The organism is Methanosarcina sp. (assembly GCF_049706645.1).
Lineage (GTDB): Archaea > Halobacteriota > Methanosarcinia > Methanosarcinales > Methanosarcinaceae > Methanosarcina.
The window spans coordinates 57672-115342 of the sequence record NZ_JBNAKP010000011.1 but is presented as its reverse complement, the minus strand read 5'-3'; the positions used below and the strand labels follow the sequence as shown (position 1 = coordinate 115342).

The 57671-nt window shown below is 44.3% G+C and carries 50 protein-coding genes and 1 pseudogene (2 of these 51 cut by a window edge); 26 read left to right on the top strand and 25 right to left on the bottom strand.

The annotated features are described in order from the left end of the window. The 7 genes from ACPK8D_RS04870 to ACPK8D_RS04840 all read left to right on the top strand — a co-directional run. Positions 1-63 carry the end of a hypothetical protein gene (locus ACPK8D_RS04870; protein WP_424716722.1) on the top strand. The gene continues 351 nt to the left of window position 1, outside the view, so only the last 63 of its 414 coding nucleotides appear in the window; the start codon falls outside the window, past its left edge; its stop codon occupies positions 61-63. 512 nt (positions 64-575) lie between these two features. Beyond that, positions 576-2342, top strand: coding sequence for a ribosome biogenesis/translation initiation ATPase RLI (locus tag ACPK8D_RS04865; RefSeq protein WP_424716721.1), 1767 nt, complete (start codon positions 576-578; stop codon positions 2340-2342). A gap of 195 nt (positions 2343-2537) precedes the next feature. Further along, positions 2538-4727, top strand: a complete 2190-nt coding sequence (locus tag ACPK8D_RS04860) for an ATP-dependent DNA helicase (RefSeq protein WP_424716720.1) — start codon at positions 2538-2540, stop codon at positions 4725-4727. Between the two features lie 319 nt (positions 4728-5046). Beyond that, positions 5047-6348, top strand: coding sequence for a histidinol dehydrogenase (hisD, locus tag ACPK8D_RS04855; protein ID WP_424716719.1), 1302 nt, complete (start codon positions 5047-5049; stop codon positions 6346-6348). A gap of 102 nt (positions 6349-6450) precedes the next feature. Beyond that, positions 6451-6858, top strand: coding sequence for a DUF1699 family protein (locus ACPK8D_RS04850; protein ID WP_424716718.1), 408 nt, complete (start codon positions 6451-6453; stop codon positions 6856-6858). Between the two features lie 1001 nt (positions 6859-7859). Beyond that, entirely contained in the window at positions 7860-8267 is a 408-nt protein-coding gene (locus ACPK8D_RS04845) for a DUF1699 family protein (RefSeq protein ID WP_424716717.1), read from the top strand. A 259-nt stretch (positions 8268-8526) separates the two neighbouring features. After that, positions 8527-8748 carry a hypothetical protein gene (locus ACPK8D_RS04840; RefSeq protein ID WP_424716716.1) on the top strand — a complete coding sequence of 74 codons (222 nt, stop codon included), beginning with the start codon at positions 8527-8529 and terminating at the stop codon, positions 8746-8748. A 93-nt stretch (positions 8749-8841) separates the two neighbouring features. Here ACPK8D_RS04840 and ACPK8D_RS04835 read toward each other — a convergent pair whose 3' ends face one another. Then, positions 8842-10140 (bottom strand): TrpB-like pyridoxal phosphate-dependent enzyme, encoded by a 1299-nt coding sequence (locus ACPK8D_RS04835; RefSeq protein WP_424716715.1) that lies wholly within the window; start codon positions 10138-10140, stop codon positions 8842-8844. 287 nt (positions 10141-10427) lie between these two features. Continuing rightward, positions 10428-11774, bottom strand: a complete 1347-nt coding sequence (gene thiD / locus ACPK8D_RS04830) for a bifunctional hydroxymethylpyrimidine kinase/phosphomethylpyrimidine kinase (protein WP_424716714.1) — start codon at positions 11772-11774, stop codon at positions 10428-10430. Between the two features lie 449 nt (positions 11775-12223). Here thiD and ACPK8D_RS04825 point away from each other — a divergent pair, with 449 nt between their 5' ends. The 3 genes from ACPK8D_RS04825 to purF all read left to right on the top strand — a co-directional run bounded on the left by ACPK8D_RS04825 (position 12224) and on the right by purF (position 14264). Then, complete coding sequence (locus tag ACPK8D_RS04825) at positions 12224-12442, top strand: LSm family protein (protein ID WP_011032293.1); 219 nt, start codon at positions 12224-12226, stop codon at positions 12440-12442. Between the two features lie 153 nt (positions 12443-12595). Beyond that, a complete protein-coding gene (locus tag ACPK8D_RS04820; RefSeq protein WP_011032294.1) occupies positions 12596-12766 on the top strand; it encodes a 50S ribosomal protein L37e in 171 nt (56 codons plus the stop codon). A 49-nt stretch (positions 12767-12815) separates the two neighbouring features. After that, entirely contained in the window at positions 12816-14264 is a 1449-nt protein-coding gene (gene purF, locus ACPK8D_RS04815) for an amidophosphoribosyltransferase (RefSeq protein ID WP_424716713.1), read from the top strand. Between the two features lie 55 nt (positions 14265-14319). On the opposite strand, the pseudogene ACPK8D_RS04810 reads toward purF, so the two are convergent. Then, positions 14320-14544 (bottom strand): annotated as a pseudogene (locus ACPK8D_RS04810) (secondary thiamine-phosphate synthase enzyme YjbQ); the annotation flags it as partial. Positions 14545-15213: 669 nt separating this feature from the next. Here ACPK8D_RS04810 and ACPK8D_RS04805 point away from each other — a divergent pair. Continuing rightward, on the top strand, positions 15214-15762 hold the full coding sequence (locus ACPK8D_RS04805) for an HdeD family acid-resistance protein (protein ID WP_424716712.1): 549 nt from the start codon (positions 15214-15216) through the stop codon (positions 15760-15762). Between the two features lie 555 nt (positions 15763-16317). Here ACPK8D_RS04805 and ACPK8D_RS04800 read toward each other — a convergent pair. The 3 genes from ACPK8D_RS04800 to ACPK8D_RS04790 all read right to left on the bottom strand — a co-directional run bounded on the left by ACPK8D_RS04800 (position 16318) and on the right by ACPK8D_RS04790 (position 18835). Next, positions 16318-16662 carry a TrmB family transcriptional regulator gene (locus ACPK8D_RS04800; RefSeq protein ID WP_424716711.1) on the bottom strand — a complete coding sequence of 115 codons (345 nt, stop codon included), beginning with the start codon at positions 16660-16662 and terminating at the stop codon, positions 16318-16320. A gap of 27 nt (positions 16663-16689) precedes the next feature. Then, on the bottom strand, positions 16690-17148 hold the full coding sequence (locus ACPK8D_RS04795) for a MarR family winged helix-turn-helix transcriptional regulator (protein ID WP_424716710.1): 459 nt from the start codon (positions 17146-17148) through the stop codon (positions 16690-16692). A gap of 232 nt (positions 17149-17380) precedes the next feature. Then, the gene (locus tag ACPK8D_RS04790) at positions 17381-18835 is read right to left on the bottom strand and encodes an MATE family efflux transporter (RefSeq protein WP_424716709.1); all 1455 of its coding nucleotides are present in this window, start codon (positions 18833-18835) and stop codon (positions 17381-17383) included. A gap of 523 nt (positions 18836-19358) precedes the next feature. Between ACPK8D_RS04790 and ACPK8D_RS04785 the strand changes: the two genes are divergently transcribed. Continuing rightward, complete coding sequence (locus ACPK8D_RS04785; RefSeq protein WP_424716708.1) at positions 19359-21167, top strand: KUP/HAK/KT family potassium transporter; 1809 nt, start codon at positions 19359-19361, stop codon at positions 21165-21167. Positions 21168-21967: 800 nt separating this feature from the next. Continuing rightward, positions 21968-22645, top strand: a complete 678-nt coding sequence (locus ACPK8D_RS04780; RefSeq protein ID WP_424716707.1) for a rhodanese-like domain-containing protein — start codon at positions 21968-21970, stop codon at positions 22643-22645. A gap of 316 nt (positions 22646-22961) precedes the next feature. Here ACPK8D_RS04780 and ACPK8D_RS04775 read toward each other — a convergent pair whose 3' ends face one another. Both ACPK8D_RS04775 and ACPK8D_RS04770 read right to left on the bottom strand, forming a co-directional pair. Continuing rightward, positions 22962-23894, bottom strand: coding sequence for a hypothetical protein (locus ACPK8D_RS04775; protein WP_424716706.1), 933 nt, complete (start codon positions 23892-23894; stop codon positions 22962-22964). Positions 23895-24030: 136 nt separating this feature from the next. Continuing rightward, positions 24031-24813 carry a PGF-CTERM sorting domain-containing protein gene (locus ACPK8D_RS04770; protein WP_424716752.1) on the bottom strand — a complete coding sequence of 261 codons (783 nt, stop codon included), beginning with the start codon at positions 24811-24813 and terminating at the stop codon, positions 24031-24033. A 715-nt stretch (positions 24814-25528) separates the two neighbouring features. Here ACPK8D_RS04770 and ACPK8D_RS04765 point away from each other — a divergent pair. Further along, positions 25529-26791, top strand: a complete 1263-nt coding sequence (locus tag ACPK8D_RS04765; RefSeq protein ID WP_424716705.1) for a hypothetical protein — start codon at positions 25529-25531, stop codon at positions 26789-26791. A 145-nt stretch (positions 26792-26936) separates the two neighbouring features. On the opposite strand, the gene ACPK8D_RS04760 is transcribed toward ACPK8D_RS04765, so the two are convergent. Then, entirely contained in the window at positions 26937-28373 is a 1437-nt protein-coding gene (locus ACPK8D_RS04760; RefSeq protein ID WP_424716704.1) for an MATE family efflux transporter, read from the bottom strand. A gap of 817 nt (positions 28374-29190) precedes the next feature. Then, positions 29191-29919, bottom strand: a complete 729-nt coding sequence (locus ACPK8D_RS04755) for a class I SAM-dependent methyltransferase (protein ID WP_424716703.1) — start codon at positions 29917-29919, stop codon at positions 29191-29193. A 760-nt stretch (positions 29920-30679) separates the two neighbouring features. Here ACPK8D_RS04755 and ACPK8D_RS04750 point away from each other — a divergent pair. After that, entirely contained in the window at positions 30680-31813 is a 1134-nt protein-coding gene (locus ACPK8D_RS04750) for a Glu/Leu/Phe/Val family dehydrogenase (RefSeq protein ID WP_424716702.1), read from the top strand. 92 nt (positions 31814-31905) lie between these two features. Here the strand turns inward: ACPK8D_RS04750 and ACPK8D_RS04745 are convergent, their stop codons facing one another. Together ACPK8D_RS04745 and ACPK8D_RS04740 are read right to left on the bottom strand one after the other, a co-directional pair. Next, on the bottom strand, positions 31906-33273 hold the full coding sequence (locus ACPK8D_RS04745) for an acetate--CoA ligase family protein (RefSeq protein WP_424716701.1): 1368 nt from the start codon (positions 33271-33273) through the stop codon (positions 31906-31908). A gap of 248 nt (positions 33274-33521) precedes the next feature. Continuing rightward, positions 33522-33878 (bottom strand): winged helix-turn-helix transcriptional regulator, encoded by a 357-nt coding sequence (locus ACPK8D_RS04740; RefSeq protein ID WP_424716700.1) that lies wholly within the window; start codon positions 33876-33878, stop codon positions 33522-33524. A gap of 245 nt (positions 33879-34123) precedes the next feature. Here ACPK8D_RS04740 and ACPK8D_RS04735 point away from each other — a divergent pair, with 245 nt between their 5' ends. The 6 genes from ACPK8D_RS04735 (at position 34124) to ACPK8D_RS04710 (ending at position 37379) form a co-directional block, all read left to right on the top strand. Then, positions 34124-34783, top strand: coding sequence for an NAD(P)/FAD-dependent oxidoreductase (locus ACPK8D_RS04735; protein WP_424716699.1), 660 nt, complete (start codon positions 34124-34126; stop codon positions 34781-34783). 386 nt (positions 34784-35169) lie between these two features. Continuing rightward, positions 35170-35508, top strand: coding sequence for a cupin domain-containing protein (locus ACPK8D_RS04730; protein WP_424716698.1), 339 nt, complete (start codon positions 35170-35172; stop codon positions 35506-35508). 23 nt (positions 35509-35531) lie between these two features. Continuing rightward, entirely contained in the window at positions 35532-35876 is a 345-nt protein-coding gene (locus ACPK8D_RS04725) for a CGGC domain-containing protein (RefSeq protein WP_424716697.1), read from the top strand. Positions 35877-35951: 75 nt separating this feature from the next. Next, positions 35952-36380 (top strand): ester cyclase, encoded by a 429-nt coding sequence (locus ACPK8D_RS04720; RefSeq protein WP_424716696.1) that lies wholly within the window; start codon positions 35952-35954, stop codon positions 36378-36380. Between the two features lie 92 nt (positions 36381-36472). Beyond that, the gene (locus ACPK8D_RS04715; protein WP_424716695.1) at positions 36473-36928 is read left to right on the top strand and encodes a hypothetical protein; all 456 of its coding nucleotides are present in this window, start codon (positions 36473-36475) and stop codon (positions 36926-36928) included. A gap of 82 nt (positions 36929-37010) precedes the next feature. After that, positions 37011-37379, top strand: coding sequence for an ATP-binding protein (locus ACPK8D_RS04710; protein WP_424716694.1), 369 nt, complete (start codon positions 37011-37013; stop codon positions 37377-37379). 5 nt (positions 37380-37384) lie between these two features. Here ACPK8D_RS04710 and ACPK8D_RS04705 read toward each other — a convergent pair whose 3' ends face one another. Together ACPK8D_RS04705 and ACPK8D_RS04700 are read right to left on the bottom strand one after the other, a co-directional pair. Further along, positions 37385-37594 (bottom strand): hypothetical protein, encoded by a 210-nt coding sequence (locus ACPK8D_RS04705; RefSeq protein WP_424716693.1) that lies wholly within the window; start codon positions 37592-37594, stop codon positions 37385-37387. A gap of 42 nt (positions 37595-37636) precedes the next feature. Next, positions 37637-38191: a hemerythrin domain-containing protein gene (locus ACPK8D_RS04700; RefSeq protein WP_424716692.1), complete on the bottom strand. Its 555-nt coding sequence runs from the start codon at positions 38189-38191 to the stop codon at positions 37637-37639. Positions 38192-38357: 166 nt separating this feature from the next. Here ACPK8D_RS04700 and ACPK8D_RS04695 point away from each other — a divergent pair, with 166 nt between their 5' ends. The 5 genes from ACPK8D_RS04695 (at position 38358) to ACPK8D_RS04675 (ending at position 44578) form a co-directional block, all read left to right on the top strand. Further along, entirely contained in the window at positions 38358-39203 is an 846-nt protein-coding gene (locus ACPK8D_RS04695) for a TrmB family transcriptional regulator (protein WP_424716691.1), read from the top strand. Positions 39204-39275: 72 nt separating this feature from the next. Next, the gene (locus tag ACPK8D_RS04690) at positions 39276-39674 is read left to right on the top strand and encodes a carboxymuconolactone decarboxylase family protein (protein ID WP_424716690.1); all 399 of its coding nucleotides are present in this window, start codon (positions 39276-39278) and stop codon (positions 39672-39674) included. 771 nt (positions 39675-40445) lie between these two features. Next, on the top strand, positions 40446-40715 hold the full coding sequence (locus ACPK8D_RS04685; protein WP_424716689.1) for a hypothetical protein: 270 nt from the start codon (positions 40446-40448) through the stop codon (positions 40713-40715). Between the two features lie 197 nt (positions 40716-40912). Continuing rightward, complete coding sequence (locus ACPK8D_RS04680) at positions 40913-42976, top strand: B12-binding domain-containing radical SAM protein (protein ID WP_424716688.1); 2064 nt, start codon at positions 40913-40915, stop codon at positions 42974-42976. A gap of 87 nt (positions 42977-43063) precedes the next feature. Continuing rightward, entirely contained in the window at positions 43064-44578 is a 1515-nt protein-coding gene (locus tag ACPK8D_RS04675) for a DUF4139 domain-containing protein (RefSeq protein WP_424716687.1), read from the top strand. Positions 44579-44834: 256 nt separating this feature from the next. On the opposite strand, the gene rpsJ is transcribed toward ACPK8D_RS04675, so the two are convergent. From rpsJ to ACPK8D_RS04620, 11 genes are all read right to left on the bottom strand, one after another. Continuing rightward, positions 44835-45143 carry a 30S ribosomal protein S10 gene (rpsJ, locus tag ACPK8D_RS04670; RefSeq protein ID WP_011021276.1) on the bottom strand — a complete coding sequence of 103 codons (309 nt, stop codon included), beginning with the start codon at positions 45141-45143 and terminating at the stop codon, positions 44835-44837. Positions 45144-45179: 36 nt separating this feature from the next. After that, positions 45180-46448 (bottom strand): translation elongation factor EF-1 subunit alpha, encoded by a 1269-nt coding sequence (gene tuf / locus ACPK8D_RS04665; RefSeq protein WP_424716686.1) that lies wholly within the window; start codon positions 46446-46448, stop codon positions 45180-45182. A 354-nt stretch (positions 46449-46802) separates the two neighbouring features. Then, positions 46803-48995 (bottom strand): elongation factor EF-2, encoded by a 2193-nt coding sequence (locus ACPK8D_RS04660; RefSeq protein WP_424716685.1) that lies wholly within the window; start codon positions 48993-48995, stop codon positions 46803-46805. Positions 48996-49065: 70 nt separating this feature from the next. Then, positions 49066-49626, bottom strand: coding sequence for a 30S ribosomal protein S7 (locus ACPK8D_RS04655; protein WP_424716684.1), 561 nt, complete (start codon positions 49624-49626; stop codon positions 49066-49068). Positions 49627-49632: 6 nt separating this feature from the next. Next, positions 49633-50061, bottom strand: coding sequence for a 30S ribosomal protein S12 (locus ACPK8D_RS04650; protein WP_424716683.1), 429 nt, complete (start codon positions 50059-50061; stop codon positions 49633-49635). A 106-nt stretch (positions 50062-50167) separates the two neighbouring features. Next, positions 50168-50593 carry a NusA-like transcription termination signal-binding factor gene (locus tag ACPK8D_RS04645; RefSeq protein ID WP_424716682.1) on the bottom strand — a complete coding sequence of 142 codons (426 nt, stop codon included), beginning with the start codon at positions 50591-50593 and terminating at the stop codon, positions 50168-50170. 20 nt (positions 50594-50613) lie between these two features. After that, complete coding sequence (locus ACPK8D_RS04640; protein ID WP_424716681.1) at positions 50614-50910, bottom strand: 50S ribosomal protein L30e; 297 nt, start codon at positions 50908-50910, stop codon at positions 50614-50616. A 277-nt stretch (positions 50911-51187) separates the two neighbouring features. Beyond that, positions 51188-52345: a DNA-directed RNA polymerase subunit A'' gene (rpoA2, locus tag ACPK8D_RS04635; RefSeq protein ID WP_424716751.1), complete on the bottom strand. Its 1158-nt coding sequence runs from the start codon at positions 52343-52345 to the stop codon at positions 51188-51190. 29 nt (positions 52346-52374) lie between these two features. Further along, positions 52375-55017, bottom strand: a complete 2643-nt coding sequence (locus ACPK8D_RS04630) for a DNA-directed RNA polymerase subunit A' (RefSeq protein WP_424716680.1) — start codon at positions 55015-55017, stop codon at positions 52375-52377. Positions 55018-55025: 8 nt separating this feature from the next. Beyond that, positions 55026-56840: a DNA-directed RNA polymerase subunit B gene (gene rpoB / locus ACPK8D_RS04625; RefSeq protein WP_424716679.1), complete on the bottom strand. Its 1815-nt coding sequence runs from the start codon at positions 56838-56840 to the stop codon at positions 55026-55028. Between the two features lie 12 nt (positions 56841-56852). After that, positions 56853-57671 carry the 3' portion of a DNA-directed RNA polymerase subunit B'' gene (locus ACPK8D_RS04620; RefSeq protein WP_424716678.1) on the bottom strand. 777 nt of this gene lie beyond the right edge of the window, so only the last 819 of its 1596 coding nucleotides appear in the window; its start codon lies off the right edge, out of view; its stop codon occupies positions 56853-56855.

Sequence of the window (57671 nt, the reverse complement as noted above, 5' to 3'; positions counted from 1 at the left end):
TTTTACGTAGAGTTTATAGTTATGGATTTCTTCCTTGTTATCTGGACTCTCCTCCTGAACTGAAACCTTTAAATCGTCTTTCCTGAACTGCAAAAAGGCTTTCTTAAAGTTGAAGGCCTTTTATACAGGTCTGTTTATTACAGGATTCTTTATTACAGGATCTTTTACTACAGGTCTCTTTATTACAGATGGTTTATTACAGGATTTTCCTGCTTGATTTCCTGGACTCCTGTAAGATTTGTTTCTCTGTAAGACTGATTTGCCCGTTTACTTTATCAAATTTGCCCGTTTACTTAATTAAACTCCTTCGTGATTTTCATGCCTGCAATCGTCCAACGGTTCATATACCAGAGCAGGCATTTCATAACCGATACTGCTGTATATGTACAAAAATTTCTCAATAGGGCAGCGTTACATTATCATATTGCCCTGCTGTGATAATAGCTCTTTACTATAGCAAATATCAATAATAGCAAATATCAATATTGTTACGCGCCTCGCTTGAAAAATTATAGCAGGCACACATTTCATCTTATCCGATTAATCAAGGAAAAACGTAATTTTCGGGGACTATCATGAGAATAGCTATACTTAATAAAGATAGGTGTCAGCCCAGACGGTGCAGCAAAGAGTGCGAGAAATACTGCCCGAGGGTCCGGACAGGGGATGAGACTATTGTTTTTGAGGAGGACGGAAAGCCCGTCGTCTCAGAAGAACTATGCGTGGGCTGTGGGATTTGCGTTAACAAATGCCCTTTTAAAGCCATTATGATCATAGGGCTTCCTGAAGCTCTGACAGAACCCACGCACAGGTACGGGCCAAACGGTTTTGCCCTTTTCGGGCTGCCTGTGCCCAGGACAGGAAAAGTAACAGGAATTCTCGGCCCTAACGGGATAGGAAAAAGTACCTCCGTTCAAATTCTTTCAGGAGCTTTAATCCCTAACTTCGGACAGGAAAAAGGCGATTGGGATACTGTGCTTGAGCACTACGCCGGAAGCGCGCTTTACGACTATTTCAAGGCTGTAGTGGATGGGAAGGTCCGGGTTTCCCAGAAGCCCCAGTATGTGGACCTGATCCCTAAAGCTTTCAAAGGAAAAACTTCCGAACTGTTAGGAAAAACCGATGAGAGAGGAATCCTTGATGAGCTTGTCGACTACCTTGACTTAAAAAGCGTAGTCGACAGGAAAATCTCGGAGTTGAGCGGTGGGGAACTGCAGCGCGTGGCAATCGCAGCATGTGCGGCCAGGGATGCTCAGTTCTATTTCTTTGACGAAATCAGCCCCTACCTTGACATCTACCAGAGGATTAACGTTGCCCGCCTGATCCAGAAGATTTCAAAGGACAGGGCTGTACTTGTAGTAGAGCACGACCTTGCAATCCTGGACATGCTCACAGACGTAATTCACATTGCCTACGGAGAGCCTGCAGCCTTCGGTGTGGTCACTCTCCCGAAAAGTGTACGTGTTGGGATTAACCAGTACCTTAAAGGTTACCTCCCTGAAGAAAATATAAGGATCCGGCCTGACGCCATTAAATTTGAAGTCCATCCCCCAAGAGAGGACCATCAGTTAAGGTCCATGGTTACCTTTAACGGCTTTTCAAAGAAATTCGGGGATGGTTTCTCCCTGAAAGCCACAGGCGGCAGCCTTCGGGAAGGTGAGGTGCTCGGAATCGTGGGCCCGAATGGGATAGGAAAGTCGACCTTCGTAAAAGTGCTTGCAGGGGAAATCAAGGCTGGTGAAGGCGATCCCGGCATAGACGTCAAGATTTCCTATAAGCCTCAGTACATTAAGGCCGATATCCCGGTAAGCGTGCAGGACTTTCTGCGCGGGATCTCAAGGCAGTTCGGAACCAGTTACTACGAGGTCGAGATTTCGAACCCGCTGCAGCTTGAAAAGATCTATGACAGCCTGCTTACTGACCTAAGTGGCGGAGAATTGCAAAGGGTTGCTATTGCAGCCTGCCTTTCCCATGAAGCCGATCTCTATATTCTGGACGAGCCCAGCGCCCACCTGGACGTGGAACAGCGTTCCATGGTTACAAAAGTCCTCAACCGTTTTGCCGAAAGCAACCAGAAGACAGCCCTTGTTGTAGACCACGATATTTATATGATAGATCTGTTGAGCCAGCGCCTCATGGTTTTTGAAGGCAAGCCTTCGGTATACGGTGAAGCGCACGGCCCGTTCAGTATGGAAGCCGGTATGAACAAATTCCTGAAAAACCTGGGCATAACCTTCCGCAGGGATGAAGAAACAAGGCGTCCACGTGTGAATAATCTCGGCTCAAGGCTTGATCGGGAACAGAAGGAAAGTGGAAATTACTATTATTCGGCAGGTAGTTAAATTCGGCATGCAGTTAATGACGTTTGAAAAATCTCAAAAAACCGGGGTTCCCTTAACAGGAAACTCAGGTTTTTATAGAGTTTTTGCAGCAATTTTGCAGCAATTTTGCAGAGATTTTTGCAGATAAGAATTTTTCGACAATCACATGCAATCCCAAAATAGTTTTTTATCCAATGTGTGAGTTTCTGGTTTTCAATGAAGATAGAAAGTCTCGATCTGCCCGACGAAGTAAAACGGTTTTATCTCGACTCCGGGATTCTGGAACTTTATCCCCCTCAGGCCGAAGCCGTGGAAAAAGGGCTGCTTGAAGGGAGAAACCTGCTTGCTGCAATTCCGACGGCTTCAGGGAAGACCCTCCTTGCCGAGCTTGCAATGTTGAAATCCATCCGTGCAGGAGGGAAGGCACTTTATATCGTGCCTCTCCGAGCTCTTGCTTCCGAGAAATTCAGGCGGTTTCGGGAATTTTCGGAACTTGGAATAAGGGTCGGGATCTCTACAGGGGACTATGACCTGCGGGACGAAGGGCTGGGGGTGAACGATATTATCGTTGCGACATCGGAGAAAACCGATTCCCTGCTCAGGAACGAGACTGCCTGGATGCAGGAAATCTCGGTGGTTGTGGCAGATGAGGTACATCTTATTGATTCTCCGGACAGGGGGCCCACGCTTGAGGTTACCCTTGCAAAACTTCGGAAAATGAACCCTTCCTGTCAGATCCTGGCGCTGTCTGCAACTGTCGGGAACGCCGACGAACTTGCAGCCTGGCTGGAAGCCGGGCTTGTAGTTAGCGAGTGGAGGCCTACCGAACTTCTGGAGGGAGTATTCTTTAATGGGATATTCTATTGCAGGGATAGGGAAAAGCCTGTTGAGCAATCAACAAAAGACGAAGCCGTTAATCTTGCACTCGATACCCTCAGGAAGGGCGGGCAGTGCCTTGTTTTCGAAAGCAGCAGGAAAAACTGCATGGCTTTCGCAAAAAAGGCTGCTTCAACCGTTAAAAAGACCCTCTCTGCAGAAGACCGGGAATCTCTGGCAGGAATCGCAGATGAGATCCTCGAAAACAGTGAAACCGATACTTCAACGAACCTTGCGGCCTGCATTCGCTCAGGGACGGCTTTTCATCATGCAGGGCTTACCACACCTTTAAGGGAACTTGTGGAGGACGGTTTCAGGGCTGGAAAGATCAGGCTGATTTCAAGCACTCCGACTCTCGCAGCCGGGCTTAACCTGCCTGCGCGGCGTGTAATTATCCGGAGCTATCGGCGCTATTCCTCTGAAGGCGGGATGCAGCCTATTCCTGTGCTCGAGTATAAGCAGATGGCAGGCAGGGCAGGAAGGCCGAGGCTTGACCCTTACGGAGAAGCTGTGCTTGTTGCAAAATCATATGAGGAATTTGTCTTCCTTTTTGAGAATTATATCGAGGCAGACGCTGAAGATATCTGGTCCAAGCTCGGGACCGAAAACGCTCTCAGGACCCATGTACTCTCTACAATTTCCAGTGGCTTTGCACGGACAAGAGAAGAACTCATGGATTTTCTGGAGGCAACATTCTTTGCTTTTCAGTACTCGAATTTCGGGCTTTCTACGGTTGTGGATGAATGCCTGAACTTTTTGCGTCAGGAAGAGATGCTTGAGAAAACCGATGCTCTTATTTCTACAAGTTTTGGCAAACTTGTCTCAAGGCTCTATATCGATCCCCTGTCGGCCGCCCGCATTGTAAAGGGCCTGAAAGAGGCAGAAACCCTGACCGAGCTTACCCTGTTGCATCTGGTGTGCAGCACGCCTGACATGCGCCTGCTCTATATGCGGAACCAGGACTATCAGGATATAAACGATTATGTAATGGCTCATGTCAGTGAGTTCGCAAAGGTGCCCAGCCCTTTCAATATTACGGAATATGAATGGTTCCTCGGAGAAGTCAAGACCTCCCTTCTTCTGGTTGACTGGGTCCGTGAAAAATCTGAAAACGAGATCTGCTTAAAGTTCGGTATAGGGGAAGGTGACATACATGCAATTGCGGACATTGCGGAATGGATAATGCACGTCACGACCCAGCTTGCCAGGCTCCTTGAGCTCAAAGGCGCAAAAGAGGCCGCAGAACTTGAAAAACGTATCCGCTACGGGGCAGCGCCTGAACTTATGGATCTGCTCGATATCAGAGGTATAGGACGCGTTAGAGCAAGGAAACTTTATGAGGCAGGCTTCAGATCCTCAGCAGAGCTTGCAGGGGCCGATCCCGGGAAAGTGGCTGCTCTTCTGGGGCCGAAGATCGCAGACAGGATTTTTAAGCAGATAGGAAGCAGAGAGGCAGTCCCTGGAATTTTTGAGCCTGAACTTCCTGAGAAAAGTCCTTCTTCGGGGCAAAAAACAATCAATGATTATTGATTCTACCTGCCTCATTCTCTTTATCTCCTGATAGTTAAGGTCTTTTTTATGATTTTTATCTTCTATTAACTGGCTCAGTAAGGGATAAAATATTAAATGAGAGCAGGGATTTAATGGGATTGGATTATCAGGTTAACCGATTGTTTGGTTTTCGATTCAATCAATTATCGGGTTATTCGGTCTCAGATTATCGATTATGGTTATTCGGTCTCAGATTGCCGATTATCAGTCTGTACCAGAGTCAGTTTATATCAGATTAGCCAGTTTATATCAATTCCAAATTTCAATCTGTATCAGGTCCTGTCAGGTTCTTTCAGAGATGGTCATGATGTTATTCAAAAAATTGTCTGATGTTTCGGAAGCTGAAATGCAGAAATTGCTCTCCCGGGGGTCCGGGCTTGAGGATGTAGCAAAAACCGTTTCAGCCGTGCTTTCGGATGTGCGTACTAAAGGAGACGCCGCGCTCAGGGAATATACGGCTAAATTCGATAAAGTTGAACTTGCAAACTTTGAGGTGAGCGAGGAAGAGTTTGAAAAGGCCCTTTCCGGCATAAGTCCCGAACTTCTGGATCACCTTAAATCTGCAGCCGCAAACATAAAGGCTTTCCATGAAGCCCAGCTTCCGGAAACGACCTGGTTTATGGAACTCAAACCAGGGATTGTGCTGGGTCAAAAGGCAACGCCCCTGGAAAGCGTGGGTGCATATGCTCCGGGAGGACGGGCTTCCTATCCCTCGACCGTGCTCATGACTGTAATCCCTGCCAGAGTTGCAGGAGTGGAGCAGGTCATAGTTTGTACGCCTCCAAGACAGGACGGTTCCGTACACCCGCTTACACTTGCTGCCGCAAAGGTTGCGGGAGCGGATAAAGTCTTCAAACTCGGCGGCGTGCAAGCTATAGGGGCAATGGCGTATGGGACTGAAACGGTTCCGAAGGTGGACAAAATCGTAGGGCCTGGGAATGTTTTTGTCACATCTGCCAAAATGCAGATCAGGGACGTTGCAGAGATCGACTTCCCGGCAGGCCCAAGCGAGGTACTCATTATTGCAGACGAGTCGGCAGATGCCGTTATGGTCGCTTCGGACATTATAGCGCAGGCCGAGCACGATCCAAGTGCGGTCTCTATACTCATCACAGGTTCGGACAGGCTGGCAGAAGCTGTAAAAAGGGAAGTGCTTATTCAGGCTGAACAGGCTGCAAGAAGCAGCATTGTAAAGGCTTCTCTTGAAAATGCCGCAATTCTTACCGCAGATTCCCTGGAAGAATGTATTGGCTTTAGCAATAAATTTGCTCCCGAACACCTTGAGATTATGGTCTCGGACCCGGATTTCGTACTTAACAGAATTAAAAATGCAGGATCGATTTTTATAGGAAATTATTCCCCGGTTCCTGTTGGGGATTATGCTTCAGGAACCAATCACGTGCTTCCCACGGCCGGATACGCCAGACTTTATTCAGGTTTGAATATTAACCATTTTATTAAGTATTCGAGTATTCAGAAAATCAGCAAGAGTGGGCTTGAAAGTTTGAAAGAAACTATAATCGCATTAGCCGAGGAGGAGGGTTTACAGGCACATGCTGATGCTATTAGAACTCGCTTTGGGTATAAACCCTCTAAATAATATTTTGGCTAATCGATATGTATATAAAATGTAAATGCGTAAACAAAATTTGATTTTTAAATAAATGAAAATTTAATTGTTAAATAAAGAGTGGGGATACGTATGAAAATAAGAGTAGTTAGTTCACGGGAGGAAATTCCTACCCTGAATCCGAACGAGAAGGTTATCCACCTTGCTTTTAGACCATCTAACAGGGATGTATTCATGCTTGCGGAAACATGTCCGAAAATCGAAGCGATACAGCTTCCTAAGTCTTACAGAAGGACTGTTTCCAAGTCAATTGAAATGTTCCTGGAGATGCAGAAGATAAATCTCCTGGAAGGGGATGTATGGGGACACAGGAAAGACATAAACGAATATTATAATGTATCTCAGAATGTCCTGGAGAAAATTCAGGAATTAAAAGCTGACCGGTTCACCAATGAGGTTATTGCCGAAAAGCTTTCCAGGGAAAGTAAATTAAACTCGGATATGATTCTTTATATCCTGAGCAAAAGAATTGTGGATTAATCCGTTAATTCTTTCGCCATCTCTCCGGGATACACCCGAGAATAAATCCTTTTTCAGGCTGTATCCTGTGGAGATGGCGAATAGAAATAGGCATAGAAAACACAGAGACCTTGGAACAGGAGTAAATGGACATTTTTTTGAACAGGAGCAAATAGAAATAGGATCTTTAAAAAAGAATCCTTAAAACTTTCTAAAAGCTTTTCCTTAAAATGCGAATCCTTCGTTTCAGGATGGAATTCCGCATTGGAACTTCCATCTAATGTATACTTTTCTCATCTCTGGGTTTTGCAGTTTCTGGAGCAATCATTTAGCTTTTGTAGAAAACAGAGTCTTTATTCTTGCTTATTCTTGTTATTCTTGCTTATTCTTAGTTTATTCTTGAGATCTTAGTTTATTTTTAGCTCATTTAATTATTTTTAGTTTATTCTTAGCTTATTTTACTTATTGTTGGTTTATTGTTGGCTTATCCTTTGCTGTGACTCTTTTCTATTCAATCTTTCATCTTCTAACTCCCGGCTCATGTTTCATGCCTGATTTTCCGTGACATCATTTATCGAGCTCATCCCAAAACCAATTTTGTTTCTCATTTCAGTAAGAACTTCAAGGCAGTTTTCAGAATTTGAAACCCAACTGGTATTAAAATTTGAAATTCAGAGACTCAATTTTGAGTTTTGGGATAGGCTCATCGAGTCTTTCACTCTCCGGGTCATTTCCATTCTTTCCAGAGGTATTCTTCTCCACCCGAGCACAACATTCTAAAATATTTTGCAAAACTCTTTTTTTATATATATTGAGTATAGTGAAATTAATTTATAAACATTTGAGACGTAAAAACCCTGTTTTTTCTTAGTGGTTTTATTTTTGTTCTCCCATATACCTTTTTTTCAAGTATTCTAAATTCAACGGAACAAAGTCTGTAAGTATACTAGAAAATTATTTAAAGAAAGTCGTGTAACTTATTTTATTAATTCTTTAATTAAATTTTGGGTCGGGGGATCTGTATGAAAATAAGAGTTGTCAGTTCAAGAAATGAAATTCTGTCACTGAATCCAAATGAGAGGATTGTTCACCTTGCATTCAGACCGTCAAATAAAGATATTTTCCTGCTTGTTGAGACCTGTCCTAAACTGGAGGTAATCCAGCTTCCAAAATCTTACAGAAGGACTGTTTCAAGAGCCATAGAGATGTTTCTGGAAATGCAAAAGGTTGAGCTCCTGGAAGGGGATGTATGGGGGCACAGGAAAGATATTAATGAGTACTATACTGTTCCCCCTTCCGTAATTTCAAAAATAAGAAGCATGAAGGCTGAAGGCATTCCCGCTGAGAAGATTGCGGAGAAAGTAGCACAGGAAAGCAAGCTTAGTTCTAAAATGATTTCTTACATTCTGAACCGAAGAGATTTAGAGTAGAACCTCCCGAATTGCGGTTCGGCAGAGTTGCGGCTCTGCAGTGCGCCCCGAATTGCGCCTCGCCCGAATTGCGCCTCGGGAGTACGCTGCCCTTTTCGCTCACTTCGTTCGCTCAAGAGGGCTTATTTATAATAAAGATACTGAATCGAGCTCAAGAGGCTAATTTATGGTCAAGAAAAGCTACTTTTTCAACTCGTTCAGGAAGGCTGATTTACCCTAATATCGTATCGGGCTACACGCAAACTTTTTTAAAAAAAGTTTGATCAAAAGCGGTGTGGTCGGCGTGATCAAACGGCGCAACGCAAACCTTTTCAAAAAATGCTTGACCGCAACCCTTTTCAAAAAATGCTTGATCGCAAACCTTTTCAAAAAAGGTTTGATCGAAAACCCAGGCGGCGTGATCAAACGGCGCACGGTTGCAGCCCAATGGTTTCAGGGCAGCGGTTGCGGCTTTGATAAAGTTTTCTTCTTTATAGCATGAGCAATGCTGCAAGCTTGTAATTTCTTGATGTGAGGATGCCTAAGAGGCATCCTGTTAAATTCTACTTAATTTTTGTTCGTTTTTCCGGTGTTTTCAGACAAGTTCCTTGCTGAAATATTTGTCGTAGGAAGTCATGTCGAAATGCCCGTGTCCGCTGAGGTTGAAGAGGATTGTTTTCTCTTCTCCGGTTTGTTTGCATTTGAGAGCTTCATCGATTGCGCAGCGGATAGCGTGGGAAGATTCCGGAGCAGGGACTATGCCTTCGGTCCGTGCGAACTGCACACCGGCATCAAATACCGGATACTGATCATATGAAACAGCTTCAATGAGCCCTTCAGCGCAGAGTTTACTTATGATTGGGGAGTCCCCGTGGTAACGGAGGCCGCCTGCATGGATGGCAGGAGGTACATGCTTGTGTCCCAGGGTATACATTTTCAGAAGTGGGGTCATTTCTGCAGTGTCCCCGAAGTCGTACCTGTATTCTCCTTCAGTCAGGGTCGGGCAGGCTGAAGGCTCGACTGCGATTATTCTTGTATTGCCCTTTCCTTCAAGCCTATCTTTAACAAACTCAAGGCAGATTCCCGCAAGGTTACTTCCTCCTCCGCAGCAGCCTATGACTATATCAGGATAGGTTTCAACCTTCTCAAGCTGCTTTTTGCTTTCGGCCCCGATTACCGTCTGGTGGAGTATAACGTGGTTGAGCACGCTCCCGAGGGTGTATCTAGTATTCTCGTGCGCAACTGCGTCCTCTACAGCTTCACTGATTGCTATTCCCAGGCTTCCCGGGGTTTCCGGTTGCTCCTGAAGAATCTTTCTTCCAAACTCTGTGTCCGGGCTGGGTGAGGGCACAACATTTCCTCCCCAGATTGTCATCAGGGATTTTCTGTAAGGTTTCTGGTAATAGCTGGAACGGACCATATAGACTTTACACTCGAGCTCAAAATAATTGCAGGCAAGAGCTAATGCACTTCCCCACTGTCCTGCACCGGTTTCGGTTGTGAGCCTCTCGGTTCCTTCTTTCATGTTATAGTAGGCCTGGGCAATCGAGGTATTTGTCTTATGGCTGCCCGCAGGACTCACACCTTCATATTTATAGTATATTTTCGCTGGGGTTTTGAGAAGCTTTTCCAGCCTGTGAGCCCTATAAAGGGGACTGGGCCTCCAGAGTTTGTAGATCTCGAGTATCTCCCCAGGGATATCGATAAACCTTTCACCGCTCATCTCCTGTTTTATAAGAGCTTTTGCGAAAATAGGCTCAAGAGCTTCTGGACTTATAGGCTCCCATGTCCTGGGATCAAGAGGTGGCTCGATAGGTGAAGATAAGTCTGAAAGGACGTTATACCACTGCCTGGGCATTTCATTCTCGTCAAGGATTATCTTGGTCTGTTCCATAGCTTTTCTCCGTCATTCGTTTATGCACAAAATCGTACTTCGATGTATTTAAGTGTTACTTACTTTGCAGTTAAGATGTTCACGTCCCATGCATGTACTTTTGCAAAAAAAAGGGTTTCTTGAGGAAAATTGCTTATTCAAAGCAGCCTGAAAAAAGGAAAAAAGGTGAGAACCAGAAGCTTGATCCTGAGAATGTCCACTCGATTCTTAGAATGTTTACTCGACTTTAAAATGGCCGCATAGATACATAAAGTACCTTACGTAAGTACCTGCCATTTAACCGGATTTTACCTGATCTTTTCAGCAAGTTCGACAGCAAGCTTTGCCACTTCAATTGCACCTGAACCGAGTATGCGTATCATTGGTTCTTTTCCAGGGCCTCCTTTATCATAGATAACTTTCGGCACGCGACCGTATTTTTTGATTGCTTCGGTTGTGCCCCAGTCCATAGTACTGGCGTTTTCCGGTTCTGCAGCCCTGTCAAAAGAGGAAATTCCAAGCTTCATTTCCCTGCAGGCTGCAAGGGCTTCTTCGGAGTACTTTACGTTGATTGCTGCCCTTATTTCAGGATTATAGCGAAGGGAAGAGAGAATAACCCCTGCTACATGCCGGCTGGCCCCGAAATCCACACAGCCTACCGGAACTGCCCTCCCGCGATACTTTACGATTCTGCCTTCAACTGCCGCAACATCTTCGTAGCTGTCAGCTTCGGGAATAGCCATTCCTATGTTACAGCCTACTTCAGGAATAAGTTTTGGAAAATCAGGGCTGTTTTCAAGGATTAAAACAGCTTTTTTTAATTTTTTTAAGGTAAGGTAGCGCTCTTTTTCCTCCAGAATCGCTCCAAGCTGGTTTACAGGACTTACTCCCCCGCCTGCAGGCCGGCTCCTGAGGATCGCCTGCTCAACGAATTTCTTTGCTTTCCGTGAAGCCCCTTCAAGGCTTTCTCCGGAGGCTAAAAAGGCAGTCACTGCCGCAGAGTAGGTGCAGCCCGAACCGTGTGTTCCTCCTTTAACAAAAGTGCCCGGAACGCGGGTAAAAGTGTCAGAAGCAGCTTCATAGAGCAGGTCGGTGGCATCCAGGTGTCCTCCTGTAACAATAACAGCTTCGACACCCAGATCCGCGATTTTTCTGGCTGCGGTTCTTGCATCCTCAGGGGTTTTGACCGCCATGCCGGCAAGGGCGCCTGCTTCGGACGCATTGGGGGTAGTAACCCTGCAGAAGGGCAGCAGTTCCTCGATAAGGACCGAGAGTGCTTCTTTTCGCAGCAGGTCGCCTCCTGCTTCTGCAGCCATAACAGGATCCAGCACAAGGGAAAGCTCATGTTTCCTGACTTCTCTTGCAACCTCTCTTACGATTTCCGACGAGGCAAGCATGCCGGTCTTTGCCCATCGGATTTCCATATCGGTACAAACAGCTTTGATCTGGCTGGCAACAGCTTCAGGAGCTAGGTCAAAGGTCTCCAGGACTCCCGTAGTATTCTGGGCAGTCACTGATGTAATGGCGCAGGTCCCATGTACTCCAAGGGCTGCAAAGGTTTTCAAATCCGCAGCAATTCCGGCTCCTCCCCCTGAATCCGAACCTGCAATAGTCATAACAATCGGGATTTTTACTGTTAAGGGTCTTTCGGTCATGTATTTCTCTCTTTTATTAGCTCGTTTTCCTGTTTTTCTGAACTTTTTTCTGGCAATGAGGTTAATTAATTTAATATTGTGCCCTCAAAGAAAATTTTGTAAGGTTTTGATGAAATTATATGTAAAAAGTTTTCTCAGTGGGCTTAAGTAGCGTTTTACTTTCTCCTTGCAAGTATATTTGAAGAGTATTTCCATTAATATCAGGGTATTCTTAAAGAGAATTCTCTTTGATTCAGAGTATTCTTGAAGAAAATTCTGCTTGATATCAGGGCATTTTTTATATGAAAACTTAAAAAATGATATATTGCTTCGATACATTTATATATTGTATTTGCGACTTTGATGCAAATAATCAAATTTAAGCGCGGCGATCAGTTTAAATCTGGATTAACTATTTATATTGATATAGATAATGACTTGATTTATAATGTTTTAAGGGGATTGTAAGGATGGCAAACCGACCTCTGGATATTTTGAACAACGCACTGGATACACCTGTAATCGTTAGATTGAAAGGCGCACGCGAGTTTAGAGGCGAGCTGAAAGGGTACGATATTCACATGAACCTCGTGCTTGACAATGCTGAAGAGCTAAGAGAAGGAGAAGTCGTAAGCAAGTTCAGCAGTGTCGTTATTCGCGGTGACAACGTGGTATACGTATCTCCGTAATCTATATCAAGCACTTCATCTATTATCGTTAAACCTCGGTGAGCAACAGGACTTATTGTGACTGGCCGCAGAGAGTAAATTCAGAAAAACAGAATCGCTTCAGACTATTGAATATTGCTCTAATAAATTGATTTTTTATCAGGAGATTTAGGAATGAGTAAAGGTACGGCATCAATGGGAAAAAGGCAGAAACGCACGCACGCCAAATGCAGGCGCTGCGGCAGTGTTTCTTTAAACGTGCATACAAAACAGTGTACTTCATGCGGCTTTGGAAAAACATCTCGCATGAGAACTTACAAGTGGCAGGCAAAGTGCAAGTATTAAATCTGTCTGTTCCACTTTTTCTATTTTTTACCTGCACCGGAGGTCAAAATTGAAAGAAGAATGCGGCGTTGCAGGCATAATTCTACCAGGCGACAGGCCCCAATCCAATACTGTTGCATTCAAACTGTATTACGCCCTGTATGCCCTCCAGCACAGAGGACAGGAATCCACTGGCATAATGGTATATGACGGTACGTCTCCTCATTCCATCAAAGGCATGGGTCTTGTCCCTGACGTGTATAACAAGGATTCTCTGGGACGTCTGATCGGGAATGTAGGAGTAGGGCATGTCCGTTACTCAACTACCGGAGGATCAAAAATCGAAAACTGCCAGCCCTTTGTCTTGAATTTCAAGGGCGGAACAGTTGCAATTGCCCATAACGGGAACTTGGTTAATGCCAAAGCCCTCAAGGACGAACTGGAATGCGAAGGCCGCATCTTTATCAGTGATTCCGATACCGAGGTCATTGGTCACCTTCTCGTCAAAGAGCTGATAAGACACGAGCCTGTAGACTCGATAAGGAATGTCATGCGCAAGCTTGTCGGTTCTTATTCTCTGGTTATCCATATTGACGGCACTCTATACGCCGTGCGGGATCCTTTCGGATTCAAGCCGCTCTGTTTCGGAGAAGTCGATGGCGGGTACGGGATTTTCTCAGAAAGTGTAGCCCTTGATACTCTCAACGGCACCCTTCTCAGGGATGTGCGGCCAGGCGAGGTAATGGTCTTTGCAGATGACGGTTTTGAAAGCTACCAGATAGGATGCGAGCCTCATCCTGCACATTGCGTGTTCGAGTTCATTTACTTTGCAAGGCCCGATTCCGTTATTGACGGAAAACTGGTCTATAAAGTGCGGGAAAATATCGGACGGGAACTCGCCAGAGAGCATCAGGTGGACGCTGATATTGTTTCTCCTGTTCCGGACTCCGGGATTACGTCGGCAATCGGCTATGCCAGGGAATCAGGCGTCAAATACCTTGAAGGCCTGATGAAGAACCGTTACATAGGGCGTACATTTATCCTGCCTGGCCAGGAACTGCGTGAAACCGCAGTCCGGCTCAAGATGAATGCCATCCACGATAACGTTAAAGGCAAACGTGTGGTTCTGGTTGACGACAGCATCGTCCGGGGTACAACCTCCAGGCGGATTATAGATATGGTCCGCAGGTCAGGCGCGTCAGAAATTCATGCAAGGGTGGGAAGTCCTGCAATTATTGCTCCCTGCTACCTGGGTATAGATATGGCTACCCGGCAGGAACTTATTGCTTCGTATAAAACCATAAAAGAGGTCGAAAGCCTTATTAATGCGGATTCCCTCGGATACCTGAGTATTGACGGACTCATGCGGGCTCTGGAGTGCGATAAGAACGATATGTGCATTGGCTGCCTCACAGGTGAGTACCCTGTGGAAATCCCGGGAGAAAACTGCAGAAGGAAGCAGACACGTCTGGACGATTTTAATAATCCGGAAAGTTCCCGAATGGCTTCAAGTAATTAATAAGGAACTTTCTTCACTATTCTTTTTGATTGCTTTCCATTTATTTCTTAACGCGCTAAACCCCTAAAAGCGTAATATTTACTGTCCTGTTTCTTGGCCCGTCCATTTCGGCAAAAAAGATTCTTTGCCAGGTCCCAGGCTCAAGCTTTCCTTCCGAAATAGGGAGGGCCTCGCTTGCTCCAGGCAGTACTGCCCTGAGATGGGAGTCGGCATTGTTATCTATGCGGTCGTGCCTGTACCCTATGCCTGTAGGCACCAGTTTAGTACCCAGGATATCTTCTTTTAGCCCGCTTTCGTTTGGAACTTAAGTTCCAAAAATATATCCATATTCTTTAATTTAGGACCCGCTTAAATTACAAAATCAAGCACTTTCGGCGTTGTGACCTTTTTAGTATTTTCGACGGCTGGGAATTTAATGCTATTGATTTCTCAGTTCAACCGCGTAAGTCCTATCCTTGATAAAGAGCTTTTTTGAGAATTAGTAATAAGTTGTTTTAAATTTAATAGTTTATATATTTATATAACACGGCTTCGCCTTCAGCCGAATACAAAGGCGAGAAATTGAACTGATATCATAGAAGAAATCCTATCTCAAAGATACATTGATTATGGATATTTGTTGCAGCCGCTCCGAACCGGTGCTTTAAATGAAGAAGCGATGCGCTCCAGTCAGCTCCAGTACAAAGGTTCTTCCCAAATACGGGTTAATCGAGGGTGAGCCTGTAAATATTCAATGAATTTCATCAGTGCATTTCCAAATAGAAGAGACCCCTTCTTTGTGGGGGGAGGCTGTCTCCTCTTTGGCTCTGGTTTGTTTTGCATGTGCAAAAATATCATGGAAGAGAAATCCTGTGGTTCAGGATGAATAAGTCTCTTTAGTTGAGCCTATACCTGTATCTGGTAGCAGGCAGTAGTGATAAGATCCAAGTGAATATAGGGAGATGGAAATATGGAGCAACCAATTGGTACTGAGTCCAGAACGGAGTCAAAAGTATCGCAGGCACCCTGGTGGTCTGTACTTCTGGAGGGGATTATTGCTATTGTTATAGGTATATTCCTCTTATACGAGCCTATAGCAACCACTATTCTGTTAATACAACTCCTGGCCATTTTCTGGCTGGCAGAAGGAATTCTTTCTGTTATAGGAGCGCTGATGTTTACGAAGGACGGGAAATGGAAGCTGCTTTCAGGTATTTTGAGCATTATTGCAGGAGTTGTCATACTGATGTATCCTATCATCAGTCCTTACATAGTTCTTAAGTTTCTCGTTGTCTTCATAGGAGCATTAGCTATTGTCAATGGTGCTGTAGTACTTGCCTCAGCAATTAAAGGGGGAGGATGGGGTACGGGAATCTTTGGTGTCCTTACCATAATCCTTGGTTTGCTCCTGCTAACTAACTCTCTGGCAGGAGTCCTGATCCTACCCTGGATATTCGGGTTTTTCCTTGTTATCGGGGGAGTTGGAGCAGTTATCTGGGGAATAAAAATACGAGCTTGAATACGGAATTTCGCAGGACAAAAAGAGGAGATTTATTCTGGAGCCTATTCCAAAACTAATATTATATTGAAAGTATAAATTTATATTTAAATTTATATTTATGTCGTTTTGTGAAATTGATGGCGTTCTATGGAAATCCATATAACCTTATCTTCCTCCACAGAAACCACATACAGGCAGGCCACATGCAGATATGCGAAATTTAACGAACGGTATTTTGGAGTTGTATTGTTAGCAGCAGTAATGAGGTTAAATCAAGTTTTGGGATGAGCTCCTAATTAAACCAGAGTTTTTATTTTCCAGATTTATGCTTCCCTGGGAAACACTCCAGAAAGCTCAGGATTTTTGAAGTCTGGACGGATTTGCGATCTCTTAAGAGAAAACCATGTAAAACTGGTTCCAGGGGTTTTTGTGGGACTATTTCCTTCATTTTCGCTACCTTTTCGTTCGATTTTTTAATTCCATATTGATTATTCGACGGCTTACGGTAGCTCATTACCGATCTATCTTATTTAAATCTTTCCCACGTTATCTGCTTTTCATATTTTTTAGGCTTTAAAACACAGATTCCAGCTTCACAGCATTTGCTTTTCGGTGTCCTGTGGAATCAAGTTCCTTTAAAGTTTCATTCAGGGACAGAAGGAATTCAGTTTTGAGCTTCTCGGTCAGTCGCTCAGGGTCTATGCTTCTGAAACAGGCAGGAGTTCCTTTTTTAACTTCCACATATCCTTTTTTCGCCATCCTTTCCAGCACAGAATAAATCTTTGGTCTCGGCACATGGGTAAATTCATGGATTTCCCTTGCTGTAGCTTCGTTCAAGCTCAGGAGTCCGACATAAATTTTTGCCTCATTTTCCGTAAACCCCAGTTTCTTGAGCTTGCCTATTAATTCAGTGTGCATTGCAGGCCTCCTATACGATTTTTTTGTTCAGGCGGTCTCATCAAGCTTCTTCAGCGTTGCAAGCATTGTTTTCAGGCTTTCCTGGTATGCAAGAATGTCCTCTTCATCCAGCCTTCTGAAAATCTCTGAGGTATTTTTTTCGAGTTCCCCCACAAACCATTCCCTGTAAGCTTTACCCTTTTCGGTAAGGGAAATCAGGGTTTTTCTCCGGTCCTCGGGATCTCCTTTCCTGCAGACAAGCCCCTCTCTTTCCAGAGCATCGATCATGCTTGTCAGGCTTCCCTTCTGAAGATCAAGGCACTTTCCGAGCGTTGTAGGCATAATATTATCTATTGCCCCGATGATCATAATGGCTCGGTTCTGATTTTTATTCAGGTTATACGGGCTATTTCCGGTTTGGTGAAAAATTCTGGCAAAGTTTTTATGAAACAGGTGAATCATTTCGAACTGGAGTTTTACTGTTTCTTTTATTCTATCTTCCTTCATTGGTATCACATTCCGGGCTTTTCGGGCGATAAGATGAAAGGAACTCAAAATAAATTTTCAAATTAAAATTTATATAATGAGTCTTGAGCCTGGTGTTTCTGACCCTATCTTCCGAATCATATTGTTCATTATCTTACTATTCAGTTATCTAATTGTTTGATTTCTTACTAACTAAATCTGAATTCTATTTATATTTTATGATTCCGGTGGGTCATTACTTTCAGTAAAGTTATCAGTTTTTTAAACTTTTATCCGTGTTCAGCAGGCATTTCAGGTAGATCCGCACCCACACAAAAGTAATCATTGAACCAATCACCGTACCCGCAACAAGCCCCCACCACACGCCAGGAAGCCCCCAACCAAACTCATAGGCAAAGAGCAAAGAAAAAAGGGGAGTCATAACCAGACTTCTTAGAAGAGTAGCAATGAGAGCGCTTGTACCTTTTCCTGCACCCTGGAAAAGGGAGGCCGAGAGCATTCCAAAGACGACCGCGGGATAGAAAACTGCCATAATTCTCAGGAGTCTTGTCAGTTCAGAGGCGATCCGGGCTGTACCCTCACTTTCTGTAAAGACTGCGGCAATCTCAGGAGCAAAGAAGTATACTATAACTGCAATTATTGTTTCTACGAGAAAGCCGATCTGAATCGCATAAATAAGGGCACTCTGAGCTTTTTTGAAGTTCCTTTCCCCGAAAGCAGCCCCACTAATCGAGACTAAGGATATTGAAATTCCTATTAAGGGAGCAACTGCTATACCTACCACTCTCCAGGCTGTAGCGTATACTGCAACTCCGTCCGTATTGCTGATAGTTACGATGATATAATTCATTATAAGGGCTGTTAATGCCAGGGCAAACTGTTCAAACGAGGAGGGTATTCCGACCCTGAAGATATCCCTTACAATTGCTTTGTCGAATTTGAAGGAATTGAATCTGAAAGCTACATAGGTATCTTTTTTGATGAAAAACCAGTAAAACATCAACAGTCCTGAACTGGCATACGAGACTACTGTCGCCAGGGCAGCCCCCGCAATCCCAAGCCCCAGGAGATATATAAAAATTGGGTCAAGCACTACATTCAGACCTGAACCCAGAATCATAGCTTGCATGGATCTTTTTGAATCGCCCTCGCTTCTCAGGATGGCATTTGCAACGTTTGTAAAGAAGAAAACGAAACTGCCTGCGAAGTTTACCCTTGCATAAGCAACTCCGAGGGCTGTAGTTTCTCCGGCGCCACTATACATGAAAAGGTCTCTTACAAGGGAAAGTCCGAGAACCGTAAGGGCAACCGTAAGGATAAGCATTATCACGAAGATGTGCACTGCAACATTGTCCACACCTGCTTTATCTCTGGCTCCTATCCGCCTGGAAATTGCAGCTCCACCTCCGACTCCTATCCCTCCGGTCAGCGCCATCTGGATCATAAAAAAAGGGACGGAAAATCCTACAGCAGCAAGAGCATCAGCCCCAAGCCCGGAAACCCAGAAGGTATCAGTCAGGCTATATATAATCTGTATTGACATTGCAACTATGATAGGGATTGAGAGCTTGACAATGGCTTTTCTGGGATCACCGAGGAGGATATTCACCCCTTCCGTAGTTTTTTGAAGGATTCCTTCTCTCTGGTCCCTGCTTTCCCCAGGGCATTCTTTGGTATCCTCGCTTCCGGTTAATGGTTTCCTGTTCATTTTCTCCCGCCGTTTTTCTCCCGTTGCCTTTAAATTTCAGCGCCTTTTGTCTGTTCTTTTCTGGTCTCTTCTGCCTTTAATATTTCCTTAATTCCCGGGTTCCTTTTCATTTCTATCCAGACTGAACACGGTGAAGCAAATTACTTCTGGGAAAACATATATTTATGAGCAGAATTATGCTTACAGGTAAGTAAAAATGCGAAAAATAAGTTGATTAGAAATTGATTTAACATACAAAATAATAATTTTCAGCACAAACATACATAATATTTATTATATCGAATTAAATAATAAAGCTTGCAAAAATTCAAATAAATAGGTAAACTTTAAATGAAAATGATAAATCCCTAGCCGGTCAAAAGTTATATAAGTCTCCTTGGTTTTTTACTCTTTTTTTAACGCGAAAAATTGCAACTTGAATAAATCTGCAACTTATATACGATGTTCATTGATATCACGTTCATTGGTTCAGAGCCTTATGAAAACATTCATCCAAACTATTACAAAACACAGAGAGTAAACTATGTCTAACAATAATTTTAGAGGAATACTGAACTCTATGGGACTTGTATTCGGAGATATCGGAACAAGTCCCATATACACCCTGACAGTTATCTTTCTTCTCACAAGACCTACATATACTCACGTAATAGGAGTTTTATCTTTAATTATCTGGACACTTATTATACTTGTGACTCTGGAATACGCCTGGCTTGCAATGAGTCTGGGTAAAAAAGGGGAAGGAGGTACAATAGTCTTAAAAGAGCTGCTTCTCCCACTTCTTAAATCGGGTAGAAGTGTAGCTTTTGTTACATTGTTAGCCTATATAGGGACATCTTTTCTTATGGGCGACGGAGTAATTACGCCTGCCATAAGTATATTGAGCGCTGTCGAGGGACTGCGGATTATTCCTGAGTTCGAAAATATAGGACAGGGCGTTATTGTGCTTATTGCTGGCGCAATTGCGATAGCACTTTTCTCAATTCAGAGTAAGGGAATAGAAAAAATTACCTGGGTTTTCGGGCCTATAATGGTTTTATGGTTTGCAGCCATTGCATTTTCAGGCATTGCTTCTATTTTCTATACTCCGGCTGTGCTTAAAGCCATCAATCCTTATTATGCTATCAGTTTTCTTATGGATACCGGAATTACGGGATTTTTTGTATTATCCGAAGTAATTCTGTGTGCTACAGGCGGTGAAGCGTTATATGCCGATATGGGACACCTGGGAAGAGAGCCGATTTTAAAAGCCTGGAGATTTGTATTCATAGCACTGGTTTTAAATTATCTGGGACAGGGTGCATTTCTTATACGGAACCCGGATTCCAGAAATGTATTATTCGAAATGATAAATCAGCAGGCAAACCTGATATATATTCCATTTCTTATCCTGAGCATTGCAGCTACAATTATCGCTTCTCAGGCAATGATAAGCGGCATGTTCTCCATTGTATATCAGGGAATAACGACCCGGGTAATGCCAATGCTAAAGATTGATTATACATCCGGGGTATTAAAGTCACAGATCTACATAAGTACGGTAAACTGGTTGCTTCTAATCGCTGTATTATTCATGATGCTTTTGTTTAAAGAATCGAGTAACCTTGCAGCTGCATACGGATTGGCAGTTACGGGAACCATGTCGATTACAGGCATACTGATGACCTCGATATTTTATTACAGAAAGCATATGACTAAAGCTGTTATTTCGCTATTTATAACATTTATTGACCTGGTATTCCTTCTCTCAAACAGCTATAAAATCCCGCACGGAGGCTACTGGTCCATTATTATAGCACTTTTTATCTTCTCCCTTATAATTATCTACACATCGGGACAAAAGAAACTTTATGAGCTGATGAAGCTGATGAAGGGAGAGGAATTTCTTGAAAAATATAATCAATTATACGCTACTCAAAATAAAATCACAGGGACTGCTCTTTTCTTTACACGAGATATCGATAAAGTTCCCCAATATATTTCCCATGTAATGTTTAAAAATAACATTATTTACGAAAATAATATTTTTATTTCAATTATCAAGTCTGACAGTCCTTTTGGAGTAGAAAGCTCGTTTACAAAAGAACTGGCAAAAGGATTGAGAGTATTCGAAATAAAGATGGGATATATGGAGATCGTCGATGTCGAACAAATTCTGAAAGACGAGGGCATTTATGAAAAAACAATTTTTTATGGAGTAGAAGATATATTTACTAATAATCTAATATGGAAAATCTTCTCCATAATTAAAAAGGTTTCCCCCTCGTTTGTCCAGTTTTACAGGCTCCCTACTGACGAACTTCATGGGGTCATGACAAGGTTCGAAATGTGAAAAGGAAACTTGAAACGTAAAAACGGAAGGGTAGAGTCAGGCCTTTGACCGGAACTAAAGAAGAAGTCGGCCTGGATATTCGGGCAGTAACCGGAAACTATAGTTTTGTGATCGGCTGTGGTTTTCAATACGTTTTCGTGAAGGAAAATCAGTTTTTCCTTTTTTAGTCTTTCCTTTTTTAGTCTTTCTCTTCTACTTTTTTCCTTTTTAGTTTTTCCCTTCTACTTTTTCCCCTTCTATTTTTTCCTGTCATGATTATCCTTTCCTTTTATGACCTGATTATTGCTTTGATAAGTTCAGTTTTTCATATTTTGTTAAACCTAAAAACAATTGATCAAGAAAAGAGATTAAGCCGATGTGAAAATAATGAAATCTGGCACGAATTCAGGTACCCGCAAAGAATTCCAGGTATTTTGATTAAATATAGTCACGAAATTAACTTTTATCTAATAAGATAACAAAATAAAATCACTAGAGATAATGTATGAACTAAGTCTATTATATGAAACAATCATTCCTAATAATATATATGTTTTAAGTTAACACATGATGTTTTATTAAAATCCAGATTTTGGGTTCTTGCTTTTTTGTGCCAATTCATTGTACAATAATGATATAGTAGTGGATACGGATCTGTAAAACCTCGACAAATGGAGCAGATAATCGATATTTACGGATACCGCTCGTGAGTTTGGATTTTAATAATAGTTACTCTGTCTGGGTTATCACCCGGTTTGAATAATTAACCCAAAAAACTCAAGATCTAAATCTGGAAATTGGATTAAAATGGAGGGATCTGATTGGATAAGCAATATTTGCCGTATCTTGCTGCAATTCTCTTTGCGTTTCTCATAATCGCACCTGGCATTGCAGCAGCCGAGGAGAATACATGCACGAATGTGAGTGTAAATGATGCTAAAAAAATGATCGAAGAGGGAAATGTCTTCATTCTCGATGTCCGTACCCCGGATGAATTCCATGCAGCGCATATAGAAGAAGCAGTACTGATACCGATAGCAAGTCTCAAGAATCCACCCGGAGAACCTGTTTTGCCTCCTGAAGATCTGCTGGTGAATCGAATGGATGAACTGCCAGACGATTGTGATGCAAACATACTTGTTTATTGCAAGACTGGGGCTCGAAGTACCAATGCGAGTAAAATTCTGCTAAACGCCGGCTACGTCAATGTCTATAATATGCAGGAAGGGATCAAACCCTGGATAGACGCAGGCTATTCGGTCGAAAGCAGTTTTGTGGATGAGCTTGAGTGTATAGATAAGTCAACCAAAACCGCTCTCAATGCAAAAGTCAACAACATACTCTGTCATCTTGAAAAAGGACATGATGCTAAGGCTATAGAAAAAATCGGTAATTTTACTTCATTTGTTGATGAAATGGAAACCGAAGGCAGGCTGAATTCTTGTGAAGCCGACTACCTTATCCATGAATCCACAATTCATCTTAAAGACCTGATCTGATTTCGCAGTTGCCTGCAGAACAGGTAGCTTTTAATTTTTATACTTTCAGAAAAACAGTATTCTTTCCACAACTTAATTTTTAAGAACCAGGTTCTACAGAAAGAATTAAGTTTTGTAGAAAGAATTAAGTTTTGTAGAAAAGTTAGTTTTGTAGGCTTTCCGGTCCTCTAAAAGTTCAATGAGTTCTTATAAATTCTTTTCCGAAATAAAAGGTAATTCGGGACCACTATCCAGGAAAGCATTTCTTGATAAATCCTGAACAGCATCCCTATGTGTTACTTTTGGCGTATATATCGCCTTCAGTGCTTTATTACATTTAACGTCTTTTCAAGATAAATACAGCTATTAAGACGAATACCAGGCTCGCCAGTGTAAATCCGGGCAGGCTTTCTTTTACAGCATACGGTTTTGCTTCCACCTTTATGGGAAGGTCAAGCGTATTATCCTCTACTTTTTCAGTATCTTCGCCGAAATAATAGACGACTCTGCCTTCCACATTAAAGTCTCCGGGCTGATTGGTTTCGATCCTTACCTCAATATCCCTGCCCTGGCCGGGGTCCAGCTCGTAAGTTGTTGTATACTGTCCTGCGCCCGACTGGACAAATTCCGAGGAAGAGACACTCATTCCTGAAGGCGGAATTATAATGACCTGAACATGCATGACAGGTTTTGTGATAAGATTCACGGCTGAAAGCTTGAGCAGAATGTCTTCTCCGGAAATAACCCGGGTCTTTTCACCATGCAGACTCACACTTGCAGAGGATGGTGCAGGTCTGGAATTTTCGGCTGATCCCGAACTTTCTGGAGCCGCTTTTTGTGCAGGTTCAGGTTGTACGTAGTTATTCTCGATTTTAGTGTACTCTGAACGTTCTATATGGTACGAATTTCCGGTATGATCTGAAGATTCGCTTTCTGTATCCTCTGAGTCCTGCGTCTCTTCTGAAGTTTGCGTTTCTGTAGCTTCGGGAGGTTGTACGCCTGTATTTTCGTTTTCATCGTTTTCTGAGGCTTGCATGTCTGTATTTTCTGAGGGTTGTAACTGCTCTTCGGAACTTTGTGCTTCATCCTGTGAAGACTGCACTTTTTCTTCTGAAGGCTCTGTCTTGTTCTCGTAAGAACCCTCAGAAGCCTCAGATGACGCATATACACACAAAACGTTGCTTACCAGGAAACAACCAATTAAGAGATAAATCATTAGAGTTTTTAAATTAACCCTCTCAGACATTCTACCACCTTTTTGAGCTGCCATCTGCAAACACCCGGTCTCAGCTTTAAGTGAAAGGCTTTTCCGAATACCGATGCCTTTCTGTAGCTTATCGAAATGAATAAAAAATAGGAAAAATATATATTTTTCCTGAAATTCGTTTAAACTTTTTTAACCTGAATTACTTCCTCTTAGCAGCATAAACTCCTAACAGGCCTATAGCTGCAATTAATATTCCAAATCCGGAAGCGCTAAATGAGCCTTCTCCTTCGGCTTTTACTCCTCCGTTCTCCTCTACTCCCCCGTTCTCTTCAGAGCTGGGGGCTTCTTCGGGATTTTTGGAAGCTTGCTCAACCACAAAGGGGTGGCTGAGGGAAATCGGGTTGTAATCATCCTTATTGTCTTCAGGCCAGTACAGGCCGCTGAAGTGTACCGTAGAGGTGCCTACTTTCTCTCCTTTGATATCAATATAGATCGTCCGGGCAGTTCCGGGGGGCACGGAAAATATTCCATAGACCGTACCTGCTGCACCTGTCTGAGCAAAGCCCTGTCCGTATACGTGAATTCCAGCGGGTACGCTTATCCTTGCGTCTACATTCAGAGTCACGTCATTGAGGGACGGATTATCGATATAAAGTTCAACAAGGCCGTCTTCGTTTTCGGTTATAACATCGTTAACCGGTCTCAGAACGACTGTCGGGCCTACCCTGAATTTCTGTTCAGCTACAGGAACACCTGTTTTGGTTTTGGTTACATTGGTGGGGCACGCCTCGTTAACTGGCACTGATAGGTTAGCAGATTGATTGACGGGCTTGTTGGTGGATTGATTGACAGAATTATTGACGGATTGGTTGGCGGATTCATTGGTTTTTAAAATCTTTGATGCCGTATCATTTACTAATGGGTTATCGGCTGCGCCTGCAACCGCACTTGAAAACACAGCCCCAATAATAAAGATTGACACCAACAGTATGGGTAAATATTTTTTCAACTTCTATACCTCCTTCCAGGGGTATTAAATTACCTGTACAATAGTTTTTTGAAAAAGTTTTTCAAAATTCTCAATATTGATTTTTACCAAGCAGGGTTTGCTTTAGATCAATATTTTCCAGCAGGTATTGAACATTTTGGTTTAATTCACTTTCGGCCTTTTTGATAATATCCTGAAAATTCCCTTAAACATTATAATAATTTTAGATTAGAAATATGATTTGATATGCGAATATCGCTTTTTGTACCTGGTTCCGCTCGGTCTGAATACTACTTTTTTGCATATTATTCTCTGTTTGAGTAGTACTTTTTTATACCAGCTCTCCGTGTTTGAATACTACTTTTGTATACGGGAGCTGTCAACACCCCAATAAAATTTAGCCGAAATCTCAAATCACAATTTTTATCTGTATAAATTATGTGCTAATACCAGGTAATGTTTTCAAGACAGAGAAGTGCAAATCGGGAACTGAGTAACTTTATCCGAGCTTTGTACACCGGTTTCTATGATAAACGATCCCTACGTTATCACTTCTCTCAGCTTCGGTTTTTAGCCTTATGGGCTTGCCTTTTATTATTTTACACTACCACGATTTGATGTCAAAACGAAGAATTAGCCAGCCTTACTTTAAAAAAATACGCATTTTCTGGTCTAAAATCCAATTTCAGAGTCTCACAAAGGTGAGAAAATGAAGACACAAATAGCATCATTAGCTGCCAATCCTGAGAAAGAAATGGAAACCCTCTATTCTCAATTCGATAGACCGGGAGCTTTTTTCCATAACCCTGCTTCGTTCAAAGTACCGAATCCGGGTCCGCCCTTAACGGAAAGCACGAGAATAGGTCTCGTCCATGGTGATGTGGCGAAGTATAAGCTTAAGATAGGTGTCGGGCCCGAGGAATATGATTTCATTATACTTACGAGCTATGTTATAGAAAAGAGCCCCTGGAGCACAGACCGAAGTAAAAATCTAATAATCCTGCCCGGACAGGCTTTGACTGAAAGCTTCTATTCCGATATGGCAATATACTACGCTCAGCAAGGATACTGTACATACATTCTGGATCGAAGAGAAACAAATGTTCCGGCAAATGAGACGGATTTCAGTTATATGGAAAACTGGACCATTGACAGGTACCTGAGTGATACCTACGACGGTATCGCTATATCAAGAATTCATACAGCTCTCCTGAGTGAAGAGGCTGTGGAAGACATAGAGGTTACGGTAATTGGGCACAGTCATGGGGCTTTGATCCTGACTGCTTATAAAGCAAGCGAATACCACGACCTGGCTTTAGGTTCGGTTAACAGGATTATACCTGTTGATATCATTATTAAGTACGAGCCTAAATATTCGGAGTTAATACGAGCTCAGGCACAGGAATTCGATTCTATCTCCAGATGTATGGAAAACAGGACATATAATGGCAGTAATATGGCTGCCATGATGCAAATTGCCAGTCTGGCTTTAACCTATCCTGACAGGGAATCTCTTTTTCAACCCGGCCTTACAAACAGGCAATTCTTCCGCCTTATGGCCACCCGGACTCATGCATTCAATCCGTATCCTTATACCCCGAATTATCACTACTGGAGTGGAGACCTGGGCGGCCTTTATTATGTTGACGAAGACAGGTTACTTAATTTGACCTTAACCGGAGGGGCTGTGCCTTATGTGCCAAAGCACCTGGATCTTTATATGGCCGGTCTGATGGGTAATGTAGATGGCTATGAGATTGACTTCTCAAGAATAAGCACTCCTGTTCTTTATATCGGACTCGGGGGAGGTTTCAGTGACTACGGTTCCTGGTGGTATGAAAAAGAGGTCGGAAAAATAAATGATAAGGTTACTTCCATAAGCTGGAATAACCAGGGTCACGGTAGTATAGCTATTGATTACAATGCTCCAGAGTTATGGGCACTTATACACAGCTGGATAAAGGACAATTAAATGGGTAAAAGCCTCAGAACCCGGAAAAATTCCCGGTATTTTTACTGGCTCTTAAGCGGTTTTAAACTCAACCCGGATCGGTAAAACTTCAGATTGGCGAAGATTCGGACCGGTAAAATTAGAGAGAGGGAAGGTCCTGCCTGTTTTAGGCTGAGACTCCCTCGACTCTTGTTACAGGTTCGGTTCTTAAAAGTGCTCTCAGGAAGTATTCTGCCCAGACATACATCAACAGCGAGCCTATTCCGTTGCCTATGACTATTCCCCACCAGGCTCCGACCTGCCCCATATTAAAGGTGAAAGCCAGGAGCGCTGCAAAGAGCGGGGTAAAGACAATAGTCCTGAGGAGGGTTGCAATCAAGGAATTCATGCCTTTTCCTGCACCCTGGAAGAAGGAAGAGGAAAAGAGGCCAAGTGCAACCGTGGGATAGAAGATACACATCACACGCAGGAAGTGAGCAAGATCGGCGGTTATGTGGGCTCCCCCTTCGGACTGTGTGAATATGGATGCGATCGGCATGGCAAAGATAAATATGAAAGCTCCGGCTACACATTCTATAAGGACTCCGAGTCTCGTTGAGTAGGAAAGAGCAATCTTTGCCTTTATATAGTCGTGAGCTCCTATTGCGGCTCCACTTACGGAAATCACGGCAGTTGCTATTCCCATCAGCGGAGCCATTGCAATTGTTGCTATTCTCCATCCTGTTGCATAAACCGCAACTCCGTCAGTACTGCTTACGAGCACAATAATATAGTTCATGAACAGCATTGACAGAGACATGGAAAGTTGCTGGGCCGAAGCCGGAAGTGCGACATCGAAGATCTCTTTTACAATGCTTTTTTCAAAGCGAAAATCCCTGAAATTGAAGGCTACGTAAGTATCCTTCCTGAAGAATAGCCAGTTTGCCATCAAAAGGCACGATATCCCTATGGATAGTACAGTCGCCCAGGCTGCACCTGCAATCCCCATGTCCAGAGTATATATGAATATCGGGTCAAGGATAACGTTCAGGACTCCGCCTACAATCATAGCCTGCATGGCTCGCTTCGAGTCTCCCTCGCTCCGGAGAATCGCATTGGCGGCATTGGAAAAGAAGATTACAATGCTTCCGAGGAAAATAACCCTGGCGTATTCAACTGCAAGTCCTGTAGTTTTCCCGGCTCCTGCAAGGGTAAAGAGCTGAGGGGCAAAGAGGTAAAACGGAACTGTAAATGCAATCGAGAGCAGTGTAATTATGATTATGGTATGTACGGCTACGTTGTCTGCACCGGCTTTATTCCTGGCTCCGATCATGCGGGAGATTGCAGATCCCCCTCCTATGCCTATCCCGTTGGATAAGGCCATGCTGATAAAGAAAAACGGGAACACGAAACCCATCGCTGCAAGGGCATCGGCTCCAAGCCCGGAAACCCAGTAGGTATCAACCAGGCTGTAAATTGTCTGCACGGACATGGCAACAACCATAGGGATTGAAAGCTTCAGTATAGCTTTTTTAGGATCTCCCTGCAGGGTTTTTACGCCAATCGTCTCTTTTTTCCCTGCATGGCCGGCAGAAATTTTATTTTCATTTTGCTTACTTTTCATTTATTATATCTTCCTTAATATCTTCCTTAATGACTCATTTAAAAACAATTCTTAAATTTTCGGTCCCTTGCCCATAATCCCCTGATCCGTTATCTCCAGGTAACTGTCAGATATGCCGATAACTTACAGCCCTTTAACGGGCTTTTCTTCACTTACTTATTGGCACAGTTGTTCACGTATTAACGCTTACGAGTGTCTGCATGACCGAATGACGTGCCTTTTTGTAATTTTCGAATTTTTAGAATCCTTCAAAAGTCCCATAAGAATCCCACAGAAATTTCACAAGAACATTCAAGGAGTGGTTCGGGTCTAAGAGCTGTAATTAAAATGATTATCCCCCATTTTTTAATGTGAGTAACTGGGTGGCCGGGCTTAATCAAATCCATTTAGCTAATTTGTATTGTTCGATTTCTAACTAATTACAATGGATTATATATATACCTATTGAATCAGTATAAAAATATTGGGAACCACATGATTAAATAGCTCATTGCATAAAAATCTCTGATATTGCGTGTTCGATGTGAATATTTTTAGCAAGAACTAGGTTAAGATGCAAAGAAAAGAAAGATCGAGAGTAAGACAGGGATTTTCCCTGTGGTGAAATACCCTGCAAATCTTTAAAATCACACCGGGATTCGAATTCTCAGGTTCGATTTTTATCTATCCACTTATTGTAGTTATTTAGAAAGAAAGCATACAATGAGATTATAAACAGTAAGCGCCTGAATCTTCTCCTTTCTTCTCCTTAAAGCTTCGGTTACAATCCGAGAAAGGTCTTATACTGCAGCTATGATCTGAGAAAAATATTATGATATCATGATATCTTCGACAATATTGCATGATACCTGTACTCGTAGTACATTGAGTTTATATATTCCATGGTGAAACCGTTATTCCTGGCAATTTTCTCAATCAGGTAGGGGTTGTGAGCATCCCCAATTATATCCTTGGGGCGATTTTTCAGGACCGCCGATAACTGCCTGAAGCATCCGAAACCAGCTTTAGTCAAGGTATTCCGGAATTTGAAATTCTGTGAGAACCATCCGATTTTCCATAACGAATAAATCCTGGGATCGATTATATCAAAGAAGACTATTTTTCCTCCTTCATTTAGATAATCGGAGGCATCACGGACAAAAGCATCTATCTGTTCCGGCGTCAGGTACTGGACAACTGCGGCTGCCGTAATCCGATCAAATGATAAATTCAACCTATTCCAGATTGTTCTGTCATCGGCAAGGATTAAATCTACGTTTTTGTAGTTTTGCTCCCAGACTTTCTTTTCCGCTTCAAAAAGCATAGAACTTGAGAAGTCAACTCCTACTACCCTCTCATAATTTGGCACGTAGTATATCAGAAGCTCTCCGGCTCCGCATCCGAAATCGAGAAGAGATTTACCTCCACTCAAGTGAAAAAGTTTTTCTTTTGCTTCTTTATAAAGGAATTCTTCTGTAGAATACCTGTGGCCTCCTTTCTTTTTATCTGAAAAATATTCTGCCCAGGAAAAATTTGACTTATTAAATTGATTAAATGCTGTTTCCATACCGAATAACCCCCTTCCTCTGTCTTTTTCATTTCAACGATGTATTTCTGCAGTTTGACGAAAATGAAAGATGATTACATCTCTTTGAAGTTTATATAGAAAAATGGTTTAGTATTACCAATATCACATGATTTTATCTAGTTATTGAAACGTTTATCCTGAAAACAAGCCCTGATCTGCCATCGGAAGCTTCTCTACTAATTGCAGGTAATTCCAATAAATAATTAGATTCATCTGGAAATCCATATGTAAGTCCATATAAAAATCCCTCTAAAAATCCCTCTAAAATCCATAATAATGCATATAAAATTCAATTTCTACGCTGAGTAAATTCTTAAACCTGTTTTTCCTCCACACAGCATAACTGTCTCCCTAAATGCACTTTTCGGAGTAAAAAAGACCTCTATTCCCATTCTCTTACCACTGGATCCCTTTTTGTAAATCTAAGAGTTATTACAGGCTCCCTTGTCACACATCTCAAAGATAATCGAGGGACCGTCTTTCTTTCCGGAAAAACCAAGAGTAGATGAAAAAGCCGGCAAAAAGGCAGGAAATAGAAGTTTTCAGGCACAAAGCTCTTTTTCTCCGCTTTTTTCATGTATTAAGGGTACGTCAGCTTCTACAAAAAAATGGTATCTTCAGGGTGCAGGCATAGAATATAAAGCATTTCAAGCTGAATGATATAAATTAATAGATTCCTGAAAAATATGAGAATCATATATGATGAAGTTCAGGTTGATAAAAGAGAGGGATAAAGTTAATGGAGGATATGTTTAGATTTGCGGATGATCTTGGGCCATTTAAGATCATTCATATTTACGAACCGTCAGTTGACCTGAAAGCGGTTCTTGTGGTAGACAACATCGCGCGGGGGCCCGCCCTCGGAGGGGTCAGGATGGCCCCGGATGTGAGTACTGAGGAATGTTTCAGGCTGGCAAGAGCTATGACCCTGAAAAACGCGGCTGCAGATCTCCCACACGGGGGAGGTAAAATTGTCATGTACGGGGACCCGAGAATGCCGCAGGAAAAGAAAAGCCAGATGCTTCGAGCGCTTGCCAGTGCCCTCAGATATACGGAAGAATATATCTTCGCCCCTGACATGGGAACGGACGAGTTCTGCATGGCCTGGATAAAAGATGAGATCGGAAGGGTAGTAGGTCTTCCCTGCGAGGTAGGAGGAATTCCTCTTGATGAAGTAGGGGCCACAGGCTGGGGGCTTGCACATGCTACCGAGGTGGCGATTCAATACTGTGATTTCGAGCTGAAAGGAGCTCGCGTGGTTTTTCAGGGCTTTGGGGCAGTTGGGAAGCATACTGCCCGTTTCCTTACTCAGAGAGGAGCTATTCTTGTAGGAGTGGCCGATTCCCAGGGTATGGTACACAGTCCCGACGGGCTTGACCTGGATACCCTGATAAGACTTAAGAAAGAAGGAAAAAGTGTACTTGACTATCCCGGAGGGAAAAAGCTTGACAGTAATGCAGTTATCACCATTCCCTGCGACATATGGATTCCAGCAGCCCGTCCCGATGTGATCAACGAGAGCAATGTCCATCTTTTGAACACTAAACTGATTATTGAGGGTGCAAACATTCCGATCACAGAAGGTGCGGAAAAAATTCTCTATGAAGCAGGTATTCTTTACGTCCCGGATTTTATCGCAAATGCAGGCGGTGTGATCTGTGCAGCGTCGGAGTATAAGGGAGCTAGCAGGTGCACAGCTTTCGGATCAATTGAAGAAAAGATAAGAAATAACACGGTTCAGGTACTGGAAGCTGCAAAGACGAAAGGAGTCCTGCCAAGAGAAGCTGCAGTCCAGCTTGCCGTAGAAAGAATTAAGCGAGCCATGAAATACCGGCGGTGGTCAATCTTTTCTTCGGGGCCGGGTTTTGTGTAACCTTTATCTGATTCTCTATTTCATCCTTTATTTTTAAATTTCCGGCTATTCAGCTATTCAGGTTTCCTCTGTACCTTAAATCGAGTTTCAGCTTATTTCTTTCCTCCACACAGCACCGTTGCCGCCCTGACTGCACTATCCGGAGTAAAAAAGACCGGTATCCCGACTGCCGTAAATAGTGAAGCTGCTTCCCTGCTGAACTTTCCACCTGGAGAACAGATAAGGATCGGTTTTCCGCAACTGTCAGCAAAGTCCCGGATTTTTTCCGCAACTCGTGGGGTAAGAAGAGGCGGGCCCCACAGGAGGCTAACAATTGCAAGATCATAGCCTTCCCTGAAAACTTCCTGAAGGGCAACAATATAGTGCTCATCCCTTACACTGCCTGTCAGGTCTACAGGATTTCTTACGGAAGCAAAAGCCGGAAGTTTCTTTTTCAGCTTCCTTACAGCTTCGCTGGCAATTTCCGGAACCTTTAGCCCTGCCTCCTCACAGGCGTCAGCAATGGAAATCCCTATTCCGCCTCCATCCGTTATAATGAGAACTCTCTTTCCTTCGGCCAGCGGATACCTGTTCAGGACTTTGCAGGCGTCTTTTAATTCTTCATAACTTGCGACTTCTATTATACCTGCCTTCCTGAAAGCGGCTTCATAGGCTTCATATCTGCCGCTGACAGCCCCGGTATGGGAACTGGCTGCTCTTGCCCCTGGCTCCCGCTTTCCTACTTTGAGGGCTACGACAGGCTTTTTTTGCACACATCCGGAGGCAGCGGCAAGGAATCTGCGCCCGTTTCCTACAGACTCAATGTAGAGGGCGACCGCTTTTGTTGCTTCGTCCCCGGCCAGGAATTCAAGGCAGTCACTTTCGTCCACATCGACTTTATTTCCGTAGCTTACTACCCTTGCAACCCCTGCTCCCTCGTTAGCCATTTCATCCATAATCATAGCGGCAAAGGATCCGCTCTGAGTAAGCACCGAAACCCCATTCCTGGCAGGTCTTTCGACCTTATCGCTGCTTATGAAAAATGTGTCCACATTTGAAATTGTATCGTAGATCCCAAGGCAGTTCGGTCCCATAGCCCGGATCTCTTTCTTCTCTAAAATTTCTTTCAGGCGAACTTCCATTTCCTTTCCTTCAGGGCCCACTTCCCTAAACCCTGAGCTGACAATTATCACTCCTTTTATATTCTCCACAGGGCCGTTAAGAATTTCAAGAACAGTAGAAGCTTGCACTGCAAAAATTGCGATATCGATTCTGTCGTTTATCTCACCTGGAGTCGAATAACATTTAAGTCCCCTAATTTCCCGGTAGCCCGGGTTTACAGGATATATTTTTCCCTGAAACCCCATTTTCAGGAGGTTTTCCAGGATTGTATAGGAAAGCCTTTCGGGATTTGGTGATGCTCCTATCAGGGCTATGCTTTGCGGCTTGAAGAAAAAATTAATGTGTCCTTCCTTGGTCATTTATGCCCTTCCGAATGATCTGCAGATAATATTCAGATTATAGCTTTGAGTTAAATATCTATACTTAATAAATTCCGATTCCATAAATCTCGAAAACAAAGAAGGTATGGAAATTGCCAGAAGATAAAAAACTCATTAAAGGATCTTAAGCGCCTGCAGCAAGGAAAACGATTAATGTACGGGAGCTCCGGGGCCTGTTCCTCCCTTTTTCCCGTCTTTCGCCTTTGAGTTTTCCTTCCAGGCCACAATCAGTGATCACAGTACATGCAAATGGCCTTTTCGCATTCTTCGTTCTGGAATTTCCATTTCAGTCCCCACCGTTTGATTGCATGTATTATTTTCACGAAATCCGTTCCGCTTTCGGTAAGGTAATACTCGGATTTCGGGGGATTTGTCGAGTCATCAACCTTCTTTGCAATCAGGCCTTCAGTTTCCAGTTCTGTCAGCCTCTCTGAGAGGATTTTCGGAGTTATGTAGCCGAGTTTCCTTTTCAGCTCGTTAAAGCGTTTTTCCCTCTTTTCTCCCTTGTGCAGCTCCAGAAGAATATGGATTGTCCATCTTTTCCCGATGATATTCATAGTCTTGTAGACTGTGCAGTCTTTCATAGTATAAACATAGAAACTGTCTGATATATAAATTAGTATCTCTAATATACTGGTATCAAAAGGATACTATTATAAAACTTAATTTATAAAATCTGTCTGTATTAATGTACTGGGAAAGTTTCCTGTATCCAGCAAAGCAGGATCGAAGGCAGCCAGTGATTGAGAAATTTTGTCTAAACTCTTTCAGATCTGCCTTGAGTCTCAGTATACAGTAAAACCCAGAAAATTTGGAGAAAGGATCAGCCATGAAAGATAACTTACCGGAAAAAGGTGCAATCGTTCAGAGAGACCGAGAAACCTATGCAATCGCCCCCCACCTCCCCGGAGGAATTGTGGACCCGAAAACCCTCAGGAAGATCGCTGATGTTGCAGAAAAGTACGGGGCTGCTGCCCTCAAGATGACTTCTGCCCAGAGGATTGCAATTGTGGGTCTGAAAGAAGAAGACCTTGATAATGTATGGGCTGAACTTGATATAAATCCCGGCGCAGCTATAGGGCTCTGTGTAAGAAGTGTGAAGTTCTGTCCAGGCACGACTTTCTGCAAGCAGGGAAAACAGGATGCTGTGAGCCTTGGTCTCAAGCTGGATGAGAGATACCACGGGATGCCCATGCCTTCCAAACTAAAAATGGCTGTTTCCGGCTGTCCGAACTCCTGCGCCGAACCTGCCATCAAAGATATAGGGGTAATGGGCACGGCTAAAGGATATACCCTGATGGTCGGAGGTTGTGCGGCCGCGAGTCCAAGACTAGCTGAGGTCGTTGCAAAGGAATTGTCTGAAGAAGAAGTTCTTGAGGCGATCGATAGGATTATTAATTTCTATAAAAACTCTGGCACGAAAAAGAGGCTTGGAAAGTTCATTGAAAGTATGGGCCTTGAGAATTTCAAAACCGGAGCAGGCCTGTAAAACTACGTAAATTTGCATGTAATATCTACAGCTCTCAAATTGCCTCACACAGTCTTTAGAAGGCCTGATATGCTATCATTTTAAACATTTCCTCCATGTGAAAAAACCCTTAACCCCAGAGAAATCCGGGGTTTCAAGGGTTAAAAATTCATAAAAACCCTTCGAATTCAGCCCGTAAAGTAACACAGAAATTTATACTGGAAGAATTTATACTGGTCAGGCATATATGGGACGGATATCAGAATAGAGTGTGCAGGGGAAAAGGAGCAATAGAAAAGTAATATAAGTAGTAAAGGCAATTAAAAATTAGCCTGAAAATTCTTGATACAGGCTATCTCGGTTTAAAGCTGAGAAATATACAAATTATGGTTAAAAGGGGGACTGAGATGAAAGTTATTGAGATGAAATCTTCACCTGAAAAGCCGAATCCTCACAATGTGAGCGTCCGGATGCTCTATGATACCGAAAACGCCCAGGCAGTACACATAGAACTCAAACCAGGGGAAGCCTTAAAGAAGCACATTACTCCGGTAGACGTATTTTTTTACGTGCTTGAAGGAAAAGGGGTTGTTGAGATCGGGGATGAAACGCAGGAAGTCAGCCGCGATATGCTGATCGAAAGTCCTGCAAAGATTCCACATCGGCTTCTGAATCCGGGAGATGGGATTTTCAGGGTGCTCGTTGTTAAAGCCCCAAGGCAAACCGAATCTACACGCCTGCTGTAAGAGCCAGACAGGATTGTGCAAACATGCCCGAAAAAACAAAACCGAAAAAGATAGCCGTTGTCCGCTGTGACCTGGTTTCGGAAACCTGCCCCGGAGTGGGTTGCTTTAAAGCCTTCAACGAGAGAAAATCCAGCTTTGGGGGATACGGTGCGGATACGCAGATGATCGCATTTTTCACATGTGGGGGCTGCTCGGGAAGGAGAGTATACCGGCTGGTGAACGCTCTGAAAAAGCATAATCTGGATGTCGTACATCTCAGTTCTTGCATGCTTATGGAAGACAGTTATCCGAAATGCCCCAATCTGGATAGTATCAGAAAGACAATTCTGGATGCGGGAATAGAAATTGTCGAAGGCACTCATCACTGAGGATTTTTTCTGAGGGTCTGCAGGTAGCCAGCAAAGAAATCAAAAGAGGACAGATAAAACACAAATGAGGAAAATATGTCTACAGAAGAGAATAAAGCAATAGTTCGCCGATTCTTTGAAGAGGGGCCTTCTAAGGGAAATCTAAGCATCGCTGACGAGCTGCTGTCACCTGATTTCGCTTTACATGTTCCTCTGCCTGCATCTTCGGGAATCAAGGGAATAAATGAAGTAATTACCGCATGCAGGGAAGCCTTCGAGCACCTTAATGTTACAGTTGAGGATATGATTGCCGAAGGTAATAACGTGGCTGCTCGTTTCACAGCCCGCGGTATACATAAAGGGAGTTTTATGGGGTTACCGGCTACAGGAAAGCCAATAACTATGACTGGTATAGAGATCTTCCGCATTAAGGACGGTAAGATCATTGAGCTGTGGGGTGAGGCTAACCTGCTTGGCCTCATGCAGCAGCTAGGCATTATTCCTGTTCCTGGGAACCAGGATTAAACTTCATCAGGTGCGCTGCATCCTCATTAAATTATTTGCATCTGAATATATGTGGTTAAAAATACAACTTACGAATAAACTAGGGTAATAAAATGAGCCATGATATAACTCGGGACCGGAATATCGAAGAAGATGAGAATTACGAAGGTGCTGACCTTGAACTTCGGGACATTCCCCTTCCAAATACAGACAATATCCTGCACTCAATTCTAAATTCTTTGAACCACAATATTGCAAACTTCTACGCTTATACGAAGTTCAGGGACTATCTTTCTGAGAACACCCTGGAAGTGGAACTACTCCAGAGAAGCATGAGCATCCACAGGGACTTTTCAGCCCTGATCCTGAACACCAAAGAAGAAATGGTGTTCATTTATCCGGAGCTTCTGGAAAAAGCCGAAAAGTTGCTGTTCAAAGGAAATACAGGCACGGATTTTATAAACTACACTCTTAAAATGTGTAAATTAATAAACGATTACAAGAAAATGCTATATAGGGAAGGGTATCTGCCGGATCTCAGGATGAAACTGGCACTAAACGATATGTGAGCCCGATATTTCTCCGCGTAACATAAATAAAACATTTTTATAAACACTTTTTCACATGGAAATCCTGAAGGGGGTCGGTTCAATGGTAAAACGAATGATAGTGAAAATTGACGAAAAGAAATGTACAGGCTGCGGAAAATGTGTCGCACCCTGTGCTGAAGGTGCTATTAAAATCATCAGCGGAAAAGCAAAGGTTGTATCCGAAGAACTCTGCGACGGCATGGGTTTCTGCCTCGGCATCTGTCCCGAAGGCGCAATCTCGGTCGAAGAAAGACACACTGTCGAATTTAACCGCGAAAAAGCAGAAGCCCAGCCCAAACAAAAAGACATCTCCATCCAGTGCTTCTCCTGCGGAGCCGGCGAAGACGCCCACTACCTCCTCCCCCTCAGGCACAAAATGGAAAGCCTTTGGGTGTGCACCCGCTGCCTTCCCAAGCTGATTCACGGTTGACCTTTTCAACTTTTTGACTTGAAGTCAGTCCGCTTAAACGGCCCCGTCCTCCCGAGACGGGACTCGGGATGGAAAGCCTTTGGGTCTGCACCCGCTGCCTTCCCAAACTGATTCACGGTTGACCACAACCGTTGGGCTGCAAGCGTGCGCCGCTTGACCACGCCGACAGTATGTTTTTGATCAAACTTTTTTTGAAAAAGTTTGCGAGCAAGCATTTTTTTAAAAGGCTTGTGAAAAGGCTTGTGGAACTCAGGTGCTTACGCTGGTTTTTTATATCTTTCTCCCAAAGTGTGCAGCCACCTGTGGAATTCTTCATGCTTTCCAGGGCCTATTATTTCAGTTTCTACAGCTTCAAAGTGTTCCAACAAGTCGTTCTGGGTAGTCTCCGAAAGATAGGTATCAGCCATCGGGAAAAGCTTATTGTTTTCTTTTTCGATATGAGGAGTTAGAAGCTGAATATAAGCTCTTGAATTTTCAACTATGGCCGGTAGTCCTCTATTACCTTCCTTTCCTGAAACTGCCTCTTCTATTCTGTTGACATGCTGCCTTCCCTGTTCGTGCTCTTTTTTAAGAGAAATTATCAACTCTCGTGAGCCGGAAATCCCTGCTTTTTCCATTTCAGGAAAAAGGTAAAGCTCTTCCTTTGTGTGGTGGCATTTATCAACGAATATTCTCATGAATTCTACAAGTCCGTCAAGATACTCCTGCTTAACACTTCTACCGGATTCTATATTTGTGCATATGCCGTCAAGAATTTCGAGCATCAGTTTAACAGCTTTATGCTCCTCTCTTAAGTCATCCGTCGGTTTCATCATGTTCCCCCTTTACTTAATAATTAAATTATCCCAGGATAATAGTTAAATTATGGATATATAACATGAATATATAAAATTGAGTCAATAAGCTTGTACGCAGCCTGTATTCTGAACTGGAACCATTTTTGGAAATGTTTTTAAGGTTCCGATTATTGAGTTACTTATGCAAAAGAAAAAGCTACTTCAGGATATCGGGCTGACTGCTTATGAGGCAGCTGCATATCTTTCTCTCTTGAAATTAGGGGTTTCCGGGGCAAATATTATTTGCAGGGATGCTGACGTGCCCTATGGGAAGATATATACCGTCCTCGAATCCCTTGCAGGAAAGGGTTTTGTAGAGGTTCAGGTCTCAAGGCCTAAAAAATTCAGGGCGGTTAATCCTGAAACGGCTTTAAACTCTTTTTTTGAGAGGCGAAAATCCGAATTTGAACGAGAAATAAAGGTCTTAAAGAACTCTGTTGAAGAGGCAAAACAGATCCTGAATACTGTATCGGCTCAGAAGCAAAAAGACGAGGTCTTCTGGACGACTGCCGTAACCGAGTCTGAAATCCGGAAGTTCGCCGTTTCTGTTTATGGAGAGGTAAAAAAGTCAGTATGTATAATTCCTCCCACCTTCGGAATGCCCATCATTGCCAGCCTGCTGCCCGAAGTCTTAAAAGCCATTGACCGGGGGGTTAAAATCAGGCTACTTGTGTCCACTCGCTTTACATCGCTTCCTTCCATGCTTTCAAGACAGGGAGAAGAAAATTTCGGCAAATTTAAAAAAGGTATTGAGATGAGGATTGTCCAGAACTTTAACTCCTGTTTCGGCATCGTTGACAACAGTACTGTAGTGCTGTTCCAGCTCCATCCCCAGGACAATGATCGCATCCTTTCGGTTGTGAAAATCTGGGATTCAGGGCTTGCAGAAAACCTGGGTAAGGAATTCGAGCTCCTCTGGAATGGGGGAGAAGAATTTGATCTTGAAAAAGTGCTGGGAGACGAGTTCAAGAGCTTCAGGAATAAATAAATAACATATATACAGATACAATACTACTATTATAACTAATAACCAGTTGAATCGCATTGGGGGTTAATAAATATGGAAGAACGTCGGGAAGGATGTTGTGGAGGACATCAGGAAGAGCATAAAGATCTTGAACACGAAGAATTACTGGAAAGTATGAGTGAGAAGCTGGGTTTTACGCCGCACATTCTTGAGATCATTGGAGAACTTGACAGTGAATCTCTTAAAAAATATAACAGGTGCAATAAAAAATTACTGTCGGACGGTGCCCTGCCTGCAAAAGTAAAAATTCTGGTAGCGCTTGCCGTCGTCGCATCCAAACAGTGTGAAAGGTGCACGGTTGTGCAGATGCAGAGTGCACTCAAGAATGGCGCAACTAAAGAGGAAATAATGGAACTTATGGATGTTATATTCATAACCTCAGGGGCACCTGCTGTAGCAGCTTGCAGGGATGCGTTGAAGCTGCTGAAGTAAAATCGATCCTTAGACTTACAACGTTTTTTTAGGTGCCTGCAACTGGGGTACTTGCAGTCAAGGTGTAGATTATGATAAAATTTGTAAAATTCTCTACTTTATTTTTTAATAAAAATTGCTAGTACCGTTACAAAGACAATTGCGGCTTGGGTTTTGGAGTCAATTAGGTATTCTATATTGAAGATCTTTTCTGCTGGAATTCAGTGCATAGCCTTGCTTTTTTGCGGATCTTGTTCTAGAATCATGAACATAATTCACAGTTTGGGTGACTATGGAGTTAATGAAAATATTTATGTTCATACTACTTCCGATAAGTACATTTATTTCCGATCGATTTTCTCTGATGCCATCTTTTCTATATAATGAAAACACGCCCGACATATACAATCCATTACCTGTTTTCTCCCTATACAAATCAAATTTGGAACATATTTAAGTCCCGTTTAAAATATGGGATTATATGATACAGTTTTCAAAACACCATCAATAAAGGGTCTCATATTTTAGTGCCTGCCTGCCGAACAAAGCCTGAACTCGTGATCAAAAGTTCTAAACACATTTTCGCTAGTAATTTTATGTTATTATCTCATTTAATAAGTATCCTAGATTGGGCATGTAGACAAAACGTAATCAGTAAGATTATTCAAAATTGCCTGCCTAAAGTAGGTTTCATTAAAGTAATCTGAGAAGAGTAGTTTCTACAGTATTACTTATGTTGATGTACTCTATTGTATGCAGTGATTTATAATATATTCAAGGGGTGATAATGGGATGGAAGAGACAAAAGAAATCAGAGTAGAGATTCCAAGAGAAAAGGGCGAGGTTAGTAAATCAGAACGTAAGATCCGAATAGAGATTCCTTCCGGTTTAAAACTTTCCGAAGAAGAGATCCAGAAGATTGCCACTGCGACTGAAAATGAGATTGTCGAGGTCATAAGCGGTACACAAGCAGAGCAGCTGGTTCAGGCTAAAGCCGTAGATGTAGTAAAGGTTGAAGTTGCCAAAGTAAGACCCAAAGAAGTTATTGTAGTACAAAAATAATGCGCAAAGTATAGGAAATAGAAACCTAAAGTCAAGTAGGGTTCCAACAGCGAGTGCATCTTGGAAGCAAAATTTTCCAAATGCTATGGAATTAGATCAGGAAATTACTGACTATGTGAACTTTCTAAAAGAAGGGTAGTAAGATGAATGTTTGTTTTGTAAGTGCTCTGACGATGACCGATTTTGGTGATCCGGAATTGACTCTTGACCCGTATCAGGAGGACACCAGGATGCCTCCATTGGGAGTCCTGAGCCTTGCTGCTGTTTTATGTGAAATGGGAATTACCCCACAGGTTGTTAACCTCAACGAATTATTTATTGATTTCCTTAAGTGTAATAGAGATGAAAAGCCGGTAGATTTCCTAACATTTATAGTCGAGCATATTGAGTCATTGCCCTTCGATGTTCTTTCGTTTAGCACAATTTGTAGCTCTTATCCTTTAACTCTCCGGATCGCAAAAGAATTCAAAAAGTTTAATCCAGGTGTTAAAACTATTCTAGGTGGCCCACAGGCTTCTGTCGTAGATATACCAACGATGAAAGCTTTTCCTTTCATTGACTTTATTGTAAGGGGAGAAGCAGAGGATACATTTCCCCTTTTGCTTGAAGCTCTTTCAGGTTCAGGCTCCTCCTTAAAGTTAGAAACAGTTCCGGGAATTACGTTTAGAAAAGGCACTGAAATAATTCGTAATCCCAATGCTCAGCCTGTACTTGACCTTGACAGCCTCCCTTTACCTGCCTATCATCTTGATCCAGGTATAAAGAAGTATAAAGTTATTCCTCTGGAGGTTGGCCGTGGCTGTCCTTTCAATTGCACATTTTGTTCGACAAGTGAGTTCTTTAATCGAAAGTTTCGTCTAAAATCTCCTCAGAAAATTATTGAACAAATGAAAATTATCAAGGATGAGTACGGAATTAGTAATATAAACTTTAACCATGATAATTTTACGGCAAATCGTAAAAAGGTTGTCGAATTCTGCGAAATCCTGATAAATTGTGGAGAAACGTTTTTTTGGAGCTGCAGTGCTCGAACAGATCAAGTTGACGATGAACTCATTGCTCTTATGGCAAAAGCCGGATGTAAAGGGATTTTTTTCGGTGTCGAGACAGGCTCAGCCCGTTTACAGCAGGTGATCAACAAGAAACTCAACCTCTCTGATGCCGTTATGCGGATTCAATGTGCTAATCAACACGGAATCAAGACAGCAGCAGCTCTGATCACTGCTTTTCCGGAAGAGACAAAAGATGACCTGAGAAGCACGATTAACTTTTTTGTGGATATGTTTCGTTTCAAGAACGTCGAGCCTCAGCTTTCACTTTTAGCTCCACTTGCAGGAACGCAGATCCACTCCATGTACCAAGATAAATTAATATTAGACTATATTTATTCAGATATGTCTTATCAGGGCTGGGAGCAGGATCCAGTTGATATTGAAATGATACAAGCCAATCCGGAAGTTTTTCCAAATTTTTATTCGATTCCAACATCTTATATGGATCGGTCATACTTCAAAGAGGTTCGGGATTTCGTCACCTATATACAAGTCTGGTTTCATTGGCTTCCACTTGCATTCTTACAGGATAGCGGAGATATGTTAAATGTATTTGATAGATGGAGGACGTGGAGAACTAACAAGCTCATAGATAACTCGGATTTAAATACCAGTAAGAAGCCGTATTATCTTAATAGACAATTCTCCAAGGACTTCTGTGAGTTTGCTCTGACTTACTATCAAAATGAGATGGCGGCAGCGAAAAAAGTTATCTCTTCAATTGTTGAGATCGAAAACCTTTTCTTAACCCAGAAGAGCGACCCTATCATTGAGTCACCTGAGAAGCTTGAGATTTTCAGTTTAACTGCTTTTCCATATAAATCCAGAGGTTTGCATGTAGCTCAGCTAAGTATAGATTATAAAGAACTTATTCGATCTCTGAGAGATAAAAAAGACCTTAAACAAGTTCCTGATAAAAATATCACGATTGCTTTCCAGGAGGCAAATCGGAAAGGACTGGAAATAGATGTACGAATTTTGAGTCCCCTCTCAGAGGAGCTTTTGAATATGTGTGATGGAAACCGCACTGTTAACGATATTGTTTCTCAATCCTCCTCGATGAAAGCACAGATAGATGGAATCCCATCTGGGAAAGTATGTTATTTTGGATTAAGCCGGCTTTTTGAACAAGGATTAATTGAAGTTTCATCTCAACCGATTATTAAGGTGGATTCCAATACTGGCAGTGCTCTACAGTCAGGTTCTTAAACTGTAATACTTAGCCAAACTCAGACGTAACTTCTCCCGAATTCTCAATAAAATCACATATATATAAATCTGAATTACATTAATAGTATGGGAGTAAAGAAACTTTTCTTCTGGCTTACACTTGGAGTTCTTGGGGGAATACTGCTTTTTTCAACCTTGATACCCCAGAGTACGGGAGTTATGGCTCAGGAATACGAGCCAGGAAATAATACGACCGGGATTAACACAAGCGCTGTTATTGAAACCGTAATCAAGCCGCCTGGGGCTGCAGGAAACCTGACCTCAGGAGTTACGGGAAATTTAACCCCGGAAACGGCTGAGAATTTCAATAATACCGAGCTTACGGTTTACGAACAGGGAATTGCTCTTGTGAAGGAAAGGCGGGAGATCGAGCTGCAGAACGGGGTTAATCAGATCGAGTATACGGACATTGCTTCAGGAATCGACCCGACTTCCGTTATAATCGAGGACCCGGAAAATGAGGATACGGTCTTACTTGAGCAGAACTATGAATACGACGTATTGGACAGTTCGAACCTGCTTGAGAAATATCTTGGCAGGGAAGTCAATGTAACTGACAGGAACGGTGAAACGTACACCGGCACACTGCTGAGTCATGCAGGCAAGAGCATCGTTCTCAAGACCGAAGCGGCCGGAGTCGTTGTGCTTGAAGATTTCTCAAAAGTCGAGCTTACAGACTCTTCGGGGCTTTCGATAAAGCCTGCTCTCGTCTGGCAGATTTATTCTCCTGTGTCCGGAACCCGGGAACTTATAATTTCCTACCTGACGAGCGGTATTAACTGGGAAGCGGCTTATGTCCTGATGAGCAATGCGGAGAATACCGAAGCAGACATTCGGGGCTGGGTCAATATTGACAATAAGGCAGGGATGACCTTTGAAAACGCAGTCCTGAGACTTGTTTCAGGCCAGATAAACCGTATTTCCGAACCCATGCCTTTGCCTGCGGCAGAAAAAGCCGCCGCTGATGAAGCTGTCTCGCAAACGCCTTTTGTCGAAGAGCCCCTTTTTGAGTATCATCTTTATACCCTTGAAAAGCCTGCAACTCTGGAAAATAACCAGGCAAAGCAGATTTCCCTGCTGTCTGCCGATTCCGTGCCTGTAGAAAAAAAGCTCATCTATGACAGTGCCCTGAGCGAGAAAGTCCTGGCTTATCTTACGCTTCAAAACACAAACGAAAGCGGACTTGGAATGCCCCTTCCTAAAGGAGTCGTGAGAATTTACAGTACTGATGCTTCAGGAGGGCTTCAGTTCATCGGGGAAGACCGGATAAAGCACACTCCCGAAGCCGGGGAACTGAGAATGACTGTGGGCTCGGCCTTTGATCTGACTGCCAAACGGAACGAAACCGATTACCAGCGCATTAGCGATAACGTGGAACGGGTAACCTATCAGATCGAACTCAATAACAGCAAGTCTGAGGATCAGGCCGTCACGGTTGTGGAACATCTGTACGGGGAATGGGATATTCTGGAAAGCTCGGACAGTTACAAAGAAATCGACGCCTTTACGATCGAATTCAGAGTAATGGTGCCTGCAAAAGGCTCAAAACTTGTCTCTTACACCGTAGAACGCCGTTTCTGAGGGTATACCCTACTCTGGAATATAATGTTACAGGAAGCTCATCTACGGGAAAAATTCATTTACGATGACGAGAGACAACGAAAGGAGGATCGAAATTTACAGAAATGCTGGCGGGGAAAGCGTCTGATTCGACGGCCGCCGGCAGATTTCTCAAAAATTCATATTGAGGTAAAAAAGATATTCTTAAATAATGAAGTGAAAAAGGAGTTTACAAGACCGGGTACAGAGAATTTCTGTAGCCTGTCTTTTTACTCGTTTATCCTTCGAGTACTATCTCAATGTTGATATCTTTGGGAACCTGGATTCTCATGAGCTGGCGAAGCGCCCTTTCATCGGCTGCGATATCGATGAGACGCTTGTGTACGCGCATCTCCCAGTGGTCCCAGGTTGCAGTTCCGTCACCGCTCGGGCTTTTTCTTGTAGGAACTACAAGCTTCTTTGTGGGAAGCGGAACAGGCCCTGAAATGTTAACTCCTGTCCTTTCCGCAATGGATTTTACCTGATTGCAGACTCCGTCCAGGTCTTTTGGACTGATGCCTGACAGTCTTATTCTAGCTTTCTGCATACCTTTTTTCTCCTTAAAAAATGGAAAAGGAGAGTGTTATTTCTGCTTAACACTCATGCACATACCGGCAGCAATGGTCATACCCATGTCACGGATAGCGAACCTGCCGAGCTGTGGAATTTCTTTTACGGGCTCGATAACCATCGGCTTTGTCGGTTTGATGGTAACGATTGCTGCATCTCCGGCCTTAAGGAAGGTCGGGTTTTCTTCCTTTGTCTGCCCGGTCTTCGGGTCCAGCTTCCTGTTGAGGGCGATCAGCTGGCATGCGATCTGGGAGGTGTGGGCGTGGAAAACAGGGGTGTATCCGGCAGTGATTGCGGACGGGTGCTGCAGAACGACAATCTGTCCTACGAACTCGTCAGCAACCTTTGGCGGGTTGTCAACATGGCCACAAACGTCTCCTCTGCGAACATCGCCTTTGCCGATACCGCGGACGTTCCATCCGATATTGTCTCCTGGGGCTGCCTGCGGAATTTCTTCGTGATGCATCTCAATGGATTTAACTTCACCGGTTGCTCCGCCTGGCATGAAGACGACCTTGTCACCCTTCTTCATGACGCCGGTTTCAACTCTGCCTACAGGCACAGTTCCGATACCTGAGATGGTATATGCATCTTCAACAGGGATCCTGAGTGGGAGAGTGGACGGTTTTTCAGGCTGTTTGAGGTTGTCGAGGGCTTGCATCATGGATACGCCCTTGTACCAGGGAGTTTTCTCACTGAGCTTGACAACGTTGTCACCGTAGAATGCAGAGGTCGGAACAAAGGGAATTTCGCTTGGCTTGAATCCGATCATTTTAAGGATACCGGAGACCTGTTCCACAACTTCCTTGAACCTGGCCTCGCTGTAGTCTACTGCATCCATCTTGTTGACTGCGACAATCAGCTGGTTAATACCGAGAGTTCTGGAAAGGAAAATGTGTTCCTTGGTCTGGGCCATTACACCATCAGGGGCTGCAACAACGAGGACAGCGGCGTCAGCCTGAGAAGCACCGGTGATCATGTTCTTAACGAAGTCACGGTGGCCAGGACAGTCTACAACTGTGAAGTAGAATTTGTCTGTGTCGAATCTCTTGTGAGCGATATCAATTGTAATACCTCTTTCACGCTCTTCCTTAAGAGAGTCCATAACCCAGGCGAAGGCGAAGGATTCCTTACCCTTCTGCTTTGCTTCTTCTCTAAACTTATCAATGATGTGTGGAGGAACAGCTCCTGCATCATACATTAAGCGTCCTACGAATGTTGATTTTCCGTGGTCAATGTGACCAATCACTGCTAAATTAAGGTGTGGTTTTTCTGCTGCCATATTATAATTCTCCTGTAATTCTGGATGAGTTTCATTCGTATATCAAATATTTACTATATTAATATTAGGGGCGGATCTCAATATTGATTCACATATTTCTATATTCTTTTGTCCGATCAATATTGTTAGTTTCCCTTTCCGGACTCCTTCCTGAACCGCCACTCTAGGAATTTCCAGTGGCCTGGACTGTTTTCCCCAATATAGGCATACCTTGTCTTAAAGCTTTCCGATTGACCGTACCCCCGAACCAATAGGGATTCTCTTCCCTTCCAGATCAGTCCGGGTACTCGTTTTCTATCCTGCCTGAGGACAGGTATAACCTTAAAAATATTAAGGAGAAGCGGAAAATTCCGCTTACATCGAAAGGTAGTCAGAAGCTTTGGGTAGTTCTTTCTTCAGGCCTTTCCTTTCTCTGATCTGGCCCACAATGTCATTCTGGATGCTGGTTGGCACAACGTCAAAGCCTCCGAACTCGGTGCTCCACATTGCACGCCCCTCGGTTGCAGATCTGATCTCGCCTGCAAATCCGAACATTTCAGCTACAGGCACTCTGGCCTCGATAATTGCCAGGTCTCCTTCCGTGGTCATATTAAGAATAATTCCACGGCGGCCCTGCAGTTCTTTTGTTGCACCACCCATCAAAAGCTGGGGCACCTGAACAAAGACCTTCTGATAAGGTTCGAGCAGGGTGTCATCTGCCATAAGCATGCCTGCCTGAATGGCCTGCCTTGAAGCAGGAATAACCTGAGCAGGACCTCTGTGGATTGCGTCTTCGTGAAGCTTGGCATCTACGAGCACACATTTCACGTTTGCTACAGGCTCCCTTGTGAGCGGGCCTGCACGCATGACTTCCTCAAACCCGTCAAGCACGAGTTCCATTGTCTCATTCAGGTACTGGATACCTTTGGTCATATCGATGAAGACGTTGGAATTGAAGATACCGGCAATGCCTTTTGCTTCTTCTTTTCCCATCCCGAGCTCAATAAGCTTCTGCCTGCGTTCAAGCTCAGGCATATTCATGCTGACCTCGCCGGCCTTGATAGCACTGACAATTTCAAGGTCAAGAGGCTCCACAAAGACATAGAACCTGTTATGCCTGTTCGGGGACTTTCCTTCAACAGGTTCGATCCTCTTCTTAATGGTTTCCCTGTAAACGACGATCGGCTTGCTCGTGGAGATTTCCACGTTCTTGTCCCTTTGAATCCTGTGGGCAATAACTTCAAGGTGAAGTTCTCCCATGCCTGCCATAAGGTGTTCCCCGGTCTCCTCGTCAAGAGTGATCTGAAGGGTCGGGTCTTCCTTTGCAACCTGTCTGAGCACCTCAATCAGTTTGGGCAGGTCTTTGGTGTGCTTGGCTTCTACAGCCACAGTCACTACAGGCTCGCTTACGTGCCTTATGCTTTCGAAGGGCGTCATGCCGTCAAGGGTTGTTACAGTCGATCCCACTATTGCTTCTTTCAGGCCGGTAACTGCGGCAATGTTTCCTGCAGGAATCTTGTCCACTTCAAGCCTTTCGGGGCCCATGAAGATACCTACCTGCTGGACTCTGCTCTTCTTTGCAGTGCCTGAGGTGTAGACTTCCATGCCGCGTGTAAGGGATCCGCTGAATAGCCTTCCCGTTGCAACTTCACCTGCGTGGGGGTCAACGGAAATGTCAGTTACCATGAATGCGAGATCTCCATCTGCATTTGCATGGGTCATGGACTTTCCGATTTCGGTGCTCTCGTCCCCATGCCAGATTGCTTTTACCCTGCCTGTCTGGGCTTCAAGCGGGTCTGGCAGGAAGTGAATAACCATGTCAAGAACAGCTTCGTGAAGGGGACATTTTTCTGCAAGAGTCTTCATGTCTCCGGCTTTGCAGTACTCGTATACGTCATTAAAAGAGACCCCGGTTTTCTTCATCATGGGCACACTGATTGCCCAGTTGTAAAGAGCTGACCCAAAAGCAACAGTTCCGGCTGCAGCATCGACTTTCCAGCCGGCTTTGAACTTTTCAGGGTTCATGTTCTTGATGAGCTTGTTCACGTGATCAATGACTTTTCCAAGACGAACCTGCATTTCCTGGGCATCGACCTGCAGCTCATTGATCAGCCTGTCGACCTTGTTAACGAAAAGTACGGGTCTGACATGTTCCCTGAGAGCCTGTCTCAACACGGTCTCGGTCTGTGGCATAGTACCTTCTACTGCATCCACGACCACAACTGCACCGTCCACAGCTCTCATGGCACGGGTAACGTCCCCACCGAAGTCAACGTGTCCGGGGGTGTCGATCAGGTTGATCAGGTAGTCTTCATTATCAAAAGTGTGAACCATGGAAACGTTAGAGGCGTCGATTGTGATACCTCTTGCCTGTTCCTCTTCATCGGAGTCCATGAATAACTGTCTGCCTGCAAGTTCCTTTGAAATCATGCCGGCGCCAGCTAACAGGTTGTCCGATAATGTAGTTTTTCCGTGGTCAATGTGCGCAACGATCCCGATATTTCTGATCTTTTTCGGTTCATTCATGAGCGTCGTTACGCGCTCGACCATCTTCTTCCTTCGTCCCATGCTAATACCTTTTTAAACAAACAAATTTAGTTATAATGACTTTTTAAATCGGGCAAGCCCGCATAAGCGGTTAGCGTGCTGCCTTTGCAACTCTTTCCTTTGCATCCTTCCTGTTAATAGAGAAGGATTTCGTATCACGGTTTGCAGCGCCAATTAATTCGGTTGCCAGACATTCTGCAACCGAGCGCTTGGATTTGAAGGCTGCGGCATTTGTTCCCATACTGATGTAGCGCAGGGCTGTGTCCACACGTCTCTGGGGGGCAGTGTCCACTGCTTTTGGCACGGAGATTCCGCCGTACTTCAGCCTTACTACTTCTTCCCTTGGGCCTGCATTGGCAATGGCATCAACAAGCACCTGGATCGGGTTCTGCTGAGTCTTCCTGTTAACGATGTCGAAAGCTTCTTCAACTGCGCGAAGGGTCGTCTGCTTCTTTCCCGTGTTTACTTCGGTTCTCATTAGGTTGTTTGCCAGGCGTTCCACAATGGAAATCTCGGATTTGTTAAACTGCTGCCTGGCATGCTTTCCGCTGCTGTGTGGAACAATAACAGGGGCAAGACCGACATAGCGCTTAATTCCGAGGTCTCTGACTTCAACTTCAGTCGGGTCCCATTTACCGAATATTTTATACAAGAAAAATCATCTCCTGGGTTTTTCCAATCTGCCGATGACCAGCTGGTTAAGGGACACGTTGTTTACGGCAATCACTTTAAAGCGTACACCCGGAATGTCACCCATAGCACCACCCATGCGGCCTCCAATCCTTTCTACGGTCACTTCATCGTGTTCATCGATGAAATTCACTGCGCCGTCCCCTGGACAGAAAGCAGTTACCTGACGCCCGTTTTTGATGAGCTGGATTCTTACGCATTTGCGGATAGCTGAGTTTGGCTGCTTGGCTTCAACTCCTACTTTTTCTAATACAATACCCCGACCCTGCGGTGCACCACCTAGCGGATCGGCTTTAACGTTCAGCCCAAGAACTCGCCTGCCGTAGTACGAATCTTTCCAGCGGGCATCTTTCCTGGTCTGTTTGAGAATATTAGCTGCATATTTTCCTTTAGCCATTGTTAATTTCTCCAAGTTAAAAATTGATCTCAGTTTTCTAGAGGCATACTTGATGCCGAATTATCCTTCAACGCCGGATTAATGGATCAACGTAAATTAAGGTAGATTACTGCAGGATCACATCTTCTATGTTATGATGGCGACGGGCAAGCATCTTTACTTTTTCAATGTTCTTCCCATTGCGGCCTATGGCAAGCCCCTTCTCTTTATTGGGTACCTCTACATAAGCTAATCGCTTGTCATTTTTGTTTATAATGTTTACCGAACTCACGGACACGGGTCCGAAGGCGTTCTTCAGGAAGGTGACAGGGTCATCTGAATATTCCACAAGTTCTATGGGTTTGTCCAGGGCTTTTTTAACGCGGTTTATATTCTCCCCATTTTTGCCTATAGCAAGTCCCATATCACCCTGTTTTACGACATATACGAGCCTTTCCTCTTCAGGGATGCAGTCGAGAATCTTGGCTCGTGTCATATTTTCAAATAACGCAATGTACTGGATGCTTTCTGCAGTAAGTCTTATTTCACCCAAGACGTTGCCAACTCCTTCTATCAAACTGTAGCTGCCAGGATATCGGATTCTCCTACATCGAGAATTGCCATGGCTGCAATCGTAAAAGGCTTACCACATACGGGCCCGAGCTCTACACTTGTGCCTTCGTATTCCAGGACAGGGACATTTGTTGCCTGAACTTTCTTTTTGATATCTTCCGGGCAGTTTGATGCCAGGACCACCATTTTTGCAGAGCCTTCTGCAGCTGCATCCATGGTCCGGTTGGCTCCAATAATTACTTTTCCTGTTTTCACAGCCTTGATAAGAGATTTATCAACATTGATCTTCATTTTCATCAACTCTGTCTCAAATGAGCTCGTCTACTCGATCTCTTTCTTAATAAAGATTTTCCAAGCTCGGTGAATATATGGTACTCTAAATACCTGATGCCTTATATTTATTTTCTGGTTATGAGCCTCGCGGACTCAAGTTTCTGCAGCAGGATTCTCTGAGTTTCATAAAGGTAATGTATGTCTCATAAAGGTAATGTATACCTGATCTGGACTGGTCTTCTATCAGGCTACACATTTAAATAATTATAGGTTGAGTTTCAGGTTTTTTGCCCTGAAACCTTCACTCTTCCTCGGCAACTTCAATTTCCTCTTTTCTTCTGCTTACAAGGTGCACATCGCCTGTACCCATCCGGATAGGCTGCCCGACAATGATATTTTCGGTAACGCCCTCCAGCTTGTCCACATCTCCGCGCATCCCTGCATCCAGCAGGTGATTTACCGTAACTTCGAAAGCTGCACGGGCAAATACACTTGCCTTTTCACCTGAAATCCCGTGCCTTCCAATCTGTTTTACTTCTCCGTCGCAGGTCATGAGATCGGCTACAAGCATAATATGCCGGATATCCACGGTAAGACCCTGTTCACGCAGGGTATCGGTTGCTTCCTTGATAAGCGCATTTCTTGCAGCTTCTACCCCGAGCACTTCATAAATTTCGTTGATATTATTTGTGCTCGTTCTTGTTCTGTCCACGCCTTCGAACTGAAGCACTTCACGCAGGGCCGAACCTTCGGTGTAGAGGGTATATTCTTCCCCTTCCTTCCGGACCACTACACGCTTGATTCCCTCTATCCCTTTTAATGTGACGTTGTGGATACTTTTTGCAAGCTGGAGGAGTTCCCTGTAAGAAGGCTCTCCCGGGGCAATGATAATCTGGTTATCTATATCCGGGGAAATGGTAACCATTACGTTCAGTTCTTCGTTGAACTTTTCCTTCACCTGGTCTATAGTAATGTTCCTGTTTTCCATTGCTTTTTCGTGAAGGTCTATTATCAGTTGCATCTGGGAAAGGTCAGTGGTCACGTCAGCAATGTGGTCGATTTTGGTCGCTTCAATTTCCCAGGCAAGAGCTCTTGTTTTTTCCCTGTTGTAAGCGTAATCTTCTGGATTCTCCTTGGAAAGGGCAATTGTCATCATAGGAGTGCTCGGGATTTTCCGGGCATCGACAATTTCGATAAGACGTGGAAGGCCGAGAGTAACGTTAATCTCAGCCACACCAGCGTAGTGGAAGGTACGCATCGTCATCTGGGTACCCGGCTCCCCTATGGACTGGGCTGCAATCACACCGGCGGCATCACAGGGCTCAATGCATGAGATCTGATACTCTTCCATTACCGTTTCTATAATCTCTTCCATTTCCTTCTTGCTTACTCCGGCTTTAATGACATCTTCCCTGAGAGCGTTAAGGATATTCGAAGGAAGAGGCAGATCTTTTATCATGCTATCGATTGTAGCTTCACTAATACTCATCAAGCCACCTCCTTGTTTACTACCGAACGCACAATCCTGTGGATAGTATCGGGTTTACTGAAATCACTTTTTGTGGGGTTAATCCCATCTTCCCCGAATTTGAACTGTACGAGCACCCCTCTGGTGTCCCTGACTGTAAGGTCATACTGGACTTCCAGATCCTGAAGAGCGTTGACAAGCCTTCTCTGCAGGTACCCTGATTGCGATGTCCTGACCGCAGTGTCCACAAGACCTTCCCTACCACCGATTGCGTGGAAGAAATATTCCGTCGGATTGAGCCCGCTCTTGTAACTTGCCTTCACGAACCCGTGGGCATCCGAACCAAGGTCGCCTTCTTCGAAATGGGGCAGTGTCCTGCCTGCATATCCTCTGCGGATGCGTTCACCACGCACGGCCTGCTGGCCGACACAGGCTGCCATCTGAGTTAGGTTCAGGATGGAACCTCTGGCTCCGGAACGAGCCATGATAACTGCCGAGTTTTCAAGCCCCATGTGACTGTCTGCAATTCCCCCGGTCTCGTCTCTGGCCTTCCCGAGTTTCTGCATGATGCTCATTTCAATAGTCTCATCAAGAGTTCTTCCGGGGAGAGGTTCAAGCTCTTTATTCTGGTAGGATTTGATGAGGTTCTGCACGGCGTCTTCTGCCTTGCCGAGAACCTCATTGATCTGGATCCTGGCTTCTTTCGGGATATCTTCGTCAGCTATTCCGAAACTCAGGCCTGTCCGCATTATCGCCCGAATTGCAAGCTTGGTCATGTCGTCTATGAAGTTGGCTCCAGCTGCAGGTCCTATTTCCTTGGTAATACGGTCCTGGATCTTTCCTTTGAATGCCCCTATGGCAGCTTCGTCTATCGTGCCCATAATGAGTATTCCGTCCCGGATTACCACATACGCATCGTTCGGGCACTCTTCTTTCTTACAGGTGTCACAGTGCGAGCAAACCTGGGCTGAAAATTGTGTATTCAGGTCCTGGGGCAGGATCTGGCTGAAAATCTGTTTTCCTGTCCAGTAGGGCTTTCCATCGGGATCGTACCCTGCAGGCTCAGGCAGGTCACGGGCACTGCTCTTCCGGAGCATGTCATAAGCATCATGGCTGGAGATGTGGTTTTCGAAACGTGTCAGCAGGAAAAGCCCGGAAATATGGTCGTGAATCCCGCCTATAATGGGACCCCCGAAACGCGGGGAAAGAATATTTTCCTGAACCTGCATGAGGATCTTTGCCTCAGCCCTTGACTCTTCGGTCTGAAGGGCGTGCATATTCATCTCGTCCCCGTCGAAGTCAGCGTTGTATGGAGGACATACCGCAGGGTTAAGCCTGAAGGTCTTATTCGGGAGCACCTTTACAGAGTGAGCCATAATACTCATCTTGTGCAGAGAGGGCTGCCTGTTAAATAGCACGGTATCTCCATCCTTCAACTGGCGTTCTACTACCCAGCCGAACTCCAGTTTCTCGGCAAGGTCGTCCTTATTTAAATTAGTAACTTTTATACGTCTGCCGTCAGAACGCAGCACATAATTTGCTCCGGGATGAATATCCTCTCCATTGCGCACGTAAATCTTGAGCTGCTCTATATTCCTTGGTGTTACCACGGACGGCATTGTCAGGATTCGTGCAATGGGCATAGGAACCCCTACCTCGTTAATGCTCAGGTTAGGGTCCGGAGAGATTACTGTACGGGCGGAGAAGTTAACACGTTTACCCGACAGGCTTCCTCTGAAACGTCCTTCTTTACCCTTCAAGCGCTGGGAAAGAGTTTTCAAGGGTCTGCCTGACCTGTGCCTTGCAGGAGGTATCCCTGAGACGGAGTTGTCAAAGAATGTTGTAACGTGATACTGAAGGAGTTCCCAGAGGTCCTCAATAATGAGCTGAGGGGCGCCAGCTTCCCTGTTTTCCTGGAAGCGCTGGTTAATCCTGATGATATCTACCAGCTTGTGGGTCAGGTCATCTTCACTGCGCTGCCCGGATTCAAGGGTAATTGAAGGACGAACCGTGACAGGGGGTACGGGCAGGACTGTAAGGATCATCCACTCGGGCCTTGCATTCTTGGGGTCCATCCCGATAACCCGGATATCGTCATCAGGAATGTTCTCGAAACGATCCCTGATCTCGGTAGGGGTCAGCTTCTCCCCGTTTTCAAGATATTCACTGGGTTTTTCAAATTTAATTTCAAGCTGTTCCTCATTGCAGTAGGGACAGGTCTTTACTTTGCTGGCTTCCTTATATGCCTCGTTAATCAGGTCATCGGGCATATGTCCGATTTCCTCAATGCCTGTAAGCTGATCCAGGAAGTGCTGTTTCTGTGCAGGTTCAAGCAGGATCTTGCTGCATTTCCTGCAGGTTGCCCTGAGGAGTTTCCGGATAACTTTGTTGAAACCAACGTGGACTACCGGGGCGACAAGTTCGATGTGCCCGAAGTGCCCGGGACACTCGCCTGCCCGACCTGAACAGGTCTTGCAGCGAAGCCCTGGGTCAATAACCCCGAGTTTTGTGTCCATAAGCCCCATGTCAATTGGAAATCCGTCGTCATCGTAAGTGTCGGCCGTGATAATAGGCGTTGAACTCATCTTACGGATCTCTTTTGGGGACATTAAGCCGAATTTAATAGAAGAAATTCTTTTCGGAATAGGAGGTACATTTGCCATTTTCCACCTCACACCGCATCTTCAAGATTAAGCCTGGGAGCAACTCCCAGGGATTTGATTTCGTCCAGCAACAGCTTGAATGCGTAGCTCATTTCCACCGGATATATATCCGTATCAGCCCCACAGGCAGAACAGAAAGAGACGTTTCGCTGCTTGTCATATGTTGCAATCATTCCGCAGTGAGAACAGACAAGTTCCACTACTTTATCCGACTCGTCCAGCAGCCTCTCTTTTAAGGACATGGCAGCTCCGTGCCCTACCAGCACATCACGCTCCATTTCTCCGAATCTGAGACCACCTTCTCTGGCTCGGCCTTCGGTTGGCTGGCGGGTAAGCACCTGTACAGGCCCGCGCGATCTGGCGTGCATCTTTGAAGTGACCATGTGGTGCAGTTTCTGGTAAAGAATAACCCCGATAAAGACATCTGCAGGAATCATCCTGCCCGTCGCTCCGTCGTAGAAAACCTCTTTTCCGGTATGGGCAAATCCGTGCTTTTTCAGGGCTTCTCTGAGGTCATCTTCTTTTTCCCCGGAGAAAGCTGTTGCATTAACTCTTCGGCCTTCCATGGAACCTACTTTCCCGCCAATCATTTCCAGCACGTGACCTACAGTCATACGGGAAGGAATTGCATGCGGGTTAATCATGAGGTCCGGACTCAGGCCGGATTCCGTAAACGGCATATCGGCAATCGGGACTTTAAGGCCGATAACCCCTTTTTGCCCGTGCCTTGAGGCGAACTTGTCTCCGATGTCAGGGATCCTTTCGTCTCTGACCTTTACCTTGGCAAGCCGGGTCCCGTTAATGGATTCGGTCAGGATAACCGTATCAACAATTCCGGTTTCATTGGACCGCATGGTGACCGAGCTTTCTCTCCTCTGCTCAACTGCAATCCCGAAGTCCGACGGTTCTTCAAGGAACCTGGGAGGACTGGTCTTTCCGATCAGTACGTCATTAGGGCCGACCGGGGTTTCGGGGTTTACAAGCCCGTCAATATCCAGGTTCGCATAGGCTTCTGCGCTGCGAGCTCCACGGTACTCGGAATCGGGAATTTCGAACTTATCTTCCTGTCCGCCCGGATACCTTCTTTCTTCGCCTTCGAAAGTCCTGAGGAAGTGACTTCTCCCGAGACCTCTATCAATTGAACCTTTATTGAAAATCAGGGCGTCTTCAATATTATACCCTTCATAGGACAGGACTGCAACGACAAAGTTCTGGCCTGCGGGCCTGTCATCAAAACCTATTGCTTCTGAGGTTCTGGTCTTGGTAAGTGCCCTCTGAGGATAGTGAAGGACATGGGCGCGAGTATCAGGCCTGAGTTTCTGGTTTGCGGTTGCAACTCCTATACACTGCTTGATCATGGCTGCACCCATGGTGTTACGCGGAGATGCATTATGTTCCGGATAAGGAACCATTCCCGTGGAAATTCCGAGAATAAGTTCGGGATCGATCTCCATATGTGTGTGCCTGGGGCCAATGTCAGCCTCGTAGATTGCAATGTAGGCGTTTTCCTCTTCTTCGGCATCGAGATACTCTACACAGCCTTCCTTTACAAGGTCGTCAAAATTGATTTCCTTGTTCTTAATTTTCTCTACGTGCTCAGGAGTTACCTTTAGAGCTCCGTTCTCCACAACTAAAAGGGGCCTTCTTGCTCTGCCCATATCGGAGTTTATAATTACTTCTCTGGTGTTGTCGTTAAGAGCGACATTGACCTGTCTGGATATGAACCCCTGCCGCCTCATCTTTCGTAGCTCGTCTACAAGCGCTGCAGGGTTGTCATGGGTCCCGACAAGCTCCCCGTTTATGAATACTTTTGCTTTAGTCATCTAATCGACCCCTCAATCACCGAACATTGATCCGGCATCATCCATATCTGAATAATCGTAGAACTCTTCATCTTTGTATTTGGTTTCGGGTTCCGCAGGTTCTTCAAACTCTTCCACAATCTCTTCCCCGAACTCGTCAAGTAAGGTTTCCTTCAGCTTGGCCGGGAGTTCCGGTACCTTTACAACTACACGCTCGACGTTCAGGTCATGGAGTATTTTCTTCATGCTGTCGGTCTCTTCTATACCTGTGGAAAGCTCAACCATCTCGGCAAAGTTTTTCACAAGGCCACAGTTCGGGCCTTCAGGGGTTTCCGAAGGACAGAGCCTTCCCCACTGGGTTGCATGCAGGTCTCTGGCCTCGAAGTGAGGCTGGGCTCGGGAAAGGGGAGAAATTACACGGCGCAGATGGGAGAGTGTGGAAATATAGTCATTCCTATCAAGGAGCTGAGATACACCTGTTCTTCCTCCGACCCAGTTTCCGGTTGCCAGTGGGTGTTGCAGGCGGTCAGTCAACACATCTGCCCTGACTATTGTGGCGACGTTCAGTTCCCTGTTCCTCATGTTTGCGCGCTCGAGCTGGTATTTTATATCTCTTGCAAGCCTGTTGAAAGATACCCTGAAGAGGTCTTCCATCAGGTCTCCTGCGAGTTTCAGCCTTTTGTTTGCATAGTGGTCTTTGTCGTCTTCCGAACGCTTGCCAAGGGCCAGCTCGAAACAGGATTCAGCCATTCTTGCCAGGAAGTGAGCCTTGGAGACCCGGTCTCTCATATCGTTTCCAAGATGCGGGAACAGGTATCTGTCAATAACATAGTTTGCTCTTTTTATCTGGTA

Coding starts and splice junctions, on each gene's coding strand:
- rpoA2 (WP_424716751.1), bottom strand. CDS start 52,345: ATGATAAAAGATCTGCCTCTTCCTTCGAATATCCTTAACGCTCTCAGG.
- ACPK8D_RS04850 (WP_424716718.1), top strand. CDS start 6,451: ATGAAAATAAGAGTAGTTAGTTCACGGGAGGAAATTCCTACCCTGAAT.
- ACPK8D_RS04865 (WP_424716721.1), top strand. CDS start 576: ATGAGAATAGCTATACTTAATAAAGATAGGTGTCAGCCCAGACGGTGC.
- ACPK8D_RS04695 (WP_424716691.1), top strand. CDS start 38,358: ATGCAAAAGAAAAAGCTACTTCAGGATATCGGGCTGACTGCTTATGAG.
- ACPK8D_RS04735 (WP_424716699.1), top strand. CDS start 34,124: ATGAAAGATAACTTACCGGAAAAAGGTGCAATCGTTCAGAGAGACCGA.
- ACPK8D_RS04715 (WP_424716695.1), top strand. CDS start 36,473: ATGAGCCATGATATAACTCGGGACCGGAATATCGAAGAAGATGAGAAT.
- ACPK8D_RS04690 (WP_424716690.1), top strand. CDS start 39,276: ATGGAAGAACGTCGGGAAGGATGTTGTGGAGGACATCAGGAAGAGCAT.
- ACPK8D_RS04740 (WP_424716700.1), bottom strand. CDS start 33,878: ATGAAAGACTGCACAGTCTACAAGACTATGAATATCATCGGGAAAAGA.
- ACPK8D_RS04755 (WP_424716703.1), bottom strand. CDS start 29,919: ATGGAAACAGCATTTAATCAATTTAATAAGTCAAATTTTTCCTGGGCA.
- ACPK8D_RS04800 (WP_424716711.1), bottom strand. CDS start 16,662: ATGCACACTGAATTAATAGGCAAGCTCAAGAAACTGGGGTTTACGGAA.
- ACPK8D_RS04705 (WP_424716693.1), bottom strand. CDS start 37,594: ATGCTTGCTCGCAAACTTTTTCAAAAAAAGTTTGATCAAAAACATACT.
- ACPK8D_RS04700 (WP_424716692.1), bottom strand. CDS start 38,191: ATGAAACCGACGGATGACTTAAGAGAGGAGCATAAAGCTGTTAAACTG.
- rpsJ (WP_011021276.1), bottom strand. CDS start 45,143: ATGCAGAAAGCTAGAATAAGACTGTCAGGCATCAGTCCAAAAGACCTG.
- ACPK8D_RS04675 (WP_424716687.1), top strand. CDS start 43,064: ATGGGAGTAAAGAAACTTTTCTTCTGGCTTACACTTGGAGTTCTTGGG.
- ACPK8D_RS04845 (WP_424716717.1), top strand. CDS start 7,860: ATGAAAATAAGAGTTGTCAGTTCAAGAAATGAAATTCTGTCACTGAAT.
- ACPK8D_RS04790 (WP_424716709.1), bottom strand. CDS start 18,835: ATGAACAGGAAACCATTAACCGGAAGCGAGGATACCAAAGAATGCCCT.
- ACPK8D_RS04685 (WP_424716689.1), top strand. CDS start 40,446: ATGGAAGAGACAAAAGAAATCAGAGTAGAGATTCCAAGAGAAAAGGGC.
- ACPK8D_RS04795 (WP_424716710.1), bottom strand. CDS start 17,148: ATGAAGGAAGATAGAATAAAAGAAACAGTAAAACTCCAGTTCGAAATG.
- ACPK8D_RS04765 (WP_424716705.1), top strand. CDS start 25,529: ATGAAGACACAAATAGCATCATTAGCTGCCAATCCTGAGAAAGAAATG.
- ACPK8D_RS04825 (WP_011032293.1), top strand. CDS start 12,224: ATGGCAAACCGACCTCTGGATATTTTGAACAACGCACTGGATACACCT.
- ACPK8D_RS04860 (WP_424716720.1), top strand. CDS start 2,538: ATGAAGATAGAAAGTCTCGATCTGCCCGACGAAGTAAAACGGTTTTAT.
- ACPK8D_RS04660 (WP_424716685.1), bottom strand. CDS start 48,995: ATGGGACGAAGGAAGAAGATGGTCGAGCGCGTAACGACGCTCATGAAT.
- tuf (WP_424716686.1), bottom strand. CDS start 46,448: ATGGCAGCAGAAAAACCACACCTTAATTTAGCAGTGATTGGTCACATT.
- ACPK8D_RS04750 (WP_424716702.1), top strand. CDS start 30,680: ATGGAGGATATGTTTAGATTTGCGGATGATCTTGGGCCATTTAAGATC.
- ACPK8D_RS04745 (WP_424716701.1), bottom strand. CDS start 33,273: ATGACCAAGGAAGGACACATTAATTTTTTCTTCAAGCCGCAAAGCATA.
- ACPK8D_RS04775 (WP_424716706.1), bottom strand. CDS start 23,894: ATGGCAGCTCAAAAAGGTGGTAGAATGTCTGAGAGGGTTAATTTAAAA.
- ACPK8D_RS04630 (WP_424716680.1), bottom strand. CDS start 55,017: ATGGCAAATGTACCTCCTATTCCGAAAAGAATTTCTTCTATTAAATTC.
- ACPK8D_RS04785 (WP_424716708.1), top strand. CDS start 19,359: ATGTCTAACAATAATTTTAGAGGAATACTGAACTCTATGGGACTTGTA.
- ACPK8D_RS04835 (WP_424716715.1), bottom strand. CDS start 10,140: ATGGAACAGACCAAGATAATCCTTGACGAGAATGAAATGCCCAGGCAG.
- thiD (WP_424716714.1), bottom strand. CDS start 11,774: ATGACCGAAAGACCCTTAACAGTAAAAATCCCGATTGTTATGACTATT.
- ACPK8D_RS04820 (WP_011032294.1), top strand. CDS start 12,596: ATGAGTAAAGGTACGGCATCAATGGGAAAAAGGCAGAAACGCACGCAC.
- ACPK8D_RS04720 (WP_424716696.1), top strand. CDS start 35,952: ATGTCTACAGAAGAGAATAAAGCAATAGTTCGCCGATTCTTTGAAGAG.
- ACPK8D_RS04760 (WP_424716704.1), bottom strand. CDS start 28,373: ATGAAAAGTAAGCAAAATGAAAATAAAATTTCTGCCGGCCATGCAGGG.
- ACPK8D_RS04805 (WP_424716712.1), top strand. CDS start 15,214: ATGGAGCAACCAATTGGTACTGAGTCCAGAACGGAGTCAAAAGTATCG.
- ACPK8D_RS04710 (WP_424716694.1), top strand. CDS start 37,011: ATGGTAAAACGAATGATAGTGAAAATTGACGAAAAGAAATGTACAGGC.
- hisD (WP_424716719.1), top strand. CDS start 5,047: ATGGTCATGATGTTATTCAAAAAATTGTCTGATGTTTCGGAAGCTGAA.
- ACPK8D_RS04725 (WP_424716697.1), top strand. CDS start 35,532: ATGCCCGAAAAAACAAAACCGAAAAAGATAGCCGTTGTCCGCTGTGAC.
- rpoB (WP_424716679.1), bottom strand. CDS start 56,840: ATGACTAAAGCAAAAGTATTCATAAACGGGGAGCTTGTCGGGACCCAT.
- ACPK8D_RS04640 (WP_424716681.1), bottom strand. CDS start 50,910: ATGAAAATGAAGATCAATGTTGATAAATCTCTTATCAAGGCTGTGAAA.
- ACPK8D_RS04730 (WP_424716698.1), top strand. CDS start 35,170: ATGAAAGTTATTGAGATGAAATCTTCACCTGAAAAGCCGAATCCTCAC.
- ACPK8D_RS04650 (WP_424716683.1), bottom strand. CDS start 50,061: ATGGCTAAAGGAAAATATGCAGCTAATATTCTCAAACAGACCAGGAAA.